Here is a 52,229-nt window from a genome sequence, read left to right as displayed (position 1 = left end):
CCGGCCCGGAGCCCGCGTGGCAGCAGCTCGCCGTCCCCGCCCCCCGCGACACCCTCGGGGGCCCCCCCCGCCGCACCCGCACCCGCACCCGCACCCGCGCACGAGGGGGAGCCATCGGAGAGCGTTTCCGGCGCGGGACCTTCGCCGACCTGACCGCCGGCCGGGCGAACGCCTTCGGGGCGCTGCGCCTGCTGCTCGCCGCCACCGTGGTGGTGTCGCACGTCTACCCGCTCGGCTGGGGCCGCCAGGACCCGCTGTGGTCCTGGAGCGGGCAGCAGACCGACCTGGGCAAGAGCGCGGTCCTCGGCTTCTTCGCGATCTCCGGTTTCGTCATCACCGGCAGCGCCCGGCGCCTCGGCACCCTGCGGTTCGTCTGGCACCGCGCCCTGCGGATCGTCCCCGGGCTCTGGGTCTCGCTGCTCCTCTCCGCCGCCGTCCTGATGCCCGTGCTCTACCGGTGGCAGCACGGCACCCTCACCGGCTTCTGGGACCGCTCGGACGGACCGCTCAGCTACGTCACCAGCCTCGGCAGCAGCAGCCCGACCGCGGGCTGGGACGTCTCCGGAGTCATCGCCACGGGCATCCGCGCCGGGACGAACTTCGACGGCAGCCTCAACGGCGCCCTGTGGTCGCTCAAGTACGAGCTCCTGTGCTACCTCCTGGCCGCCCTGCTCGCCCTGGCCGGACTGCTGCGGCGACCGGCCGCCGTCCCCGCGCTGGCGCTCGCGCTCTGGGTGCTGATCCTCTCCGGCGCCACCGACCTGCCCCCGGACGTGCCCCCGGCCGGCGGACCGGGCGCCACCCTGCCGCTCCTCGGCCGGCTCACCTGGCACCTCGCCGCCGTCCTGGCCTTCACGTTCCTGCTCGGCACCGCCTGCCGGCTCCACGCCGAACGCATACCGGTGGACGACCGCCTCGCCCTGGCCTCCGCCGTGGCGCTGGCCGCCACGCTCCGCTGGGGCGGCTTCGGCGCCCTCGGCCAACCGGCCCTGGTCTACCTGCTGTTCTGGGCCGCGGCCCGGCTCCCCCGCTGGTGCCGGCGCCTCGACGGGATCGGCGACTACTCGTACGGGGTCTACATCTACGGCTTCCCCGTCGAGCAGGCCCTGGCGCTGGTCGGCTGCGCCGCGTACGGCCGGCCGGGCTTCCTGGCCTGCGCGCTCACCGTGACGGGCGTGCTGGCCGCCCTCTCCTGGCACCTCGTCGAGGAACCGGCCACGCGGCTGCGCGGCTGGACGCCCCGGCCGCTGCGCCGCAGCGCCGACCGGGACGGCTCGGCCGCCCGCATCACTTCTTGAAGACCCACACCTTCATCAGCAGGAAGCGGACCACGGTGGCCAGGCCGTTCGCCACGATCAGGCCGCCGACCTCGACGACCTTGGAGGCGTGCGGGGCCGCCACGTCGAGCAGGGCGAGCACGCCGGAGCTCAGCGCGAGCCCGATCACGAACGCGACGGCCCCCTGCAGCTGGTGGCGCAGCGCCCCCTCGCTGCCGGTGATCCCGAAGGTGAACCGCCGGTTGGCGGCGGTGTTGGCGACGGCGCTCACCGCGAGCGCGATCAGGTTGGCGGCCTGGGGGTTGACCACCATCCGGGCCACGACGTACAGCCCGAGGTAGAACAGCGTGCTCAGCACCCCGATGACCAGGAAGGACGGGATCTGGCGGTTGGCCTTGCCGCCGCCGGCGGAGCCCTGCTCCGCGGCGTCCGGCACCGTGGCCGCGTCGGTCGACTCGTTGGTGGAAACCATGTGGGAACCCATGCGATCTGCTTGTCGGGTCAGGAGAGCTCGTACACGGCCACCCGGCCGTTGTCGAAGACGGAGGTGGCGAGGGACTTCAGGAGCGGCGACTCCGGAGCCGGCTTGCGGTCCGCCACCAGGTACCGGACGTGGTACCGGTCCCGCAGCTCCCGGAGGATGTCGGCGGTCGGGTGGTGGATCGCATCGTCGTTGAGCTTGAGCAGCGGCTGGTCCCAGAAGCTGGCGGACTTCTCCGACATCAGCCGCGGCGAGTACGCCCAGCCCTCCACGAGCACCGAGCGCTCGGAGTAGGCGCTGAGCCAGAACGAGAGCGAGTTCCAGCAGTTCTGGCCCGGGACCGCCCAGTCGTTCTCGGAGCGGCAGTGGTCGTTGGTGACCAGGACGTCGGTCGGGCGGCTGTGCGCACGCACCCAGCGCGCGGCCTCGACCTGGCCGGCCGGCAGCGGCCAGGCGCCGTCCCAGGCGACGTGCTTCGACTGCTGGACGTCGAGCAGGAGCGACGGCGCACCGGCCACGAGCGCGCCCGTGAGGAGCACCAGCCCGCCGCGCCGGCGCAGCCCGGGCAGCGCCCGCCCGGCCGCCCGCCAGAGCAGTCCGACGACGACGGCGACGGCGGCGAGCGCGGCCGCGGCGGCCAGTGCGGGCACCAGCGGGGTGTACGACTTGGTGCCCTTGGCGTCGCCGACCGCCTTGAGCGCGAAGGTCGCCCAGTCCCCCGCGTAGTGGTAGATGCCGTACGTCAGCAGGCCCACGAAGGAGAGCGTGCCGACCGCGAGCGCGACCTTGCCCCGGGCGGGCAGCGCGGCCCGCTCGAAGACCTCGCAGTAGCCCCAGGCCGACAGCAGCACGCCGAACGGCAGCCCGGCCAGGGTGAAGTAGCTGGCGTTGAAGCCGTTGACCACCAGGTAGACCGCCGGGCCGGCCAGGGCGCCGCCGAGCAGGAACCACTGGGACTGCTCCAGCCGCAGCCGGCGCCGCCAGATCAACGGGACCATGCCCACCAGGCGGAGCTGGTGGTTGAGCAGGAAGGCGATCAGGGTCGCCGCGACGACCACCGCCTGCGTCACCGTGGTCCTGGTGTGCGCGGGGTCGGCCCAGTACTTCTGGACGTTGCCGAAGGGCACGACCTCCAGGCCGTAGCTCTCGAACTTGAACAGCACGGCGGTGGCGAACAGTTGGGCTCCGGCCACGATCGCGCCGAGGCGGACGATCGCCCACGGGATCCGCCGGGTGCCGATGAGCACCATCAGGCCCGCGAAGGCCAGGCCCGCCAGGGTGACGGGCAGGGAGCTCGCCTTGGCCGCGCTGGAGGCCAGCGCGAACAGCGCGACCAGGACGTAGGCGCCCCGGCCGAGCAGCGGCGCCCGGTCCCGCACGGCACCGCTGGCGTCCCCGTCCGCGTCCTCGTTCGCGTCGCTCGCGTCCTCGTCGCCGCGGCCGCGCAGCACGTCCGCGATCACGCCGATCAGCGCCATCAGCAGCGGCTGGCTGTAGGTCAGCGACAGGCTCGCCCAGGACATCAGCGGCACCAGCGGCGCGCCGAAGGTCCAGTTGGGGGTGTTGTTCGGGTAGACCGCGTTGAACTCGCCGACCGCGAACACCAGCAGCGCCGCGACCGGCCCGGCCCAGGCCCGGCCGGACAGCCGGTGCCCCACCACCGCGGTGATCACCATCGCGAGGGCGACCAGCGCGGGCACCATCAGCCGCATCTGGACGACCGGCAGGTCGATGTGGCCGACCAGGTCGGTCATCGCCATGTGCGCGAAGGTGAACCAGTGGTAGTGCAGCGGCTCCCCCGCCGCCTGCGGGAAGGTCAGCGGGAAGTTGTTCTTCGCGTTGCCGGCCAGCGAGAGCAGGTACGGCAGGTCGATGTACTGCCGGGTGGTCTCGGTGTCCGGGATGATCGGGTTGCGGCTGAGGACGGCCGCGTAGAGGTAGGCGCTCGTGAGGCCGACGATGCCGGCGACGGACCAGTTCCAGCCCGTCGAGGTCCGCCGGTACCCGCGCGGGAACCAGTGCCGCCGCAGCCGCGGCACTGCGAGGAACGGGACCACCACGGCGAGCGGCCACGCCGTGGCGGCCGACTGGAGGCCGAGCCCGACCAGGACCGCCCAGGCCGCCAGCTCCAGCACGAGACCGACGACGGCGCCGAAGGCGAGGTCCTCGACCAGGGTGTGCGGCCGGCGGCGCAGGGCCCGGAACACCAGGGTGCCCGGCAGCAGGACGCCCCAGAGCACGTAGAAGGTGTAGCGCGCGACGTCCGAGACGGAGGTGTCCGAGGCCAGGAGCAGGGCCACCAGCAGCGCGTACGCGGCCAGCGCCGGCAGGAACCGCACCAGTCGCGCGCCGGTGCCGGGCCGGGCGGTGCCGGACACCGACGCGCCGACCCGCCCCTCGGCCGCGGACGGCGTCCCGAGAGCGGGTGCGGTGCTGTCAGTGGTGCCCATCGCGTGTTCTTTCTCCTGCGGGCTCGGCGTCGGGGTCACGGCGGTCGGTGGCGGAGTCCGGTCCGGGCGGGACCGGACTCGCGCTCACGCCACGAACTCGGAGACCTTCGCCGGCTTCGCGCTGCGGCCGTCGGCCGAGTCGTAGCCCACGAAGTAGGCCGGTCGCGCCTGGGCCGCCGAGTAGATCCGGCCGACGTACTCGCCGAGCAGACCCATGCAGATCAGCTGGACGGCGCCGAGGAAGAGCATCCCGATGAACAGCGAGGACCAGCCGGGCACGGTCTTGCCGAGCGCGTACGCGACGGTGGTGTAGACGCCGAGGCCGAAGCAGAGCACGAAGCTCAGCACGCCGAGCCAGGTGGCGAGCCGCAGCGGGGCGGCCGAGAAGTTGGTGATGCTGTCGATGGCCAGGCGGAGCATCTTCGACAGCGGGTAGTGGGTGCTGCCGGCGACCCGCTCCTCGCGCACGTAGACGACCTCGCCGCTCGGGAAGCCCAGCCACGGCACGAGCAGGCGGTAGACCGGCTGGTGCTCGGGCAGTGCCTTCAGGGCCTCGACGGCGGCCCGGCTGAGCAGGCGGAAGTCACCGGCCTGGTTGGGCATCTTCTTGCCGACGAGCTTGCGCATCAGCCAGTAGTAGGCGCCGGCCGTGCGCCGCTTGAACACGGTGTCGGTGCCGCGGTCGCCGCGCACGCCGTAGACGATGTCGAGGTTCTGCTCGCGCGCGAGCGAGAGCATCTCGGGGATCTTCTCCGGCGGGTCCTGCAGGTCGGCGTCGATCGACACGACGTAGTCGCCGAAGGCGCGGTGGATGCCCGCGGTCAGCGCCGCCTGGTGCCCGGAGTTGCGCGCGAAGCGGACGATGCGGAACTCCGGCCAGTCCTGGTGGATCTTCTGCATGAGCGCCGGGGTCGCGTCGGTACTGCCGTCGTCGATGCCGACGACCTCGTAGCTGATGCCGAGGTCGTCGAGGATCGGACGCAGCCGCTCAACGGTCAGGGGCAGTGCCTCCTGCTCGTTGTAGATCGGCATGACGACCGACAACAGCGGCGCCGGCCTGGTGGCCTCCGGCTCTGCCGATACAGCTGCGGTGAACATCAGTTGTCGCCTGTTTCCTTGTGAATGGGGATGTTCGATCAGTGCCGGGGCCCTGGTGACGGCCAGGCTAGCAGCAGGTTTTTACCTCTCGATGAATGCTTCTTGGGCGGAGCATTCATCGAGGAGCCCACCGTTCAGGGGCGGCGGGGGGCAGGTTCGTCCGAGACCTGGCGCAGGGTCGCCATGGACCGGTCCAGGGCCTTCTTGAGGACCTTCGACAGCGGCTTCTCGACCAGCCGGTGGATCAGCCAGGCGGTGACCAGGACCGTGGCCAGCGCCGCGAGCAGGGCCGCCTTGACGCCGAGGCCCCGGGTGAGGAGGAAGTGGATCAGCGTCCAGCCGACCTCCTGGTGGATCAGGTACAGCGGGTAGGTCAGCGCGCCCGCGACGGTCAGCCACTTCCACTGCACCCAGTCGAACCAGCCCAGTGCCGCGCCCAGGACCAGCAGGAACGCCAACGTGACCGCGGCCGCCATGACGTTCCAGGAGAGCGGGTGGCCGAGGACGTTGACGTACATGTCCTTGATGGAGTTCAGCCTGGTCAGCGCGAGGATCCAGGAGAAGCCGACGATGCCCCAGAGCAGCAGGTTCGACCCGAACTTGTACATGAGGAACATGCCGACACCGGCGATGAAGAACGGCGACTCGTTCGGCATGGCCATCGTGGTCAGCAGCGGTATCCCGGCCTGCGGGGCGAGGACCGCGAAGATGGTCCAGATCCCGCAGAACGCCACCACCTTGCGGTAGGTGAGGCCGGTCGCCACGACGATGGCGAACAGCAGGTAGAACCGCATCTCGACCCAGAGGGTCCAGTACACGCCGTCGACGTGCCGCATCCCGAGCGGGGTCTGCAGCATCGTCAGGTTGCCGAGGATCGTGGTCAGGTTGAGCCCGTCCGCGGCACCGAGCCGGGCGAAGTGCTTGAAGTTGAGCACCACCAGGCTGGTCAGCGCGATGCCGGCCCAGTAGGCCGGGTAGAGCCGGACCACCCGGGAGACGAAGAACTCGCCCGGTCGTTTCCCCCAGCAGCTCATGCAGATCACGAAACCGCTGATCACGAAGAACAGCTCGACGCCGAGCCAGCCGTACGCCGCCATGCGGTTCACCAGTGGCAGCGCCTGCTTGGGGGTCACCCCCTGCCAGACGCCCGCGATGCCCACGTAGGCCGTCCAGTGGAAGGACATCACGCTGAGGGCGGCGAACAGCCGCATGCCGTCCAGCGCGTAGAGGCGGGGGCGCTTCGGCTTGAGGGCGCCGGATTCGCCGGTCCGGGCCGAGGCACGGCGCCGGAGCAACGAGGGCTTCGTCAGAAGCGGAGCAGAGGTCATTCCGGAGCGCTTTCGGCGAGTGGGGCGAAGAGAGCCACGGTCAGCCTCGCTCTGGCGACGGCTGCGGGTGCCCCAGTCTATCCGGCGCGGAAAGCCCCCACCCACACCGGTGCCCCGGATGCCAGCCGACACGCCGAAGGGCCCCGCACACCCTGGAGTGTGCGGGGCCCTTCGGACTGGCCTGTACGAGGCAGGCAGGTCAGAGCATCAATTACTTGATGATCTTGGTGACCTGGCCGGCGCCGACGGTGCGGCCACCCTCACGGATGGCGAACTTCAGGCCCTCCTCCATGGCGATCGGCTGGATCAGCGCGACCGTCATGCCGGTGTTGTCGCCCGGCATGACCATCTCGGTGCCCTCGGGGAGGGTCACGACGCCGGTCACGTCGGTGGTGCGGAAGTAGAACTGCGGGCGGTAGTTGTTGAAGAACGGGGTGTGGCGGCCACCCTCGTCCTTCGACAGGATGTAGGCCTGGGCCTCGAAGTCGGTGTGCGGGGTAACCGAACCCGGCTTGATGATGACCTGGCCGCGCTCGACGTCCTCGCGCTTGATGCCGCGGAGCAGCAGACCGACGTTCTCACCGGCCTGGCCCTCGTCGAGCAGCTTGCGGAACATCTCGATGCCGGTGACCGTGGTGGTGGTCTTGGTCTCCTTGATGCCGATGATGTCGACAGTCTCGTTGACCTTGAGGATGCCGCGCTCGATGCGGCCGGTGACGACGGTGCCACGACCGGTGATCGTGAAGACGTCCTCGATCGGCATCAGGAACGGCTGGTCCACGGCGCGGGCCGGGGTCGGGATGGCCTCGTCCACGGCGTGCATCAGGCCGAGGAGCTTCTCGCCCCACTCCTTGTCGCCCTCCAGCGCCTTCAGCGCGGAGACGCGGACGACCGGCAGGTCGTCGCCCGGGAACTCGTACTCGGAGAGGAGCTCACGGACCTCGAGCTCGACGAGCTCCAGGATCTCCTCGTCGTCCACCATGTCGGCCTTGTTCAGGGCGACGACGATGTAGGGGACGCCGACCTGGCGGGCCAGGAGGACGTGCTCCTTGGTCTGCGGCATCGGGCCGTCGGTGGCGGCGACCACCAGGATGGCGCCGTCCATCTGGGCGGCACCGGTGATCATGTTCTTGATGTAGTCAGCGTGACCCGGGCAGTCGACGTGGGCGTAGTGACGCGCCTCGGTCTGGTACTCGACGTGCGCGATCGAGATGGTGATACCGCGCTGACGCTCCTCCGGGGCCTTGTCGATCTGGTCGAACGGCGTGAAGGGGTTGATCTCCGGGTACGCGTCGTGCAGCACCTTGGTGATGGCCGCGGTCAGCGTGGTCTTACCGTGGTCGATGTGACCGATGGTGCCGATGTTGACGTGGGGCTTCGTCCGCTCGAACTTCGCCTTCGCCACTGAGTCCTCCTGAGGACAGTTCCTGTACGCCGTGCTGACGTCAGTTGGTCTTTTATCGGGTTGGGTGCGGGATGCCCGAGGACACCTCGTACCGTCCCGCGGGTGGGGGCCGGAGGGGCCCGGGAGAATCCGTCCGGATCCTCCCGGGTCGCCTCCTAATAGCCTAAGGGGTGGCAATCGTCCCGAATGTCGGGACGAACTGCCTCCTCGGGTAAGGGATCGGCTCGCGCCGGTCCTTACTCGCCCTTGGCCTTGGCGATGATGTCGTCCGCCACGTTCTTCGGAACCTCGGCGTACGAGTCGAACTGCATCGAGTAGCTCGCGCGACCAGAGGTCTTGCTGCGCAGATCACCGACGTAGCCGAACATCTCGGAGAGCGGCACCAGCGCCGTGACGACGCGGGCACCGTGACGCTCGTCCATGGACCGGATCTGGCCACGGCGAGAGTTGATGTCACCGATCACGTCGCCCATGTAGTCCTCGGGCGTGGTGACCTCGACGGCCATCATCGGCTCAAGAAGGACCGGCTTGGCCTTCCTGGCGCCTTCCTTGAAGGCCATCGAACCGGCGATCTTGAACGCGAGCTCGGAGGAGTCGACGTCGTGCGACGCACCGTCGAGCAGCGTGACGCGGACACCCTGGAGCGGGTAGCCGGCGAGCACACCGAACTCCATGGCCTCCTGGCAACCGGCGTCGACCGAAGGGATGTACTCCTTCGGCACGCGGCCACCGGTGACCTTGTTCACGAACTCGTAGCCCTCGGCCTGCTCGAGCGGCTCGATCGCGATCTGGATCTTCGCGAACTGGCCCGAACCACCGGTCTGCTTCTTGTGCGTGTAGTCGATGCGCTCGACGGCCGAACGGATCGTCTCGCGGTAGGCGACCTGCGGCTTGCCGACGTTGGCCTCGACCTTGAACTCACGCTTCATGCGGTCGACCAGCACCTCGAGGTGCAGCTCGCCCATGCCCGCGATGATGGTCTGGCCGGTCTCCTCGTCCGTGTTGACCTGGAAGGACGGGTCCTCCTCGGCGAGACGCTGGATGGCGACACCCAGCTTCTCCTGGTCGCCCTTGGACTTGGGCTCGATCGCGACGCGGATGACCGGGGCCGGGAAGTCCATGGACTCCAGGATGACCGGGTGCTTCTCGTCGGACAGCGTCTCACCGGTGGTGGTCTGCTTCAGGCCCATGACGGCGACGATGTCGCCGGCGCCCACCGACTCGATCTCCTCACGCTTGTTCGCGTGCATGCGGTAGATCTTGCCGATGCGCTCCTTCTTGCCCTTGACGGCGTTCAGCACCGAGGTGCCGGACTCCAGGCGGCCGGAGTAGATCCGGACGAAGGTGAGCTTGCCCAGGTGCGGGTCGGACATGATCTTGAACGCCAGCGCGGCCAGCGGCTCGTCGTCCGACGCCTTGCGGGAGATCTTGGTGTCCGGGTCGTTGGGCTTGGTGCCCTCGACGGACTCGATGTCCAGCGGCGACGGCAGGTACTTGACGACCGCGTCGAGCAGGGGCTGAACGCCCTTGTTCTTGAAGGCGGTACCACAGAAGATCGGGGTGAAGTCCGAGTTCAGGGTGCCCTTGCGGATCGCGGCCTGCAGCAGCTCGACCGGGATCTCCTCGCCCTCGAGGGCGAGCTCCATGATCTCGTCGCTGACGTTGGAGACGGTGTCGATCAGCGTCTCGCGGTACTCGTCCGCCTGCTCCTGCAGCTCGGCCGGGATGTCGACGATGTCGTACATCTCGCCCTTGGCGGCCTCGGCCGACCAGACCAGCGCCTTCATGCGGACAAGGTCGACAACGCCCTTGAAGTCCGCCTCGGCACCGATCGGGAGCTGCATGACCAGCGGGGTGGCGCTGAGGCGCTCCACGATGGTGTCGACGCAGAAGAAGAAGTTCGCGCCCGTGCGGTCCAGCTTGTTGATGAAGCAGATGCGCGGGACGCCGTAGCGGTCAGCCTGCCGCCACACGGTCTCGGACTGGGGCTCGACACCGGCGACACCGTCGAACACCGTCACGGCACCGTCGAGGACGCGCAGCGAACGCTCCACCTCGACGGTGAAGTCGACGTGACCCGGGGTGTCGATGATGTTGATGGTGTTGTCGACGTCGTCGACCGTCCAGTGACAGGTCGTCGCGGCCGACGTGATCGTGATGCCGCGCTCCTGCTCCTGCTCCATCCAGTCCATGGTGGCAGCGCCATCGTGGACCTCACCGATCTTGTACGAGACACCGGTGTAGAACAGGATCCGCTCGGTGGTGGTGGTCTTGCCCGCGTCGATGTGCGCCATGATCCCGATGTTGCGGACCCTGGCGAGGTCAAGGGAGGTTGCAGCCATGGTGGCTCGTTCTCTCTCTGTCTAGTGACGGGGTACGGACTACCAGCGGTAGTGCGCGAAGGCCTTGTTGGACTCGGCCATCTTGTGGGTGTCCTCGCGACGCTTCACGGAAGCGCCCAGGCCGTTGCTGGCGTCGAGGATCTCGTTCATCAGGCGCTCGGTCATGGTCTTCTCGCGACGGGCGCGGGAGTAACCGACCATCCAGCGCAGCGCCAGGGTGCTGGCGCGGCCCGGACGGACCTCGACCGGAACCTGGTAGGTCGCGCCACCGACACGGCGGGACTTGACCTCGAGGGCCGGCTTGACGTTCTCCAGCGCGCGCTTCAGCGCGACGACCGGGTCCGAGCCGGTCTTCTCACGGACGCCCTCGAGGGCGCCGTAGACGATCCGCTCGGCGGTGGAGCGCTTGCCGTGCAGCAGGATCTTGTTGACCAGCTGGGTGACGACCGGGGAGCCGTAAACCGGGTCGATGATGACCGGGCGCTTCGGGGCGGGGCCCTTACGAGGCATTCTTACTTCTCCTTCTTGGCGCCGTAGCGGCTGCGAGCCTGCTTGCGGTTCTTGACACCCTGGGTGTCGAGCGAACCGCGGATGATCTTGTAGCGGACACCAGGAAGGTCCTTCACACGACCACCGCGCACCAGCACGATGGAGTGCTCCTGCAGGTTGTGGCCCTCGCCCGGGATGTAAGCGGTGACCTCGATCCCGCTGGTGAGGCGCACACGGGCGACCTTACGAAGCGCCGAGTTCGGCTTCTTCGGGGTGGTCGTGTACACACGCGTGCAGACCCCACGGCGCTGCGGGGAACCCTTCAGCGCGGGAGTCTTGTTCTTCTCGACCTTGTCCTGCCGGCCCTTTCGGACCAGCTGCTGGATCGTAGGCACCGTTTCTCCGTTTTCTGTGTGCCAAGGCTTGGTGGAACTAACCTGCGGTGTCTCCCTCGCACACGACCCCGTGGTCGACCCACGCGGTCGGGTGTGTTGGGCTTGTTACGACACGGAATCCCATGGCTGATGTACAGCGACGGCGCTCTACGCGCGGAGCGCTGGAGGGCGCTCCGGCTCGGCGCGGCGGCCGGTGTGCATGCACGCACAAGGACCCGGGGACACCCCAGGCACAAGGTCAGAGCGTACCTAGCGCATGGGGCGCGGTCAAAACAAATGCAACGCCGCAGGTCGCGGCTGTCGGCCGGGTGTCGCGGGGGTGTCCCGCGAACGGCAGCCCGGTGACGAGCCGCCCTCCTGCCGCTCTACCACACCGGAGTGGCGTACGCCACTCGGCGCCCGGCGCGGCGGCGCCCTCCGGCGCTCAGCCCCGGCCCCCCGCCGCCAGGACGACCCCCAGGAACATCAGGGCCCAGAACGCGGAGCCCAGGTAGCCGACCACCAGCCCGATGACCGCCGCCCAGTCCCCGTCCTGGTTGCGCTGCCTGATCTGCGAGCGGGCGATGTGGCCGGTGATCACCGCGGGCAGCGACAGCCCGGACAGGCCGAGCACCATCGACGTGACGGCCAGGCCGTTGGTGGAGCGCACCTGGTACGGCGGGTACGGCATCGGCGGCGGCGGGTACGGCTGGAACGTCTGCGGCACCGGGCGCCCGTCGAACGCCGCCGGCGGCACCACCGGCCCGGACGGCAGGTCGGCGACCAGCACCGACAGCTGGCCGTAGGTCTGCGCGTGGGCCGCCGCCTCGTGGCGCTGCTCGTACTCCTCCAGCGACAGCCGGCCCTCGGCGTACGCCGCCTTCAGCACGTCGATCGTGCGGTCGCGGTCCGCGTGCGCCGCCCTCATCCCGGACTGCGGCGAAGGCTCACCCCAGGGCTGCACAGCCATCCGTCGCCTCCCGACACCCCGGCGCGCGCCGCGCGCCCAACTGGTCCTCATAGTGCCGGACGAACGGGGCGGCCGAGTAGTTGCCGGTTCACGGCAGGGGATTGCCGGAGCCGGTGTGCCTCACCCGTTCGGGGGACAAACTCAGGTCATCCTCAACTCGGACGACAGCCCGTTCGGCGAGTGACAGGCTGGATCCGCACGACCCGTCGACCAGAGAAGGCAACCATGCAGGCGTCAGCGCCTCCGCCGTCCGGAGCACCCGGACCCGCCACCCCGTCCGCCGCCTCCGCCGTCACCCCGTCCGCCGCTCCCGCCGCCTCCGCGGTGAGCATCCAGGGGCTCTGGAAGCACTTCGGCACCCAGGCCGCCGTCGCCGGGCTCAGCCTGGAGCTGCCGGCCGGCGCGTTCGTCGGACTGGTCGGCCCGAACGGCGCGGGCAAGACCACGACGCTCTCCATGGTCACCGGCCTGCTCCGGCCCGACCAGGGCACCGTCCTCGTGCACGGCGGCGACGTCTGGGCCGACCCGGTCGCCGTCAAGGCACGGATCGGCATCCTGCCCGAGGGCCTGCGGATGTTCGAGCGGCTCAGCGGGCGCGAGCTGCTGCAGTACAACGGGCGGCTGCGCGGCCTGCCCGGCGCCGAGGTGGACCGCCGGGCCGAGGAGCTGCTGGCCGTCCTGGACCTCGCCGCCGACGCCGACAAGCTCGTCGCCGACTACTCCACCGGCATGCGCAAGAAGATCGGCCTCGCCGCCGCGCTGCTGCACAACCCCGACGTGCTGTTCCTCGACGAACCCTTCGAGGGCGTCGACCCGGTCTCCGCGCAGACCATCCGCGGCGTGCTCAAGCGGTACGCGGCCGCCGGCTCGACGGTGGTCTTCTCCAGCCACGTCATGGAGCTCGTCGAGCAGCTCTGCGACTGGGTCGCCGTCGTCAACGCCGGCCGGGTCATCGCCCACGGGCCGCTGGACGCCGTCCGCGGCGGGCGCAGCCTGCACGAGGCCTTCCTCGACCTGATCGGCGTCCGCGAGGACGACGGGCAGGCGCTCGGCTGGCTCGGCGGCGGGAACGCCGGGGGCGGGCAGTGAGCGAGCGAAGGAAGCGAACCATCAAGAGGTGCGCGTTGCGCGAAGCGGCTGCCGAGCGCAGCGAGGTGGGCGCATGAGTGCGGCCGTCCCCGACGGGGGGACGGTCGTCCGCGCGCTCGTGGCGCTCAAGCTGCGGCTGCTGCGCAACGGGCTGAAGCGCAGCCGGGGCCGGGCCGGGGTGTACATCGTCGGAGCGGTGTTCGGCCTGCTCTTCGCCACCGGGATCGCCCTCGCCCTGGCGGTGCTCAACGGCCGGGTGGCCGGCTCCGGGGACGCCGGCGTGATGCTGCTCGGCGTGCTCACCCTCGGCTGGGCCGCCATCCCGCTGTTCCTGTTCTCCAGCGACGAGAGCGCCGACCCGACCCGGCTCACCATGCTGCCGCTGCGGCCCGGACCGCTGCTGCGCGGCTCGCTGCTGGCCAGCCTGATCGGGCCGGGACCGCTGGTCAGCCTGGTGCTCGTCACCGGTGCGGCGCTGTCCGGAGCGAACGGCGGCGCCTCGGCGGCGGCCGACCTGATCGGCGTGCCGCTCGCCGTGCTCTGCCTGGTCACGCTCTCCCGGGCGGTCGCGGCCGGCAACGCCCGGATGCTGTCCAGCCGGCGCGGCAAGGACTTCGCGATCTTCGGCGGACTGCTGTTCGCCCTGCTCGTCCAGGGCGCCAACGTCGGCTGGCAGAGCACCTTCGGCCGCCCCGACGCCAACGGACACCTCGACCTCGGCCCGCTGCGGCCGATCGCCGCCGTGCTGCGCTGGATCCCGCCGATCGGTGCGATGGACGCGGGCCGGACGGCCGGCGAGGGCCGGTACGCGCTCGCGCTGCTCCAGCTGGCGCTGGCCGGTGCGCTGCTCGCCCTGCTGCTGCGCTGGTGGCGGCGGAGCCTCCAGGAGCTGATGGTCACCGCGGACTCCTCGACCCTGGAGGTGGCCCGCGGGGTGCAGAGCTCGCGCGGCTGGGGCTTCCTGCCGGCCGGCCGGACCGGCGCGGTGATGCAGCGCCACCTGCGGTACGCCTGGCGCGAGCCGCGGGCCAAGGCGGCGGTGTTCACCAGCATCGGCATGACGCTGGTGATCTGCGTGCTGTCGGTGGTCCAGGGCTGGTCGAGCGTCTACCTGCTGGCGGCGACCGGGATGTTCCTCGGGCTGCAGATGCTCAACCTGTTCGGCATGGACGGCTCGGCGTTCTGGATGATCGCCGCGACCCTGCGCACCCCGGCCGACGCCCGCGACGAGCTGCGCGGACGGGCGTACGCGGTGCTGTCGTACGCGGTGCCGGTGACGCTGGTGCTCGCCGTGGTGCTGACGGTCGTCACCGGGGACTGGGCGCACCTGCCGTCCGCGCTCGGCCTCGCCCTCGCGCTGCTGGGCTGCGGCATCGCGGTCGGCTCGATGCTGAGCGTGCTCGCGCCGTACACGATGCCCGCGGACAGCAACCCGATGCGCAACGCCGCACCCGGGCAGAGCGGGCTGGTGCTGCTCAACCAGTTCGGGTCGATGCTCGGCGTCGCGCTGCTGGCGCTGCCCGTGGCCGGCTACCTGGGCTGGGCCCTCGCCGCCGACCGGCCCACCTGGCCGCTGCTGGCGGTCGGGCCGGTCTACGGCGGACTGATCGCGTACCTCGGCGTCCGCATGGCGGGCGCCCGCCTGCTGGAGCGCACCCCGGAGATCCTGGCCAAGGCCATAGAGCGCTGAGCGGTGCGGTGAGCGCGCCCGGTCCCCCGACCACGGGGGCCGGGCGCTTGCTCGTCCGGCTCGTCGGCACGGCCCGGCGCTCCGGCTGTGCCGGTCCCCCACCCCCCGGCCCCCAACGCACCACCACCCCGGCAGCGCTCGACCGCCCGTTCCCCCACCGCCCCCTCGGCCGCCCCCGGCGACGCCCGGCGCTCCGGCATCATGGCTGGAGGAAACCGGCCGTCGACGAGAGCAGGGACACACCGTGGGCAAGCGGGCGCAGCAGGGCGGCGGGGACGCCGGACCGCTGCTGGAGCAGGCGGTGCGGTCGGTGCTGACGGCCCCGGACGAGTTGCTGGATCTCGCGCTGGACACGGGCGCGTCGCTGCTGGCCGCGTCGGCCGGGCAGTGGCCGGCGGTGAGCCGGGCGGTGCTCGGGTACGCGGACACCGCCGTCGGACGGTGCTGGTCGGCGGGGTGGCGCCCGGCCGACCTGGCGCGGGTGGTCCGGCGCGAGCTGAAGCCCGTCCACCTCGCGCTCGCCGTGGACCTGATCGCCGCCGAGGGCCGCCGCCACCCGGCGGCCGCGCTGGACCGGCGCTGGCAGGAGCAGCTGCGCGAGCTGGAGACCGAGGTGTGGTGGCCCGGCGACGACGGCTACCTGACCGCCTTCGCCCAGCGCCACCGGCTGGACCGCTTCGCGCTCGCCACCGCCGCCCTGGAGCTGATCCGCACCTGGGGCCGGCTGCCCCCGATCGCCCCGGTCGGGCCCGCCCCCGGTTCCGCACCCGCGTCCGCGCGCGGCGCGGCCGGGCCGGTGCCGGGCGAGCCGAGGATGCTGGCGCGCATCCGGGCGCTGCTCGCGAAGGCCGAGTCCACCGAGTACCCGGAGGAGGCCGAGGCGCTGACCGCCAAGGCCCAGCAGCTGATGGCCCAGCACAGCATCGACGAGGCGCTGCTGGCCGCCGCCGGCGCGGACCGCGACGCCCCGGCGGCGCTGCGGATCGGCGTGGACAACCCGTACGAGGGCCCGAAGACGATGCTGTTGGACGCGGTCGCGGTGGCGAACCGGTGCCGGGTGGTGTGGGCCAAGGAGTTCGGCTTCTGCACGGTGGTCGGCTTCGACGGCGACCTGGACGGCGTCGAGCTGCTGTACACCTCGCTGCTGGTGCAGGCCACGCACGCGCTCAACAAGGCCGGCGCGGGCCGGGACTCGCGCACCAAGGCGTTCCGGCAGTCGTTCCTGGTCGCGTACGCGGCGCGGATCCGCGAGCGGCTGACCGCCGCCACCGAGCGGACGACCAGCGCCGCGGCCGCCGGACGGCACCTGCGCGAGGACGGCACCGAGGAGCAACTGCTGCCGGACGAGCGGCTGTTGCCCGCCCTCGCCGCCCGCTCCGAGGCGGTGGACGACGAGGTCGGCCGGCTGTTCCCGAAGCTGGTGTCGCAGCGCGTGCGGGTGAGCGACGGCGAGGGCTGGGCGGCCGGCCGGGCCGCCGCGGACCGGGCCGCCCTGCACGGGCGCGCCGGGGAGATCCGCCGGTAGCGGGCCGTTCGCGCCGGGTGACCCGACGGCCGGGGTGACCTGATAGAACGTAGTCCGCCACGAACACAAGGGGGATCGACGTGACGGATTCGGCGGCCGACGCGGGCTACCGCGACCGCGTGCGCGGAACGCTGCTCGGCGGCGCGATCGGCGACGCGCTGGGCTGGCCGGTGGAGTTCCAGCAGCTGCACCAGATCCGGGACCAGCACGGGCCGGACGGCGTGACCGGGCCGCCGCCCGCGGCGCGCCCCGGGACGGTCGAGGTCACCGACGACACCCAGATGACGCTGTTCACCGCCGAGGGCCTGATCCGCGGCTTCGTCCGCGGCTGGTCGGGCGGCGGCGGATCGGTGCCGGAGGCCGTCCACGGCGCCTACCGGCGCTGGCTGCTGACCCAGTACCAGCCCGCGCCGGACGCCGCACCGCTCCCCCGCCCGTACGACGGCTGGCTGCTGCGGCAGCCGTTCCTGTACGCCCGGCGGGCGCCGGGCAACGCCTGCCTGAGCGGGGTGTCCGAGCACCCGGTGTTCGAGCCGCCGGCCCGGATCGGGCAGCCGGGACCGGTCAACCCGGGCTCCAAGGGCTGCGGCACGGTGATGCGCTCGGCGCCGTTCGGGCTGGCCAGGCTGGGCGCGGACCAGGCGTTCGGGCTGGCCGTTCAGTGCGCCCAGCTGACCCACGGGCACCCCACCGGCTACCTCGCGGCGGGCGCGTTCGCGGCGCTCGTCGAGCGGCTCGTAAACGGCACCGAGCCGTGGGCGGCGGTCGGCGAGACCGTCGACCAGATCCGCGAGCTGCCGGGTTCGAAGGAGACGGTGCAGGCGCTGGCCCGGGCCGTGCGGGTGGCGCAGGAGTCGGAGCCGTCGGCGGAGGCGGTGGAGCGGGTCGGGCTCGGCTGGATCGCCGAGGAGTGCCTGGCCATCGCGGTGTACTCGTTGCTGGCCGCGACCCTGGACCCCGACCCGGTGCGCACCGCGCTGCTGCTGTCGGTGAACCACTCCGGGGACAGCGACTCCACCGGCGCCGTCTGCGGCAACCTCACGGGTGCCGCGTACGGCGCCGCGGCCCTGCCGCCCGAGTGGGCGGGGGCCGTCGAGGGCCGGGCGGAGCTGCTGCGGGTCGCGGACGACCTGCTGGTGCTGTTCGGCAGCCGCGATCCGTCCCATCCGGCGCTCGGCGGGCGCTACCCGGCCTGGTGAGCCGCTTCCGGCGGCCTACCCGGCCGCCGGGTCGGTGACCTGTCCGAGGAAGAGCGGCCGCCCGCCGGCGGTGTCCCGGATCAGGAACAGGAACGGCCGGTCGACGTGCAGCTCGGCGGGGTGCATGGCCGGCGCCGCCGCTCCGGCCATCCCGGCACCGCTGCCGGCCGCCGCGACCGTGCCCTCCTCGTCGACCTCGATGGTGGCCTTCTGCACCACCGGGCCGACGGCGAGCGGCTCCTTGGAGATGCCGCCGAAGTCGGCCTTGTCGCCGAAGGCCGTGCTGACGCCGAGCGCGCGCAGGGCGGGGGTGAGCTCGTTGGACGTGTCGAAGTGGAAGCGCGGGAGCTCCAGGTCGACGGGCCTGGCGGCGAGGCCGCCGAGGATGCGGTCGAGCTGGGCCTGGTCGAGCCCCTTGGTGAAGGCGGCGAAGCCGCCCTGCGCGGGGACGATCACATCCATCGCCAACCCGCCTCCGGCGTACGGGAGTTCGACGGCCTGCCAGGGCTCGCCGACGATCCCGCCGGAGCCCTCGGCGTACTTGAGGCTGCCGCTCTGGGCCATCGTGCTCACGTTCGGGGCGGAGCCGTCGAGCTTGTGGAACGGGCGGTCGGCGGTGTGCGCCGGCTTGAACGGGGAGGCCCACTTCGCCTTCAGGTAGAGCGCGTCGGTGAGGACCAGCCGGGTCTGGGCGGTGACCTGGCCCTGCGCGAAGAGGTCCTTGATCCGTCCGTCGGTGGCCTTCTCCACGGCCGCGTTGACGGCCTTGCGGGCGCCCTCCGGATCCTTGCGGAAGTCGGCGGGGTGCACCCCGGTGTCGAAGGCGTCGGCCAGGGTCTGCAGGTAGTCGGGCTGCACGGGGTAGCCCTGCTGGGTCCAGAGGTCGTCGGACCGGCGCAGCGTGACGTCGTCGCCGCCCTGGACCGGGCGGTCGAGCGCGCCGGTGGCGAGGGCGTACTGCTGCGGGGTGAGGCTCGTGTGCAGGGCCTTGGTGAGCTCGTCGGCGGTGGTGCCGCGGGCGCCGGGCACCAGCATCGCGAGCAGGGTGGCCAGGCCGGACGGCGAGAGCACGACGTTGCGGTCGGCGCCGTCCGGAGTGGCGGTGAGGGCGTGGAGGAGGTCCAGGCCGAAGGCGCCGGTGCCGGCGGCGGTGGCGGTCACCTGTGCCGGATCGACCGCGGGACCGGTGCCGGACGCCGACACCCGGAGCACCGGCGGCGCGGCGGGCGTGGCGGCGCCGGTGCTGCCGCAGCCCGCGACCAGCGGGGCGGCGAGCGCGGCGGCGAGGAGCACCGCCGCCGGGCGACGGGAGCTACGGCGGGTTCCGTGAGGGCTGCGGTACGTCATGGCCCTTCGACGCGCCCGCCCGCCCACCGGTTCCCGCCGTCCGGCTCAGTCCCAGAGCGCGCCGAACTCCAGGAGCTCGTCGCGGTGCTCGATCCGCTCGACCCAGTCGGCCGGCCAGGCCGCCTCACCGTGGTGGGCGCCGGCGAAGGCGCCGGTCAGGCAGGCGAGGGAGTCGGAGTCGCCGCTGGAGTAGGCGGCGCGGCGGACGGCGGCCACCGGGTCGTCCGGCAGCAGCAGGAAGCAGAGCAGGCCGGTGGCGAAGGCCTCCTCGGCGATCCAGCCCTCGCCGGTGGCCAGGCACGGGTCGGCCTCGACGTCGGGCGCGGCGAGGGCGGCGTCGACCTGGTCGAGCGACTTCAGGCAGTCGTCCCAGCCGCGGGCGATGACGGACTGCGGGGAGCCGCCGAGCCAGCGGTCGGCGAGGTCGCCGAGCCAGAAGTCGTCGTACCGGTCGCGCCGGGCGAGCGCGTAGGCCCGCAGCACCGCGGTCAGGCCGGCCGGCGGCACGCCCTCGGCGAGCTTGCGGACGGCGTACGCGGTGAGGTCGCTCGCGGCGAGCGCGGTCGGGTGGCCGTGGGTGAGCGCGGACTGCAGCTGCGCGGCGCCGGAGTGCTGCCGGGCGTCGAGCTCGCGGATCAGGCCGATCGGGGCGACCCGCATGTTGGCGCCGCAGCCCTTGGATCCGACGTCGCTCGCCTGCTGCCAGCGGAACTTCTCGTGGCTGAGCCGCTCGCAGGCGCGCAGGCAGGTCATGCCGGGGGCGCGGTTGTTGTCCGGTGAGCGCCACCAGTCGACGAACTCCTCGCGGACGGGCCGCTCCAGCCGCAGGGGCGTCAACGGCCCGCGGGCGAGGGCGGTGCGCAGGCCGCGGGCGAGGGCGAGCGTCATCTGGGTGTCGTCGGTGATCAACGCCTTCGTCGGCAGCGGCAGTTGCCGCCAGTCGGGCCAGTCGTTCGCGATCGCCTCGACCGTCTTGAACTCCGTCACCCGGCCGATCGCGTCCCCGATCGCCAGACCCAGCAGCGTGCCCGTCGCCTTGCCCACGGCCGCTCCCCCTCTTCCGTCACACCTCGACCAACAGCTCTTCCAGCCCCCGGATCACGTAGCCCGGGCGCCACTCGGGCTCGCGGACGAGCCGCAGGCCCGGCGCCCGGCGCAGCAGCGCGCCGTACGACTCGGTGAGCTCCAGTCTGGCGAGCGGGGCGCCGAGACAAAAGTGGATTCCGGCGCCGAAGGTGACGTGCGGGTTGTCGGTGCGGCCGAGGTCGAGCCGGTCGGGGTCGGCGAAGCGCTCCGGGTCGCGGTTGGCGGAGCCGAAGAGCAGGGCGATCTCGGAGCCGCGCGGGACGGTGACGCCGCGGACCTCGATGTCCTCCAGCACCCAGCGCTCGAACATCTGCAGCGGGGTGTCCCAGCGCATCAGTTCCTCGACGGCGGTGGGCAGCAGGCCGTCCACGTCGCCGCGCAGCCGGGCGAGTTCGCCGGGGTTGCGGAACAGCGCCCACCAGCCGTTGCCGGTGGTGTTGACGGTGGCCTCGTGGCCGGCGTTGAGCAGCAGCACGCAGGTGGAGATCATCTCCTGCTCGCTGAGCGCGTCGGTGCCCTCCTGGGCCTGGACGAGCGCGCTGATCAGGTCGGTGCCGGGGGCGGCGCGGCGCTCGCGGATCAGGGCGCGCAGGTAGTCGGAGAACTCGATGCTCGCGGTGACGGCCCGCCGGGCCGCCTCCTCGGTGGGGTTGAGCTCGAACATCCCGGTGATGTCGGCGGACCAGGGCCGCAGCAGGTGCCGGTCGGCCTCCGGGACGCCCAGCATCTCGGCGATGACGGCGACCGGCAGCGGCTCGGCGACGGCGGCGACGAGATCGCCGCCGCCGTCAGCCAGCAGTCCGTCCACGAGCTCCCCGGCGAGGCGCCGGACGGTTGGGCGCAGGCCCTCGACCATGCGCGGGGTGAAGGCCTTGGAGACCAGCCGGCGGATCCGGGTGTGGTCGGGCGCCTCCAGGTCGAGCAGCCCGTGGTCGTTGAGGGTGTGGAACGGCTCGTGCGCCGGGTCGGGCGCGGGCCGGCCGAACTCCTCGTGGCTGAAGCGGTGGGTGTACGTGCGCCCGAGGCGCCGGTCGCGCAGGAGCGCGCTGACGTCCTCGTGGCGCGAGACGAGCCACTGCTTCGTCGGCTCGTAGTACGTCACCGGCGCGTGCTCGCGCAGTTCGGCGTACGCGTCGTACGGGTGGGCCACGAACGCCGCCGACCAGGGGTCGAACTTCGCCGTCGTCGTCATCGGTCGATCACTCCAGGCCTAGAGGGGGGCCAGCCGGAAGGATCATCGTATGCAGGCGGTTCGTCCGACCTTAAGAGTGCTCGGCGAGCAACTTCCGCACCAGCGCCGGGAGGGCCGTGGAGATCGGCTCCCTGATCACCTCGTCCGCGGCCTCGTCGAACGGCGTCGGCTCGCCGTTCACGACGACCAGGCGGGCGCCGCCCTCCAGCGCGATCTGCGGCAGCGAGGCCACCGGGTAGACCTGGAGGCTGGTGCCGACCGCGACGAAGAGGTCGCAGGCCTTGGCGATCGCGTCGGCCTGCTGGAGCACCACCGGGTCCAGTGCCTCCCCGAACATCACCGTCCGCGGGCGCAGGATCCCGCCGCACTCCCGGCAGTCCGGGTCCGGCTTGCCCGCCTCGACCCGGGCCAGCGCCTCGGCCATGTCGCCGACCACCCGGCAGCGCGCGCACTGCACCTCCCGTGCGGTGCCGTGCAGTTCGAGCACCTTGCGGGCCGGCAGGCCGGCTCGCTGCTGCAGGCCGTCGACGTTCTGGGTCAGCACCCGCACGGGCAGCCCGGAACGCTCCAGGTCGACCAGCGCGCGGTGCCCGGCGTTCGGCTCGGCGGCCAGCGCGCCGGCGTCCCGGCGCATCAGCCAGGCCCGGCGGCGCACCTCGGGGTCGGCCAGGTACGGGCCGAGGGTGACCAGCTTCTGGGCCGACGGGTCGCGCTGCCAGAGCCCGTTCGGGCCGCGGTAGTCGGGGATGCCGGAGTCGGTCGAAATGCCCGCGCCGGTGAGCACGGCGATCAGTGGACGCTTGGTCATACCCGGACCGTACGGGGACGGGCCCGCCGGCGGCCACCGAAAATCCTCGCGCCCCCGCCGCCGGAAGTCCGGACGAGCTAGGCCAGGGCTGCCGTGCGCGGTGCGGCGCCGAGGCGCGCCAGCGGGGCCAGCGCGACCAGGTAGCAGGCGGCGGCCAGCGGGATGAACGCCAGGTCGACCATCGACGCGAGCGTCCCGGCCACCATGAGGACCGGGCTCCACCAGCGCAGCGTCCGGGCCGCGCCCACCGAGGCGGCGACCAGCAGGGCCAGCAGGCCGACGTAGAACAGCAGCGGGCCGACCTTGTACACGGCCTCGAGCACACCGGGGACGGCCTGGATCCGCTCGAACATCCGCGACTGCTCGTCCTTGGTCGCCGATGCCAGGCCGACGTACAGGTCGATCCCGATCTGGACCACCGAGGCCACCAGCCCCGTGAGCGCCACCCCCAGCACGGTGCCCGCCGCGAGCCGCCCGGCCGGCGTGCTGCGCGGGGCTATCAGCCGGCGCAGCCCCAGGAAGACCGGCGCGAACAGCAGCAGCCCGGCGAACATGAGCGCGTGTCCGGTCGTCCAGCCGAGGCCCGGCTCGCGGGAGCCGGGGACGAGGCGGATGCCGCCGTACAGCGCCATCAGGGCCGGGGCCCCGACGACGGCGTAGGCGGTGAGGCGGGTGCTGCGGGTGCTGGTGGTCCGAGCGGCGTTCATCTGCGTTCTCCCGTGGTGTCCGTGATCCGTTCTCCGACACCACGGATCCTGTCGGCCGGGGCCCTCGTCGCGGATCGCCCGCACCGGCGAACTGCCCGCCTCCCCCGCGCGGGGGAGGGCCCGGGACAGGCCTAGTCCTCCCCGGCCACCACCGCGCCGGACTCGTACGCGAACACCACCGCGTGCACCCGGTCGCGCAGCCCCAGCTTGCTCAGCACGTTGCTGACGTGCGTCTTCACGGTGTGCTCGCTGACCACCAGCTCCGCCGCGATCTCCGCGTTGGACAGCCCGCGCGCCAGCAGCCGCAGCGTCTCCTGCTCGCGCAGGGTCAGCTGCTCCAGCAGCTTGGACGGCGGACGGACGGCCCGCTCCGCCGTCCCCGGGCGGCGTGCCGCGAACTCGCCGATCAGCCGCTTCGTCACCGAGGGCGCGAGCAACGCCTCCCCCGAGGCGACCATCCGCACGCCGTGCGCCAGGTCGTCCCGGCGGACGTCCTTCAGCAGGAAGCCGCTCGCGCCCGCGTACAGCGCGTCGAAGACGTAGTCGTCGATGTCGAAGGTGGTCAGCATGATCACCTTGGTGGCCGGGAACTCCGCGCACACCCGCCGGGCCGCCTCCAGCCCGTCCATCACCGGCATGCGGACGTCCAGCAGCAGCACGTCGGGGCCGTGCTCGCGCACGGCCTCGACGGCCTCGGCGCCGTCGCACGCCTCGGCCACCACCTCGATGTCCGGCTGGGCGTCCAGGATCATCCCGAACCCGGCCCGCACCAGCTCCTGGTCGTCCGCGACGACCACCCGTATCGGCGTCATCCGCCCACCCTCTCCACCACCCCGGCCGGCCCCAACGGCAGCCGGGCAGTCACCAGGAAGCCCTCGCCGGCCGGGCCCGGACCGGCCTCGGCCCGCCCGCCGCAGGCGGCGGCCCGCTCCCGGATGCCGACCAGCCCGCGCCCGCCGGACCAGCCGCCCACCGCGCGGTCGGCGGCGAGCGGCACGCCACGGCCGTTGTCGGACACCACGACCTCCAGCGCCTCGCCGGCCCGGCGCACCCGGATCGCGGCCAGGTCGGCGCCGGAGTGCTTGACGGTGTTGGTCAGCGCCTCCTGCACGATCCGGTACGCCGCCGCCTCGACGTCGGCGGGCACCGCGCCCAGCCCGTCCGCGAGGTCGAGCTCCACCCGCAGGCCGGCCCGGCGCACCCGCTCGGCGACGTCGGCCAGTTCGGCCAGCCGCGGCTGCGGGGCCAGCTCGGGGCTCGCCCCGTCCTCCTTCAACACCCCCAGCACGCGCCGCAGTTGGACCATCGCGTCGCGGCCGGAATCGGCGATCGTGTCGAACGCGCGGATCGCCCGCTCCGGCTTGCTGTGCACCACCAGCGGCCCGGCCTCGGCCTGGATCACCATCAGCGACACGGCGTGCGCCAGGATGTCGTGCATCTCCCGCGCGATCCGGGCCCGCTCCTCGGCGACCGCCCTGGCCGCCTCGCTGGCCGTCCGCTCGCCCGCCTCGCGGGCCCGCGCCGCCTCCACCCGGGCCAGCTGCCGCTGGGCGCGCACCAGCGAGCCGAAGACGAACGAGCCGACCGACGTGAGCAGGCTGAACAGCATGCCGTTCGGCGAGTGGGTGCCCAGCACGTTGGCGAGCACCACGACCGCGAAGACCGTCCAGCGCTGCCGCTCCGAGGAGCGCTCCGCCACCGTGTAGATGCCGATCACCGCGTACAGCGGCAGCTGCGGGTTCGCCGAGTGCGCGACCAGCGACAGCACCACCGACGCCGCGCTGACCGCCGCCAGCGAGGTCAGCGTGAACCGGCGCCGCCACGGCAGCGGCAGCGCGGTCGAGACCGCGACCAGGTAGACCCACCAGGGCCACGCCACGTCGTCGTTGTAGACCGACCACACCGAGACCGCCGCCGAGGCCAGCGCCAGCAAGGTGTCCAGCACATACGGACTCCGCCCGGCCGTCCAGCCCCGCCAGCGCGCAGCGCGCTCCACCCTCGTACCTCCCCCGTACCCGGGGACGCCGCCCCCGCGGAGAAGATCATGCCCTACCGGCAGGACTTCCGGGACGGCCCGGGCGGCCGGACGCACGGGCCCGGCCGCGACCGCCCGGTCAGACACCGGAAACCGTCACACCACCGGTCCCGGCCCGCGCGGTGATGCTGCGCGCCGCCCCCGCCTTCGACGGGATGCCGAGGTCCACCCCGCCGACCCCCGCCTGCGCGTCCACCGCGTACTCCGCGCCGGCCGGCACCTTCAGCCGCACCCCGCCGGTCGACACCTTGGCCTCGACCTTCGTCGGGGCCGCCGCGAAGTCCGCCCGCACCCCGCCGTTGGTGGCGCTCAGCCGCACCTGCGGCGAGGTCAGCCCGGTCGCCTCGACGCCCCCGTTGTCCACCGACGCGTCGACCTCGGCGGCCAGCCCGACCAGGCGCACCCCGCCGGTCGTCTCCGTGACGGTGACCTTCGTCCCGGCCGGCACCTGTACGTCGTACCCGACACCGCACGCGTCGCAGTCGTACGTCAGCCGCAGCACGCCGTCCTTCACCTCGTGCGTGGCGCGCGGCGCGTCCCCCTTGTAGTTCTGCTTCTCGGTCACCTGGACCGCGGTGCCGCCGCCCGTGACGACGACCCCGCCGGTGTGCCCCTCGACCACCAGCTCCCGGACGCCGTCCGTGACGCCGTAGCTCACCGTGCGGTGCTCGTCGTCGCCGCCCCCGAACGGCAGGCACGCCGACATCCCGAACAGCACGGCCCCCGTGATCGCCACCGCACCCAGTACCCGCTTCATTCCCGGCCCCCTTCGCAAGCCCGTCATCCCGACACCGAGAAGACTCGCGCAGCGGCCCCCTCCCCCGCCTCCCTCCCCGGAGCGGTCCTCACCACTCCCCCGCACGGGGGATCCGGGCCCGGAAACGCCGCAGGGCGGCCACCCCCGTGAGGGGTGACCGCCCTGCGATCAGTGCTGCTCGACTCAGCCGGTGTACGGGCCGTAGTCGTAGTCGTCCAGCGGAACCGCCTGGCCGGAGCCGGCGCCGAAGGGCGACAGGTCGTAGTCGTCGTAGCCGACGGCCGAGTACATGGCGGCCTTGGCCTCCTCGGTCGGCTCGACCCGGATGTTGCGGTAGCGGGGCAGACCCGTACCGGCCGGGATGAGCTTACCGAGGATGACGTTCTCCTTGAGGCCCAGCAGCGGGTCCGACTTGGCGTGGATCGCCGCGTCGGTGAGGACCCGGGTCGTCTCCTGGAAGGAGGCGGCCGACAGCCAGGACTCGGTGGCCAGCGAGGCCTTGGTGATACCCATCAGCTGCGGACGGCCGGAGGCGGGGTGACCGCCCTCGGAGACCACACGACGGTTCTCGGTCTCGAAGCGGCCGCGCTCGACGAGCTCGCCCGGGAGCAGCTCGGCGTCGCCCGACTCGATGATCGTCACGCGGCGGAGCATCTGCCGGATGATGATCTCGATGTGCTTGTCGTGGATCGACACGCCCTGCGAGTTGTAGACCTTCTGGACCTCGGCGACCAGGTGGATCTGGACGGCACGCTGGCCCATGATGCGCAGGACGTCGTGCGGGTTGGTGGCACCCATGGTCAGCTTCTGGCCGACCTCGACCGCCTCGCCCTCGCTGACGAGCAGCTTCACGCGCTTGGACACCGGGTACGCGATCTCGTCGGTGCCGTCGTCCGGCGTGATGACGATCTTGCGGGTCTTCTCGGTGTCCTCGATCCGCGCCCGGCCGGTGGCCTCCGAGATCGGGGCCACACCCTTGGGGGTACGGGCCTCGAAGAGCTCGACGACACGCGGCAGACCCTGGGTGATGTCGTCACCGGCCACACCACCGGTGTGGAAGGTACGCATGGTCAGCTGGGTACCGGGCTCACCGATGGACTGGGCGGCGATGATGCCGACCGCCTCACCGATGTCGACCAGCTTGCCGGTGGCCAGCGAACGGCCGTAGCAGAAGGCACAGGTGCCGACGGCGGACTCACAGGTCAGGATCGAGCGGACCTTGACCTCGGCGATGCCGTGGCGGATCAGCTCGGCCATCAGCACGTCACCGAGGTCGGTGTTGGCGGTGGCGAGGAGCTTGCCGTCGACCGTGATGTCCTCGGCGAGCATGCGGGCGTAGACGCTGGTCTCGACGTCGTCGGCCTTGCGCAGCACGCCGTCGGCGCCCACGGAGCCGATCGACAGCTTCAGGCCGCGCTCGGTGCCGCAGTCCTCCTCGCGAATGATGACGTCCTGGGAGACGTCGACCAGACGACGGGTGAGGTAGCCGGAGTCGGCGGTACGGAGGGCGGTGTCGGCCAGACCCTTACGGGCACCGTGGGTGGAGATGAAGTACTCCAGCACGGTGAGACCCTCACGGAACGACGCCTTGATGGGTCGCGGGATGGTCTCGTTCTTGGCGTTCGACACCAGACCACGCATACCGGCGATCTGGCGCATCTGCATCATGTTTCCACGAGCACCCGAGTCGACCATCATGAAGATGGGGTTCGTCTTCGGGAAGTTCTCGTTCATGGCCTCGGCGACCTCGTTGGTCGCCTGGGTCCAGATGCCGATGAGCTCCTGCTTGCGCTCGTCGTTGGTGATCAGGCCGCGCTCGTACTGACGCTGGACCTTCTCCGCCTTCGCCTCGTAGCCCTCCAGGATCTGGGGCTTGTTCGGCGGGACGACGACGTCGGAGATCGAGACGGTGACACCCGAGCGGGTCGACCAGTGGAAGCCGGCCGACTTCAGGTTGTCCAGGGTCGCCGCGACGACGACCTTGGGGTAGCGCTCCGCCAGGTCGTTGACGATCGCGGAGAGCTGCTTCTTGCCCACCTCGTAGTCGACGAACGGGTAGTCCTCGGGCAGCAGCTCGTTGAAGAGCGCGCGGCCCAGGGTGGTGCCCAGGCGGAAGGGCTCGCCCTCGAACCAGGTCGACTGGCCGTCCTCGTCCACCGGGGCGGTCCAGCCGCGCGGCGGGACGGTGCCGGCGCCGAGGCGCAGCTCGATCGGGGCCTGGACGTCCAGCTCGCGGGCGTCGAAGGCCATGATCGCCTCGGCGGTCGACGAGAAGGTGCGGCCGGCGCCCTTCACGTTGTCGCGGTCCGAGGTCAGGAAGAACAGACCGAGCACCATGTCCTGGGTCGGCATGGTGACGGGGCGACCGTCGGCCGGCTTCAGGATGTTGTTCGAGGACAGCATCAGGATGCGGGCCTCGGCCTGCGCCTCCGCGGAGAGCGGCAGGTGGACGGCCATCTGGTCACCGTCGAAGTCCGCGTTGAACGCGGTGCAGACGAGCGGGTGGATCTGGATGGCCTTGCCCTCGACCAGCTGCGGCTCGAAGGCCTGGATGCCGAGGCGGTGCAGGGTGGGCGCACGGTTCAGCAGGACCGGGTGCTCGGCGATGACCTCTTCGAGCACGTCCCACACGACCGGGCGGGCGCGCTCGACCATGCGCTTGGCCGACTTGATGTTCTGCGCGTGGTTCAGGTCCACCAGGCGCTTCATCACGAACGGCTTGAAGAGCTCCAGCGCCATGGCCTTCGGCAGACCGCACTGGTGCAGCTTGAGCTGCGGGCCGACGACGATGACCGAACGGGCCGAGTAGTCGACTCGCTTGCCGAGGAGGTTCTGGCGGAAACGACCCTGCTTGCCCTTCAGCATGTCGCTGAGGGACTTCAGCGGGCGGTTGCCCGGACCGGTGACCGGACGGCCGCGGCGGCCGTTGTCGAACAGCGCGTCGACGGCCTCCTGGAGCATGCGCTTCTCGTTGTTCACGATGATCTCGGGGGCACCGAGGTCGAGCAGGCGCTTCAGGCGGTTGTTGCGGTTGATGACGCGGCGGTACAGGTCGTTCAGGTCGGAGGTCGCGAAGCGGCCACCGTCCAGCTGCACCATCGGACGCAGGTCCGGCGGGATGACCGGGACGCAGTCCAGCACCATGCCGTTGGGCTTGTTGGTGGTCTGCAGGAACGCGGAGACGACCTTGAGGCGCTTGAGCGCACGGGTCTTCTTCTGGCCCTTGCCGGTGCGGATGATCTCGCGCAGGCGCTCGGACTCCTCCGCCAGGTCGAAGGTCTCCAGGCGGTCCTTGAGGGCCGCCGCACCCATCGAGCCGGAGAAGTAGGTGCCGAAGCGGTCGCGCAGCTCGCGGTAGAGCAGCTCGTCGCCCTCAAGGTCCTGGACCTTGAGGTTCTTGAAGCGGGCCCACACCTCGTCGAGGCGGTCGAGCTCGCGCTGCGCGCGGTCGCGCAGCTGCTTCATCTCGCGCTCGGCGCTCTCGCGCACCTTGCGGCGCACGTCGGCCTTGGCGCCCTCGGCCTCCAGCTCGGCCAGGTCGGTCTCGGCCTTCTTGGCGCGGCCTTCGAGGTCGGCGTCGCGGCGGTTCTCGATCTGCTGGCGCTCGACGGAGACGTGCGCCTCCAGCGACGGCAGGTCGCGCTGACGGCGCTCGTCGTCGACCCAGGTGATCATGTAGGCGGCGAAGTAGATGACCTTCTCGAGGTCCTTCGGCGCCAGGTCGAGCAGGTAGCCGAGGCGGGACGGCACACCCTTGAAGTACCAGATGTGGGTGACCGGGGCGGCCAGCTCGATGTGGCCCATCCGCTCGCGGCGCACCTTGGCGCGGGTCACCTCGACGCCGCAGCGCTCACAGATGATGCCCTTGAAGCGGACGCGCTTGTACTTACCGCAGTAGCACTCCCAGTCCCGGGTGGGGCCGAAGATCTTCTCGCAGAAGAGTCCGTCCTTTTCGGGCTTCAGGGTGCGGTAGTTGATGGTCTCCGGCTTCTTGACCTCGCCGTGCGACCACTGGCGGATGTCGTCGGCGGTGGCCAGGCCGATGCGGAGCTCGTCGAAGAAGTTGACGTCAAGCACTGGTCGTCAAGCCCTCTTTCGTAAGTCGAGAGTCGTTCATGTGGTCTGAGGGGGGCCTGGGGGCGGGCCGGCCCGGTCAGCGGGCCGGCCCAACCTCCGTCAGACCTCTTCGACGCTGCTCGGCTCGCGCCGGGACAGGTCGATGCCGAGCTCCTCGGCGGCGCGGAAGACGTCCTCGTCGGAGTCCCGCATCTCGATGGACTGGCCGTCCGAGGACAGCACCTCCACGTTGAGGCAGAGCGACTGCATTTCCTTGATGAGGACCTTGAAGGACTCGGGAATGCCGGGCTCGGGGATGTTCTCGCCCTTGACGATGGCCTCGTAGACCTTCACGCGGCCGAGCACGTCGTCGGACTTGATGGTGAGCAGCTCCTGCAGCGCGTAGGCCGCGCCGTACGCCTCGAGGGCCCACACCTCCATCTCACCGAAGCGCTGACCACCGAACTGCGCCTTACCACCGAGCGGCTGCTGGGTGATCATCGAGTACGGACCGGTCGAACGGGCGTGCAGCTTGTCGTCGACCAGGTGGTGCAGCTTGAGGATGTACATGTAGCCGACCGAGACCGGCATCGGGAACGGCTCGCCGGAGCGGCCGTCGAACAGGCGGGCCTTGCCGGTGGAGTTCACCAGGCGCTCGCCGTCACGGGTGAGCGTGGTGTTGTCCAGCAGGCCGGTGATCTCGTCCTCGCGGGCGCCGTCGAAGACCGGGGTGGCGAGGTTGGTGCCGCCCTGGACGGTGTCGGCGCCGATCGCCTGCAGGCGCTGGGCCCACTCGTCGGCGAGGCCGGAGACGTCCCAGCCCTGCTTGGCGAGCCACCCGAGGTGAATCTCCAGGACCTGCCCGGGGTTCATTCGGGACGGGACGCCCAGCGGGTTGAGGATGATGTCGACCGGGGTGCCGTCCTCCAGGAACGGCATGTCCTCGACCGGCAGGATCTTGGAGATGACGCCCTTGTTGCCGTGACGGCCGGCGAGCTTGTCACCGTTGGTGATCTTGCGCTTCTGGGCCACGTAGACGCGGACCAGCTGGTTGACGCCCGGGGGCAGCTCGTCGCCCTCTTCGCGGTCGAAGACGCGGACGCCGATGACCTTGCCGGACTCACCGTGCGGGACCTTCAGCGAGGTGTCGCGGACCTCACGGGCCTTCTCGCCGAAGATCGCGCGGAGCAGGCGCTCCTCGGGGGTCAGCTCGGTCTCGCCCTTCGGGGTGACCTTGCCGACCAGGATGTCGCCGGTGACGACGTCGGCGCCGATGCGGATGATGCCGCGCTCGTCGAGGTCGGCGAGGACCTCCTCGGAGACGTTCGGGATGTCCCGGGTGATCTCCTCGGGGCCGAGCTTGGTGTCACGGGCGTCGACCTCGTGCTCCTCGATGTGGATCGAGGAGAGGACGTCGTCCTGCACGAGGCGCTGCGACAGGATGATCGCGTCCTCGTAGTTGTGACCCTCCCACGACATGAACGCCACGAGCAGGTTCTTGCCGAGGGCCATCTCGCCCTCGTCGGTGCACGGGCCGTCGGCCAGGACCTGGCCGGTCTCGACCCGGGCGCCCTCGTCCACGAGCACCTTCTGGTTGAAGGCGGTGCCCTGGTTCGAGCGGGTGAACTTGGCGGCGCGGTACGTGGTGTAGGTGCCGTCGTCGTTCGCCACGGTGACGTAGTCGGCCGAGACCTCCTGGACGACACCGGCCTTCTCGGCGGTGATGACGTCGGCGGCGTCGACGGCGCAGCGGTACTCCATGCCGGTGCCGACCAGCGGGGCCTCGCTCTTCAGCAGCGGCACCGCCTGGCGCATCATGTTCGAGCCCATGAGCGCGCGGTTGGCGTCGTCGTGCTCGAGGAACGGGATCATGGCGGTCGCGACCGACACCATCTGGCGCGGCGAGACGTCCATGTAGTCGATCTCGGAGCCCGGGATGTAGTCGATCTCGCCGCCACGGCGGCGGACCAGGACGCGAGGCTCGGCGAAGTGCAGGTCCGCGGTCAGCGGGGCGTTCGCCTGGGCGATGACGTAGCGGTCCTCCTCGTCGGCGGTGAGGTAGTCCACCTGCTCGGTGACGACACCGTCGACGACCTTGCGGTACGGGGTCTCGATGAAGCCGAACGCGTTGACCCGGCCGTACGAGGCGAGCGACCCGATCAGACCGATGTTCGGGCCTTCGGGGGTCTCGATCGGACACATGCGCCCGTAGTGCGAGGGGTGCACGTCACGGACCTCGAAGCCGGCGCGCTCACGGGAGAGACCACCGGGACCGAGGGCGGACAGACGGCGCTTGTGGGTCAGGCCCGACAGCGGGTTCGTCTGGTCCATGAACTGCGACAGCTGGCTGGTGCCGAAGAACTCCTTGATGGAGGCGACGACCGGCCGGATGTTGATCAGGGTCTGCGGCGTGATCGCCTCGACGTCCTGGGTGGTCATGCGCTCGCGCACGACGCGCTCCATACGGGCGAGACCCGTACGGACCTGGTTCTGGATGAGCTCGCCGACGTTGCGCAGGCGGCGGTTGCCGAAGTGGTCGATGTCGTCGACCTCGACCACGATGTCGCGGCCGGTCTCGTCGTTCCACTCGGTCTCACCGGCGTGCAGCTTCACCAGGTACTTGATCGCACCGATGATGTCGGGCTCGGTGAGCACGCCGGAGTCCAGCGACTCGGCGTTGCCCAGCTTCCGGTTCACCTTGTAGCGGCCGACCTTCGCGAGGTCGTAGCGCTTCGGGTTGAAGTACAGGTTCTCCAGAAGCGTCTGCGCGGCCTCGCGCGTCGGCGGCTCGCCCGGACGCAGCTTGCGGTAGATGTCCAGCAGCGCGTCGTCCTGGCCCTGGGTGTGGTCCTTCTCCAGGGTGTTGCGCATGGACTCGTACTCGCCGAACTCCTCGAGAATCATCTCGTTGGTCCAGCCGAGCGCCTTCAGCAGCACGGTGACGGACTGCTTGCGCTTGCGGTCGATGCGGACGCCGACCATGTCGCGCTTGTCGATCTCCATCTCCAGCCAGGCACCACGCGAGGGGATGACCTTGCAGGAGTAGATGTCCTTGTCGGAGACCTTGTCCAGGGTGGAGTCGAAGTACACACCCGGGGAACGGACCAGCTGCGACACGACGACACGCTCGGTGCCGTTGATCACGAACGTGCCCTTGTGGGTCATGAGCGGGAAGTCGCCCATGAAGACCGTCTGAGACTTGATCTCACCGGTCTCGTTGTTGGTGAACTCGGCCGTGACGAAGAGCGGGGCCGCGTACGTGAAGTCACGGTCCTTGCACTCGTCAATCGAGTTCTTCGGCGGCTCGAAACGGTGGTCGCGGAAGGTCAGGGACATCGACCCGCTGAAGTCCTCGATCGGGGAGATCTCCTCGAAGATCTCCTCCAGACCGGACTTGGTGGGGACGTCCTGACCGTTCTCCAGCGCCGCCTCGACCCGGGACTTCCAGGCCGCGTTGCCGAGCAGCCAGTCAAAGCTCTCGGTCTGCAGGGCCAGGAGGTTGGGGACCTCGAGGGGCTCCTTGATCTTCGCGAAGGAGACGCGGAGCGGGGCGGTGGATGCGGCGGAATTGTTCGAGGCGTTGCGCGGCGCGGCCAAGAGGGGGGTCCTTCCGAGGGCTCGGAGCTCACTACGCGCGTACCAGCCGGGCCTGCATGGGCTTGGTCCCGCCTCCCTCGCCACTGGCCTCCGCCGGGACCGAAGTCCCAGGTCAGAGCCGCTTTGCGGAGGTGGTGCCAGACCCCTTCAGGGCAACGCAAACTCCGGGCGACGAGTCACGGAGCAGCTAACAGGCAGCGCAAAGGGACAGTGTAGCCAAAGGGCACACTGCTGTCCAGCTCTGATTCGGAAACCGAATCGGAGACTCCTCCCGGTAGCCGGCGGGCGCGGGCGCTCGCCGGTACTGCTCTGGGCACTGCACCGGCCCGGACCGAGCCGGGCCGCTCAACTCACGTGGAGTCACTTCCCGCCGGAGCCGCTGGTTATGCATCCAGCCGCAAACCAACCGGGGGGACTCGCGCCTTGAGAATCGCGCGCCGCGCCAGGTTCGTCAAGGGCCCCGCCTCCGGCGCGGACCTCGCCCTGTCCATCGATCGGAACCCCTCCGGCGTTACAGAAGCCGTGGTGGGGGCTACTCCCGATGACGGTGATCACCATACCCCCCGGCACCGACAGTGCCGAGTGAGCGATGGGCCACACCGGTGGTCCCGACCTGCGGCCGGGAACGCGAAAAGGCCGGGCCGACCACCCGCAAGGGTGATCGGCCCGGCCCGGAGCCCCCTCGGAGGGGGCCCGAGATCACTTGACGGTGACCTTGGCGCCGGCACCCTCGAGGGCGGCCTTGGCCTTCTCGGCAACGTCCTTGGCAACCTTCTCCAGGACCTTGGCACCAGCGGTGTCAACGAGGTCCTTGGCCTCCTTCAGGCCGAGGGAGGTCAGGGTGCGCACCTCCTTGATGACCTGGATCTTCTTGTCGCCGGCACCATCGAGGATGACGTCGAACTCGTCCTGCTCCTCGACGGCCTCGACGGCGGCCGGGCCACCGGCGGCGGCAACGGCGACCGGGGCGGCGGCGGTGACGTCGAACTTCTCCTCGAAGGCCTTCACGAAGGCAGCGAGCTCGATGAGGGTGAGCTCCTCGAACTGCGCGAGCAGCTCGTCCTGGGACAGCTTCGCCATGATGGCGTCCTTCCACTAAATCGGCAGGTGGTGCCGTATGTACGGGTTGGGCGGGCACGGGCCCGCAGCGAGGCGTGAGCCTGCCGAATTACTCGGCGGCGGCGTCCTCGGCGGCGGGAGCCGGCGTACCGGCACCGCCCTGCTCGACCTTGTCGCGCAGCGCGTCCACAGTGCGGACGAGCTTCGACGGCAGGGCCTGGAAGAGCGCGGCAGCCTGGGACTGCTTGGCCTTCAGGGCACCCGCCAGCTTGGCGAGCAGCACCTCGCGGGACTCGAGGTCCGCGAGCTTCTTGATCTCATCGGCGGACAGCGCCTTACCGTCAAGGACACCGCCCTTGATGATGAGAGCGGGGTTCTCCTTGGCGAAGTCACGCAGAGCCTTCGCCGACTCCACCGGGTCACCGGTGACGAAGGCGACAGCCGTCGGACCGTTGAACAGGTCGTCCAGCTCGGAGATCCCGGCCTCATTGGCCGCGATCTTGGTCAGCGTGTTCTTCACCACGGCGTACTCGGCGTTGTCGCCGAGCGAGCGACGCAGGGTCTTGACCTGCTTCACCGAGAGACCGCGGTACTCGGTCAGCAGCGCCGCGGAGGAGCCACGGAACTTGTCCGTGATCTCGGCGACGGCGGCAGCCTTGTCGGGCCTGGCCATAGGCTTACGCCTCCTTCCGTGATGTCGAAGTCCGGCCGACCGCGAAAGTCGACCATTCACACCTCGAACCGACCGGACGGAAGGAAAGCTCTTGCGGAAAATGCAATGAGCCCCGGTGCGCAGGCGCACGGGGCTCGTAGCGACCTCGACGGGCATTCGCGCGAACGCGGACCCGGAAGTCGAAGCTCCAGACACACCTGCGCGGGCTGCCTGCGCACGGGGCGCAGATCCTTCGGTCACCGGCTCCCTGACGAGAGCGTGGCGACAACCAGCGGTCTTTGGCTTCGGCAACAGTAACCGGACTCCGCCGTCCGGGGCAAATCGCCCCCGGGACGCCGGGAGCTCAGCGGGCCAGCGGGGACACCGTGCGCGTCCCGGTGTCCACGGTGTCGGTCTCGGCAGGGGCCTGGACGGAGAGCAGGGCGCCGGCGAGGTCGGTGTAGAGCACCGAGTCGTCCGCCCGGCCGGAGTCCCCGGTACCGGTGCGCTGGAGCTTGACCAGCTGGTCCTTGTCGTTCAGCCACAGGTCCAGGGTCAGCGAGAGCGAGCCGCCGGGGGCGAGCGCCGCCCGCAGCCCGTCCCGGCGGGACTGGCTCAGCTGGGTCTGGGCAGCCGCGTACTTCTCCGCGGTCGTCGTCACCTGGTAGTGCTCGACGGTCGAGTCCTCGAACTTCTCCTCGGCGACGAACCGCGGCTCCACGCCGTCCGCGGTCGCGGCGGTCAGCGCCTCGACCGGGTTCAGCAGGTCGATCAGCCCCGCGTACGGGACCTCCTTGTGGCCGTCCGGGCCCGGCGGCGTGGAGAAGCGCTCCCAGTGCTTGCCGCCCTGACGGGCCGCGGTGGCCGCGTCGCCGCCCTGGTAGGCGACGGTGTCCACGACGATCAGCTGCTCGGCGTCGGCCGGGGTGGACCGCTTGATCTGCAGCGCCGTCTTGGGCTGCCAGAACAGCGGCCCGGCGCCGGCGTCGGCCCCCAGCCGGTAGCTGACCTTGGCCCGGCGGGCGGTCTGCATGGCCAGCTCGGCGGAGAGCAGGACGCCGTGCGGCGAGCGGTCGGTCGGCTTGGCCGGCCCCGTCGGGGAGGCGCTGGTCGGGGTCGGGCTGCCGGTGGGCGTCGGCCCGGCGTCGTCGCCACCGCCGCACGCGCTCAGCCCGCTCGCCAGCAGCACGACGACCGCCACGGCCGTCAGCCGCCGCCGTCCCGCCATCGCTGTCCCCTTTCGCCCCGGTCGCCCTTCCGCCGCGGTCGCCGCCGCGGCGGCCTCGCTGTTCCGGCCACCATGCCACCCGGGCCCGGGTCAGCCCGCGGCGCCCCCTTGTCCAGCGCCGCCGGCTCGGACGGCTCCACCGTGTCGGCGGGGTCCGGAGCGGGGGCGGTCACCGGGGTGCCGTAGTCCGAGTATGTGACGGTGACCCTGAACGCGCCGTTCTTGGTGGCGCCCTGCTCGACGCGCTTGACCACGAGCCGGTCGGCCGTCCCCCCGGAGACCTTGGCCATGACCGCCTTGCCGTAGTGCAACCGGTGCCGCCCTCCCACGGCACCGACGGCCTGACCGCCGAGGCGCAGCTACATCGCGTCCCGGGTGGAGCGGTACGGGGCCGACCGGCCGCCGGTGAGGGGCGTCAGGAGCTTGCCGAGCGGGGAGCCCGATGGGCTCCCCGTGCGGTGGTCGGGCGGCTCAGCCGAGCAGCTTGAGGATGTCGGCCGGGTTGCCGAGGTCCGCCGCGGCGGGCGCCGCGATCTTCGCCGCGCTGCCGAGACCCGCGTACTTGACGGTGACGGCGTCGTGCTCGCCGTTCTTGTCGCCGAACTCCTGGAGCTGCACCAGCTGCTGCTTGGCGTCGAGCCAGAGGTCGACGGTGATGGTCTTGCCGTCCTGCTCCAGCGACTTCTGGACGGCCTGGCGCTGCTCCGGGCTGAGCCCGGTCATGCCGGCCACCATGGTGGAGGTGTCCTCCACCGAGCGGATGTGGGTGGCCTGGGTGCCCTCGACGGCCTCCTGGCCGACCTTGGTCGGCTTGTTCGCCGCGGCCAGGGTCAGCTGGACGACCGGGTTGAGCATCTGGGTCATCAGCAGGAGGCCGTCGCCCATCTCGTTGCCGGCGGGCATCTTCACCCAGTGCTTGCCGCCGAGCGCCGCGGCCTCGGCGTCCCCGCCGCCGAGGTAGACGTCGGTCCCGACCACCCGGATGCGCAGCTTCTTGGTGTCCATCTCACCGGTGAGGTCCACGGACGTCTTGCCCGGGTCCTTCCAGTCGGCGTCGCCGCTGCCGCCGGTGTGGGTGGAGCCGTCCGGGGCGACCATGGTGACCTTGCCGTTGCCGGCCTTCTGCATCACCAGCGCGGAGGCGGCCAGCGCGGCCTTCGGGTCCCCGCCCAGGGCCCCGGCGACGGCGTCGCCCGCGGCCTTGGTGTCACCGCCCTTGGTGTCGGCCGCGCTCTTGGCACTGCTGCCGCAGGCGGTCACGCCCCCCACCAGCACGGCGGCCGTGACAACGGCCGAAGCGAGACGCACAGCACGCATGGGAGTCCCCCCGTAAGATCCGAAACGATCCGCTGAAGAGCCGATTTTCGGCCCTCGCTCAGGCGGACTCTAACGGATCGCCAGAACCGGCACGCGGGGATGTCCGCGCGCCCGTCAGCCCGTCGGGGCGGGCGTTCCCTCTCCCTCCCCGGGGGCGGAGACGTCCGTCGTGGTCACCACGGTTCCACCGCTCCCCCTGGCCGTCTCGCGCAACCGCAGCAGCCGGTTGCCCGGCCCCACCCACACGTCGAACCCGATCGTGGTGACCCCGAGCCCGCGGTAGTAGGCGAGCACCCCGGCGAGCCGCTCGGCCGAGAAGTCCTTGTCCGCGCCGAAGTAGTCGGCCACCGGCGCTGCGCCCTGGTAGTGCGCGACCGTCGTCCCGGCCAGCTGCTCGGCGCCGAGCGAACCGAGCGCCCCGGCCTGGACCATCGTGTACGCCGTGCTGCCCGGAGTGCTGATCAGCCAGGTCGTCCAGCCGCCCGCGTACCCGCCGGGCGAGGCGCCCGCGCGCGGGTCCAGCGACTCGGCGCCCGTACGGTCCGCGTGCTTGGCCGCGCCGCCCTGGTAGACGAGGTCGAACTCGCCGTCGCGGCCGGTCAGCCGCCCGGTGCCCAGCTCGTCGGTGACGCTCAGGTCGGTCTCGTCCCGGTCGCCCCAGACCAGCGTGCCGCTCGCGGTGCGGCGCCCGGCCGGGCCCTCGGTCACGACGTCGATCCGGGCCCCGCCGGCGTCGTCGAGCGCCTGGGCCGCCGCGAGCACCACCTGCCTGGGCGGGACCGCCGCCGCGACGTTGCCCGGGGTACGGGCGTCCGGGACGGCCAGCAGGCTGCACCCGGTGGTGCCACCGAGCAGGAGCAGGACGGCCCCGAGGGCGGCGAGGCGGTGGGCGGACGGCAGCACGGCACACTCCGGCGGTCGACACGAGTCGGTCACATGATCCGACCGGCCGAGCGTACGACGCGCCCGACAACGCAACGACGGCGGGCCCGCACTCCCCGCGAGGGGAGTACGGGCCCGCCGTGACGGACTGCTCTGGAGCGCTGTGGCTCAGACCGCGGCCGGGTCTTCCTCGACGAGGAGGTTGCGGGTGCGGTTCGGGTCCACCTGGATGCCGGGGCCCATGGTGGTCGAGAACGCGGTCTTCTTGATGTAGCGGCCCTTGGCGGCGGACGGCTTGGCGCGGAGCACCTCGTCCAGCGCGGCGGCGTAGTTCTCGACCAGCTGCTCGTCGGTGAAGGAGGCCTTACCGATGATGAAGTGCAGGTTCGAGTGCTTGTCGACGCGGAACTCGATCTTGCCGCCCTTGATCTCGTTGACGGCCTTGGCGACGTCCGGGGTCACGGTGCCGGTCTTCGGGTTCGGCATCAGGCCACGGGGACCGAGCACGCGGCCCAGGCGGCCGACCTTGCCCATGAGGTCCGGGGTGGCGACGACGGCGTCGAAGTCGAGGCGGCCCTTGGCGACCTCGTCGATGAGCTCGTCGGAGCCGACGATGTCGGCGCCCGCAGCACGCGCGGCCTCGGCACGCTCGCCGGTCGCGAAGACCAGGACCCGAGCGGTCTTACCGGTGCCGTGCGGGAGGATCACGGTGCTGCGGACCATCTGGTCGGCCTTGCGCGGGTCGACGCCCAGACGCATGGCGACCTCGACGGTGCCGTCGAACTTGGTGGTGCTGGTCGCCTTGGCGAGGCGGACGGCCTCGAGGGGGGCGTAAAGGCGCTCGCGGTCGACCTGAGCGTCCGCGGCCTTCAGAGCCTTGCTGCGCTTCACTGCTGCTCCTGAATGGTGATTGGAGTTGTGGTATTCGACGGACCTGCGCAGGCCCTACCACAGGGACGGCTGAGCCGGTTTGTCCCTGACGGGACGGGGCTGGTCAGCCCTCGACGGTGATGCCCATCGACCGGGCGGTGCCGGCGATGATCTTCTCCGCCGCGTCCAGGTCGTTGGCGTTGAGGTCGGGCATCTTGGTCGTGGCGATCTCGCGGACCTGGGCGCTGGTGAGCTTGGCGACCTTGGTCTTGTGCGGCTCGCTGGAGCCCTTGTCGATACCGGCGGCCTTCAGGATGAGGCGCGCGGCCGGCGGCGTCTTCGTGATGAAGGTGAAGGAACGGTCGTCGTAGACCGTGATCTCCACCGGCACGATCATGCCGCGCTGCGACTCGGTCGCAGCGTTGTAGGCCTTGCAAAACTCCATGATGTTGACGCCGTGCTGGCCCAGCGCGGGGCCGACCGGCGGAGCCGGGTTGGCCGCGCCGGCGTTGATCTGGAGCTTGATAAGCCCCGTGACCTTCTTCTTCTTGGGAGGCATGTCTCTCCGGGTCCTTCCGAGAGGTGATTGCTGGTGCGTGCGGAACCGGGGCGACACCCGGTCGCCAGCACACACATCGAACCAGGCTAACGCGTCCGCGCCGCTGGACCAAAACGGATTCGGGGCGGGGCCGTCGGCCCCGCCCCGAATCCGAAGACCGTACGACTAGTTCTTCTGGATCTGGTCGAAGGACAGCTCGACCGGGGTCTCCCGGCCGAAGATCTCGACCAGGCCCTTGACCTTCTTCGAGTCGGGGTTGATCTCGTTGATGGTCGCCTGGAGGGTCGCGAACGGGCCGTCGGTGACGGTGACCGAGTCGCCGACCTCGAAGTCCAGGACCTGGATCTCGCTGGGCTTGACCGGCGAGGGCTTGCCGGCCTCCTTGGCCGCCTGGCGCTCGACGTCCGGGGCGAGCATCTTGACGACCTCGTCCAGGGTCAGCGGGTACGGGTCGTAGGCGTTGCCCACGAAGCCGGTGACACCGGGGGTGTTGCGCACGACGCCCCAGGACTCGGGGGTGAGGTCCATGCGCACCAGGACGTAGCCGGGGAGCTTGTTCTGGCGGATGGTCTTGCGGTCGCCGTTCTTGATCTGGACGACCTCCTCCTGCGGCACCTCGGCCTGGAAGATGTACTCCTCGACGTTCAGCGAGACGGCGCGCTGCTCCAGGTTCTGCTTCACCCGGTTCTCGTAGCCGGCGTAGGTGTGGATCACGTACCACTCGCCGGGCATGAAGCGCAGGTCCTCGCGGAACTTGGCGACCGGGTCGACCTCGACGGCCTCCTCGACCTCGGCGGCCTCCTCCTCGGCCTCCTCGACCTCGGCGGCGGGCTCCTCGACGGTCTCCACGTGCAGCGCGGCCTCCTCGGCGGGCTCGCCGGCCTCGGCCTCGTCGAACGCCTCGACCTCGTCCTCGTCGCCGTCCACGGCGTCCACGATCTGCTCGGCGGACGCTGCGTCGTCAGCCTGCTCGGCCGCGTCCAGCTCGGCGGCGACATCCGCCTCGCGGACGGTCTCGTCGGCGTCGTACAGGGGGGACTCAGACACGGTGGCTGCTTCTTTCCTGGAGATGGTGAAGGTGGCGCGCTCCGCTACGGCCGCCCGCGCGCCCCGCTCGCGCGGGCGCCAGGTGGATGTCCGGAGACTTCAACAGTACCGAGTCAACGGTAGCGGCCGTGTACGTGCGGCGCAGACAGCTCGACCCGGGCCGAAGTATCGGCCCGGGTCGGGAAGCTTTTCGAAGGCGGTCGGCTCGGTCAGCCGAAGACCAGCAGGCTGAGCTTGGAGAAGCCGTAGTCCAGACCGGCCACCAGGGCCATCATGACCACGACGAAGGTGACCACGACGGTGGTGTAGCTGGTGAGCTCGCCGCGGGTGGGCCAGACGACCTTGCGCAGCTCGGCGATGATCTGGCGGTAGAACAGGCCGATCCGGGCGAACAGGCCCTTCTTGGCCCGCTTGCCGGACTTGTCGCCCGAACGCTTGGCGCGCTTGCGGTCGCGGCGCGAGAGCGCCTTCTCCTCGCCCTCGGCGGGCGCGTTCTCGGCAGCGCCGTCGGCACCCTCGGGGTTGCCGCTCTCAGGCGTTGCGGTGGAGCCCGTGGTCTCCGTCACTCGTCCTCACCTGAATCCGGGTCCTGCCGAGCATCACCTGCGCACCCGGTCGGGCACGTGCTAGCCGGCTAAAGCGGTGCTGATCGGTGCCCTCTCCGCATCAAGCCCGCTCGCTCTGTGGAGCGAACGGGCTGAATACGGGTCAAGCAGCAGGGCAAGAGGGACTTGAACCCCCAACCGCCGGTTTTGGAGACCGGTGCTCTACCAATTGAGCTATTGCCCTACGGTGCCTCGCGGCTCCGGTAGCGACCAACCTACCGCATCTCCCGCCGCTGTCTGCACATGCGGTGAAAGCTCCGGTTGTTTTCGGTGGCCGTCGAGCAGTGAGTGTACGTGGTCCGGGGCTGTTTGGTCGAACCTCTTCTCGCCGGAGCACCGGTCGCCCGGCTTATGTCCGGCATGCCCGCATGATCACCGTCCGATCATCCGCGGCCGCGATTCGGACGGGCCCGTACGGATGGTGAAACCGCGCTGCCCGGTCCGTCCCGGTTCTGCGACGATGCAGGCATGAGCGCTTCCACCCCGCAGCCCGACCCCTCCATCCGCCCCGCCGACCGCCGGGTCTCCGCCCGGATCGGCGCGATCGCCGAGTCCGCGACCCTCGCCGTGGACGCCAAGGCCAAGGCCCTCAAGGCGGCCGGCCGCCCGGTGATCGGCTTCGGCGCCGGCGAGCCCGACTTCCCCACCCCGGACTACATCGTCGAGGCGGCCGTCGAGGCCTGCCGCGACCCGAAGAACCACCGCTACACCCCGGCCGGCGGCCTGCCCGAGCTGAAGGAAGCGATCGTCGCCAAGACCCTGCGCGACTCGGGCTACGCGGTGGACGCCTCGCAGGTGCTCGTGACCAACGGCGGCAAGCAGGCGATCTACGAGGCGTTCGCGGCGATCCTGGACCCGGGCGACGAGGTCATCGTCCCGGCCCCGTACTGGACCACCTACCCGGAGTCGATCCAGCTGGCCGGCGGTGTCCCGGTCGAGGTGATCGCCGACGAGACCACGGGCTACAAGGTCTCGGTCGAGCAGCTGGAGGCCGCCCGCACCGAGAACACCAAGGTGGTGCTCTTCGTCTCGCCGTCCAACCCGACCGGCGCGGTGTACACCCGGGCCGAGGCCGAGGAGATCGGCCGCTGGGCGCTGGAGCACGGCCTGTGGGTGCTCACCGACGAGATCTACGAGCACCTCGTCTACGGCGACGCGGCCTTCACCTCGCTGCCGGCCCTGCTGCCCGGCCTGGCCGACAAGTGCATCGTCGTCAACGGCGTCGCCAAGACCTACGCGATGACCGGCTGGCGGGTGGGCTGGGTGATCGGCCCGAAGGACGTCATCAAGGCCGCGACCAACCTGCAGTCGCACGCCACCTCGAACGTCTCCAACGTCGCCCAGCGCGCCGCGATCGCCGCCGTCAGCGGCGACCTCTCGGCCGTGCACGAGATGCGCACCGCGTTCGACCGCCGGCGCAAGACCATCGTGAAGATGCTCAACGAGATCGAGGGCGTCGTCTGCCCCGAGCCCGAGGGCGCGTTCTACGCCTACCCGTCCGTCAAGGGCCTGCTCGGCAAGGAGATCCGCGGCAAGCGCCCGCAGACCTCCGGCGAGCTGGCGAGCCTGATCCTGGACGAGGTCGAGGTCGCCGCCGTCCCGGGCGAGGCCTTCGGCACCCCCGGCTACCTGCGCTTCTCCTACGCGCTCGGCGACGCCGACCTGGTCGAGGGCATCGGCCGGATCCAGCAGCTGCTCGGCGAGGCCCGCGACTGACGACCGGCCGACGCCCGGCCGACGGCCGTCGTCGACCCGACGCGCCGGGTTCACCGGCGGACCGCCCTCCTTTCACCCCATCGGGGGATGAAGGGAGGGCGGTTCCCGTTCGGGGGCCCGATAGGGCAGGATCGGCAAATGGAACGCCTGTTGAATCCGCGAGACGTCAGGGGCCTCCCGAAGGCCCACCTGCACCTGCACTTCACCGGCTCGATGCGTCCGGCCACCCTGCTGGAACTGGCCGACAAACACGGCGTCCGGCTGCCGGAGGCGCTCAGCTCCGGCGAGCCGCCCAGGCTGCGGGCGACCGACGAACGCGGCTGGTTCCGCTTCCAGCGCCTCTACGACACCGCGCGCTCGGTGCTCCGGGACGAGGCCGACATCCGCCGGCTGGTCCTGGAGACCGCGCAGGACGAGCGGCGGGACGGCTCCCGCTGGCTGGAGATCCAGGTCGACCCGACCTCGTACGCCCCCCGGCTGGGCGGGCTGATCCCCGCGCTGGAACTCATCCTCGACGCCGTCGAGCAGGCCGCCGCGGCCACCGGCGTGGGCATCCGGGTGCTGGTCGCGGCGAACCGGATGAAGTCCCCCATGGACGCCCGGACCCTGGCCCGGCTCGCCGTCCGCTACGCCGACCACGGCGTGGTCGGCTTCGGCCTCTCCAACGACGAGCGCCGCGGCCTGGCCCGGGACTTCGACCGGGCCTTCGCGATCGCCCGCCGGGGCGGGCTGCTGGCCGCCCCGCACGGCGGCGAGCTGGCCGGCCCGGAGTCCGTCCGGGACTGCCTGGACGACCTGGGCGCGGGCCGGATCGGCCACGGCGTGCGGGCCGCCGAGGACCCGCGGCTGATGGAGCGGCTGGCCGCCCGGCAGGTCACCTGCGAGGTCTGCCCGTCGTCCAACGTCTCGCTGGGCGTCTACGAGCACCCGGACGAGGTCCCGCTGCGCAAGCTGTTCGACGCCGGGGTGCCGCTCGCGCTCGGCGCGGACGACCCGCTGCTGTTCGGCAGCCGGCTGGCCGCCCAGTACGACCTGGCCCGCGACGTGCTGGGCTTCACCGACGCCGAACTCGCCGAGCTGGCCCGCCAGTCCGTCCGCGGCTCGTGCGCGCCGGAGGCCGTCCGCAAGGAGCTCCTGGCGGACATCGACGCCTGGCTGGCCGACGGGCACGGCCCCGTGGACGGGTCCTAGAGCCGCACGCCCACCATCACCGGCTCGTTGACGAGCTCCACCCCGAAGGCCGCCCGCACGCCGTCCCGGATCTCCCGGGCGAGCGCGAGCAGGTCCTCGGCGGTGGCGGAGCCGCGGTTGGTCAGGGCCAGGGTGTGCTTGGTGGAGAGCGTGGCCGGACCGCTGCCGTAGCCCTTGCCGAAGCCGGCCTTGTCGATCAGCCACGCGGCCGAGGTCTTGGTGCAGCCCTCCGGCGCCGGGTAGGCGGGGGCGTTCTCGGTGCCCGGACGGGTGCGGAAGGACTCGTACTGCGCGGCCGTGAGCACCGGGTTGGTGAAGAAGGAGCCGGCCGACCAGGTGTCATGGTCCGCCGGGTCCAGGACCATGCCCTTGCCGGCGCGCAGCCCGAGCACCGCGTCGTGGGCCTTCTCCAGCGGCACCCGCTCGCCCTGCTCGACGCCGAAGTGCTTCGCCACCTCGGCGTACTTCACCGGGCTGGAGAGGCCGTCGTGGTCCGCGAGGGCGAAGCGCACCCGCAGCACGACGTAGCGGTCCGGCTCCGCCTTGAAGCGGCTGTGCCGGTAGGAGAACCCGCACGCGTCGTTCGCCAGCGTGACGACCTCGTCGGCGGTGCGGTCGTACGCGACGACCTCGGTGATCGTCTGCGCGACCTCCTGGCCGTACGCGCCGACGTTCTGCACGGGCGTGGCACCGGCCGAGCCGGGGATGCCGGCCAGGAACTCGATGCCCGCCAGGCCGTGGTCGAGGACGGTCCGCTCGACCGCCGCCGACCAGACCTCGCCGGCCGCCAGCTCCAGGACCGTCCCGTCCAGCGCGAAGCCGGTGGTGGCGATCCGCAGCACCGTGCCGGGGAAGCCGGCGTCGCCGATCACCAGGTTCGAGCCGCCGCCGATCACCAGCAGCGGCTCGCCCGCCGCGTCGGCCTCACGGACGGCGGCGACGACCTCGTCGTCGGTGTGCGCGGTGACCAGCCTGCGGGCCGGCCCGCCGAGCCGGAGCGTGGTCAGCGGGGCAAGGGGGGCGTCGTTTTCTACCAGCACGCCCCCCAGCGTACGGGTGGGAGGAGCACCGCCCGGCACCCCTTCCACCCGGTACGGGTCCTAGCCGAGGCGGACGACGGCCCGGGACATGCCGAGGACCTTCTGGCCGCCGAAGGTGGCGACGAGGTCGACCTGGACCCTGCGGTCGTCGAGGAGCTTGGCGACCTTGCCGGAGACCTCGATCACCGAGCCGACGCCGTCGTTTGGGACGGGGACCGGGCGGGTGAAGCGGACGCCGTACTCGACCACGGCCGCCGGGTCGCCGACCCAGTCGGTGACCACCCGGATCGCCTCGGCCATGGTGAACATGCCGTGGGCGATGACGTCGGGCAGGCCGACCTCCAGCGCGAACTTCTCGTTCCAGTGGATCGGGTTGAAGTCGCCGGAGGCGCCCGCGTAGCGCACCAGGGTGTCGCGCGTCACGGGGAAGGACTGCGCCGGCAGCTCGGTGCCGACCTCGACCTCGTCGTAGCTGATCGCCATCGGGCTCACTCCCCCGCCTCGTCGGCGGCCCGGGCCACCAGGGTCATGACCGACGTCACCACGTGCTCGCCGGTCGCGTCCGTCACCTCGCCGCGGACGGTGAGCACGTCGTTGCCCGCCAGCGACTTGATGTTGTCGATGGTCACGTCGACCGACAGCCGGTCGCCGGCCCGCACCGGGCGGGTGTAGGCGAACTTCTGGTCGCCGTGCACCACCCGGGTGAAGTCCAGGCCCAGCTCCGGGTCCTCGACCACCTGGGCCGCGGCCCGGTAGGTGATCAGGAAGGGGAACGTCGGCGGGGCGATCACGTCGGGGTGGCCGAGCGCCTTGGCCGCCTCGGGGTCGGTGTAGGCCGGGTTGTGGTCACCGACGGCGACGGCGAACTCACGGATCTTCTCGCGACCGACCTCGTAGGGCTCGGTCGGCGGATAGGTCCGCCCGATGAAGGAGGGATCGAGCGCCATGGCGGCAACTCCTCGAGGACGCGGTGGATACGAAGCGGTGGGTACGAAAAAACTCCGGGCCGCAACCCAGTGAGGGATGCGGCCCGGAGTATGAGACCTGGATTCACACAGGCCCGATGCCCTACGGGAGGGTCAGCGGGTCTCGCGGTGCGCGGTGTGCGAGTTGCAGCGGGGGCAGTGCTTCTTCATCTCAAGACGGTCCGGGTCGTTACGCCGGTTCTTCTTGGTGATGTAGTTCCGCTCCTTGCACTCCACGCAGGCCAGCGTGATCTTCGGGCGGACATCGGTGGCAGCCACGGGAGTGCCTTCCTTGGACAACGAATAAGAACACAACAAGAGTAGCCGACCGGGAGTGCGATCTCCCGACCGACTACGCGGGGTAGCGGTGACCGGACTTGAACCGGTGACACAGCGATTATGAGCCGCTTGCTCTACCAACTGAGCTACACCGCCACAGTGATCCGCAGCACAGCCGAAGCTGACTGCTTTTCACCAGAGCCCCCATGCGGAATCGAACCGCAGACCTTCTCCTTACCATGGAGACGCTCTACCGACTGAGCTATAGGGGCGAACGAGGAAGAGATTACACGTTCCGCGCCCAGAGGTGAAATCCGTATCCGGCCGCGAAGACCGCAGGTGGGCGCGGTGCACGGACGAACGATCCAAGGCACCGCGTTCGAGCGGCCTGCGAGCCGCGCGGCCCGACCCGATACGACTAATGCCCGCCTCCCGGCGCCCCGCCCCCCGGCCCCATAGGCTCGACCCTCATTGATCGGGACGGCCTGCCACCCGACGGGCCCCAGCGCGAGAAGGAGCCGGCGATGGACAGCGCAGCCGCCGACGGGCCGCACCAGGGGCCCGGCCCGGCGGCCAACCCGCTCGGGCACGGCCCGGTCCTCCTGCTCACCGGCGCCCGGCTGGCCGACGGGCGGGTGGTGGACGTCCGGATCAGCGGCGACCGGATCCAGGCCGTCGGCACCGTGGGCAGCCTCGGCCCGCTGCCCGCCATGCCGGGCACGCCCACCGTCACCACCGGCGCCAAGATCGACCTCAAGGGCTACCTGCTGCTGCCCGCCCCCGTCGAGGCGCACGCCCACTACGACGTCGCCTTCTCCGCCGCACTGCCCACCCCGCCGCCCGAGACGCCCGCCGACCTCACCCGGCGGATCACCGAGGCCGCGCTCACCTCGCTCGGCTACGGCGCCACCGCCCAGCGCACCCACGTCCGGATCGGCGACGTGCACGGGCTGGGCCGGCTGGAGGCGGTGCTCACCGCCCGGCAGGCGCTGCGCGGGCTGGCCGAGCTCCAGGCGGTGGCGATGCCCCGACTCCTGACCGGCCGGGCCGGGGCGGACGGCCGGGCGCAGCTGCGCGACGCGCTCAAGCTGGGCGCCACCGCGGCCGGCGGCTGCCCGGAGCTGGACCCGGACCCGGCCGGGTACGTGCAGGTGCTGCTGGAGGCCGCCCGCGAGGCGGACTGCCCGGTGGACCTCCACACGACCGCCGCCGATCCGGCCCAACTCGCCCGCTTGGTCAGCGCGTTGGCTCCGCTGCAGCCGCGCGTGACGCTCGGCCCGTGCGGGTCGCTGGCCCGCGGCGCGGCGACGGTGCTGGCCACCGCGGGGGTGCGGGTGGTGTGCCTGCCGCAGAACGGCGGCTGCTCCGGTCTCGAAGGCCCGCCGACGGGCCTGCGCCCCGGCCTGCTCAGGGAGTTGACGGAGGCCCGGGTCGAGCTGTCGGCGGGCAGCGGCACGCTGCGGGACCAGTCGAACCCGGTCGGCCGGGCGGATCCGCTGGAGGCCGCGTACCTGCTGGCGGCGAGCGGGGCACTGGGCCCGGACGAGGCGTACGACGCGGTGGCGAACCGGGCCCGGGCGGCGCTCGGACTGCCGCCGGTGCGGGTGGACGCCGGGTTCCCGGCGGAGCTCCTGGCGGTGCGCGGGGACAGCCTGGCCGGGGCGCTCGCGGGCGGGCACAGCCGGCTGGTGGTGCACAGCGGGCGGGTGGTCAGCCGGACGAGCGCCGTACGGGAGTTCGCGGACACCGTGGCACTGGCGCTGCCGCGACAGTCGGGGAGCAGCGGCGGGGGCTGAGTCCCGTCCCCCGATAGGCGCAGGGCCGGAAAAGGCGTAGGGGCGCGCAATGGACAGTTGCGCGCCCCTCCCCCACCTGCTGGCCGCCTTGCGGCGGCGGGAGCGGGCCCCTGCCTCCCCCACATTGGAGCCGGCGCCCGCTCGGACAGCACTGACGCTACGCCCGCGGACGACCGCTCCCGACCGGCCTTGACGCCCTCCTGTCGGTGAACCGGTGCCTCTTGACGGGCCTTTGACGGCTTGACGGTCCTTTGACGACGCGGCCGGCCCGTCAGGGCTCGTAGCGGTACCCGATGCCCGGTTCGGTGATCAGGTGCCGCGGCCGGGCCGGGTCCCGCTCCAGCTTGCGGCGCAGCCCGGCCAGGTAGACCCGCAGGTAGTTGCCGCGCTCCTCCTGGGCCGGCCCCCACACCTCGCGCAGGATCTGCCGTCCGGGCACGAGCCGGCCCGGGTTGGCGAGCAGCAGGGCGAGGATGCGCCACTCCGTCGGGGTGAGCCGCACCGGGCCGGACGGGCCGGTGACGGTGGTGGCGGCGAGGTCCACGATGTGGTCGCCGATGACCGGCTGGAGCAGCGGGAGGCCGCCTAAGGGCCGGCGCAGCACCGCGCGCAGCCGGGCCAGCAGCTCCTCCATCTGGAAGGGCTTGGTGAGGTAGTCGTCGGCGCCGGCGTCGAGGGCGCCCACCTTGTCGGCGGCGCCGGAGCGGCCGGACAGCACGATGATCGGCATCGCGCTGTGGCTGCGCAGGCCGCGCAGGACGTCCATGCCGTCGACGTCCGGCAGGCCGAGGTCGAGCAGGACGGCGTCCGGGCTGGTGCGGGCGGCGCGGTCGAGCGCCTCACCGCCGCTGGCGGCCGTCCGGACGGCGTAGTGCCGGGCGCTGAGGTTGATCCGCAACGTCCGCAGTAGAGCGGGTTCGTCGTCGACGATCAGAATTTCACTCATGCGGCCACCTCGCTTCGCTCGGCGGTCGCTTCGCGAAACACGCACCTCTCGATGATTCGTTCGCTTCGCTCACTCATGTTCAGGCTCCTCCCGGGTGGCGGCTGCGGGCAGGGTGAGCAGCATGGTGGTGCCGCCCCCGGGGGTGTCCTCGACCTCCAGGCTGCCGCCCATGGCTTCGGCGAGGCCGCGCGAGAGGGCGAGGCCGAGGCCGACGCCGGTCGTGTTGTCGGTGTCGCCGAGGCGCTGGAACGGCAGGAAGACCCGGTCCCGGTCCTCGGGGGCGATGCCGGGCCCGCGGTCGATCACCCGGATCTCGACCTGGTCGGCGTGGTGGCTGGCGGTGACCAGGACGGGCGCGCCGGGCGCGTTGTGGCGCAGCGCGTTGGTGATCACGTTGGCGAGGACGCGCTCCAGCAGCGGCGGGTCGGCGAGCACCGGCGGGGCGGTGTCGAGGTCGAGCGGCTGGACCGGCGCGTACGGGTCGGGGAGGCTGTCCAGCGCCCGGGGCAGGATCTCGTCGAGGTGGGTCTCGGTGAGGTGCAGGGTGAGGGCGCCGGCCTGGAGGCGGCTCATGTCGAGCAGGTTGTCGACCAGGCGGGTGAGCTTGACCAGCGACTCGTCGGCGGTGGCGAGGAGTTCGGCCTGGTCCTCGGGCGAGAACTCGACGTCGGGGCTGCGCAGCGAGCCGACCGAGGCGAGCGCGGCGGCCAGCGGGGTGCGCAGGTCGTGGCTGACGGCGGCGAGCAGGGCGGTGCGCATCCGGTCGGCGGCCTTGATCGGCTCGACCTCGGCGGCGACGACGGCCAGCCGGTCGCGCTCCAGGGCGGCGGCGACGTGGGCGGCGAAGGCGGTGAGGACGCGCTGGTCGGCGGCGGGCAGCCGGCGGCCGGTGAGGACCAGGACGGCGTCGGTGCCGACCGGCACCTCGGTGGTCTCCCCGCCCGGCTCGCCCGGGTGTTCGGCCTCGGAGTGGGCCAGCACCTCGCCGCCGGTGCGGGAGAGCAGGGCGACGGCGTCCATGCCGAAGGCCGTCCGGGACTTCTCCAGCAGCGCGGGCAGCGCGTCGGCGCCGCGCAGCACGCTGCCCGCCAGGGTGGAGAGGGTCTCGGCCTCGGCGGTGGCGCGGGCGGCCCGGCTGGTGAGCCGGCCGGCGTGGTCGACGACGGTGGAGACGGCCAGCGCGACGGCGGCGAAGACCACCAGGGCGACGATGTTGTTCGTCTCGGTGATGGTCAGGGTGTGGACGGGCGGGATGAAGAAGTAGTTGAGCAGCACCGAGGCGATGACGGCGGCCAGCAGCGCCGAGGTGGCGCCGCCGAGCAGGGCGACGATGACCACGCCGAGCTGGAAGATCAGCGCGTCGGTGGTGAGGTTCACGCTGTGGTGCGCCTGGGAGAGGATCCCGGTCAGGATCCAGGGCACCACGAAGCCGGCCGCGTAGCCGGCGATGGTGCGGCGCTTGGAGTGGCGCCGGCCGAGCGAGGGCAGCCGGCCGCGGCGGGTGAACTCGTGGGTGACCATGTGGACGTCGATGTCCTCGGACGCGTCCACGGTGGTCTCGCCGATGCCGGGGCCGGTGAGGAAACGGCTGATCCGGCCGCGGCGGCTGGTGCCGAGGACCAGCTGGGTGGCGTCGTGGGCGCGGGCGAAGGCCAGCAGCGCGGTGGGGATGTCGTCGCCGACCACCACGTGGTAGCTGCCGCCGAGGGTCTCGACCAGCTGCCGTTGCTGGGCGAGCGCGCCGGAGGAGGCGCCGGCCAGGCCGTCGCTCCTGGTCACGTGGACGGCGAGGAGGTCGCCCCCGGCGGTGCGGTCGGCGATCCGGGCGGCGCGGCGGATGATCGTCTCGCCCTCGGGGCCGCCGGTGAGGGCGACCACGACGCGTTCGCGGGTCTCCCAGACGCGGTCGATGTTGTGGTTGGCCCGGTAGTCGCGCAGGCCCTCGTCGACCCGCCCGGCGACCCACAGCAGGGCGAGTTCGCGCAGGGCGGTGAGGTTGCCGACCCGGAAGTAGTTGGAGAGCGCGGCGTCCACCTTCTCCGCCTTGTAGACGTTGCCGTGGGCCATGCGGCGGCGCAGCGCCTGCGGGGCCATGTCGACGAGTTCGATCTGGTCGGCCCGGCGGACCACCTCGTCCGGGACGGTCTCCCGCTGCGGGATCCCGGTGATCTTCTGGACGACGTCGTTCAGCGATTCCAGGTGCTGGATGTTGACGGTGCTGATGACGTCGATGCCGGCGGCGAGCAGGTCCTCGACGTCCTGCCAGCGCTTGGCGTTGCGGCCGCCGGGGATGTTGGTGTGCGCGAGCTCGTCGACGAGGACGACGGACGGGCGGCGGGCGAGCACGCCGTCGAGGTCCATCTCCTCGAACTCGGCTTCCCGGTAGGAGCGGTGGACCCGCGGCAGGACCTCCAGGCCGGCCAGCATGCCCTCGGTGTGCCGGCGGCCGTGGCACTCGATGTACCCGACCACGACGTCGGCGCCGCGCTCCTGTCTGCGCCGCGCCTCGTCCAGCATCCGGTAGGTCTTGCCGACCCCGGGGGCGGAACCCAGGTACACCCGCAGCCGGCCGCTGCGGGTGCCGGTGCCGGGCGTGAGGTCGCGGGCCATGGGCGCTGCTCTTTCGTGTCCTGCGGGGCGGCCTGCCAGGGCGGCCCCGCACCGGGGTCGGGGTGTACGGCGGCCGACCCGGGCGGGGGTACGGCAGCGCGATCTGGCGGAGGGCCAGGCCACGGGGTGCGAGGGCCGAGATCTCCCAGAGGCGCAGGCCCACGT

The 52,229-nt window shown here is 71.5% G+C and carries 43 protein-coding genes and 3 tRNA genes (1 of these 46 running past the window's edge); 8 read left to right on the top strand and 38 right to left on the bottom strand.

Features of this window, described 5'->3' with window-relative positions; genetic code table 11:
• Positions 1-1,298: the 3' portion of an acyltransferase family protein gene (locus tag ACFXDE_RS20135; protein ID WP_380496040.1), read on the top strand. It extends 208 nt beyond the left edge of the window; only the last 1,298 of its 1,506 coding nucleotides appear in the window; its start codon lies off the left edge, out of view; it ends in the stop codon at positions 1,296-1,298.
• On the opposite strand, the gene ACFXDE_RS20130 is transcribed toward ACFXDE_RS20135, so the two are convergent.
• The 9 genes from ACFXDE_RS20130 to ACFXDE_RS20090 form a co-directional block, all read right to left on the bottom strand.
• A complete protein-coding gene (locus ACFXDE_RS20130; protein ID WP_380435895.1) occupies positions 1,288-1,749 on the bottom strand; it encodes a GtrA family protein in 462 nt (153 codons plus the stop codon). The two genes, ACFXDE_RS20135 and ACFXDE_RS20130, sit on opposite strands and share 11 nt — an antisense overlap.
• A 29-nt stretch (positions 1,750-1,778) precedes the next feature.
• Positions 1,779-4,208, bottom strand: coding sequence for a hypothetical protein (locus ACFXDE_RS20125; protein ID WP_380496038.1), 2,430 nt, complete (start codon positions 4,206-4,208; stop codon positions 1,779-1,781).
• 84 nt (positions 4,209-4,292) lie between these two features.
• Entirely contained in the window at positions 4,293-5,306 is a 1,014-nt protein-coding gene (locus tag ACFXDE_RS20120; protein WP_380435891.1) for a glycosyltransferase family 2 protein, read from the bottom strand.
• A 134-nt stretch (positions 5,307-5,440) separates the two neighbouring features.
• Positions 5,441-6,601, bottom strand: coding sequence for an acyltransferase family protein (locus ACFXDE_RS20115; RefSeq protein WP_380435889.1), 1,161 nt, complete (start codon positions 6,599-6,601; stop codon positions 5,441-5,443).
• Positions 6,602-6,845: 244 nt separating this feature from the next.
• Entirely contained in the window at positions 6,846-8,039 is a 1,194-nt protein-coding gene (gene tuf, locus ACFXDE_RS20110) for an elongation factor Tu (RefSeq protein ID WP_326846505.1), read from the bottom strand.
• 236 nt (positions 8,040-8,275) lie between these two features.
• Complete coding sequence (gene fusA / locus ACFXDE_RS20105; protein WP_380435885.1) at positions 8,276-10,381, bottom strand: elongation factor G; 2,106 nt, start codon at positions 10,379-10,381, stop codon at positions 8,276-8,278.
• Between the two features lie 39 nt (positions 10,382-10,420).
• Positions 10,421-10,891, bottom strand: a complete 471-nt coding sequence (gene rpsG, locus ACFXDE_RS20100; protein WP_148644378.1) for a 30S ribosomal protein S7 — start codon at positions 10,889-10,891, stop codon at positions 10,421-10,423.
• 2 nt (positions 10,892-10,893) lie between these two features.
• Positions 10,894-11,265 carry a 30S ribosomal protein S12 gene (gene rpsL / locus ACFXDE_RS20095; protein ID WP_014144289.1) on the bottom strand — a complete coding sequence of 124 codons (372 nt, stop codon included), beginning with the start codon at positions 11,263-11,265 and terminating at the stop codon, positions 10,894-10,896.
• Positions 11,266-11,689: 424 nt separating this feature from the next.
• Positions 11,690-12,214 (bottom strand): DUF1707 and DUF4190 domain-containing protein, encoded by a 525-nt coding sequence (locus ACFXDE_RS20090; RefSeq protein WP_380435883.1) that lies wholly within the window; start codon positions 12,212-12,214, stop codon positions 11,690-11,692.
• Positions 12,215-12,439: 225 nt separating this feature from the next.
• Here ACFXDE_RS20090 and ACFXDE_RS20085 point away from each other — a divergent pair, with 225 nt between their 5' ends.
• From ACFXDE_RS20085 to ACFXDE_RS20070, 4 genes are all read left to right on the top strand, one after another.
• Positions 12,440-13,303, top strand: coding sequence for an ABC transporter ATP-binding protein (locus ACFXDE_RS20085; protein WP_380496033.1), 864 nt, complete (start codon positions 12,440-12,442; stop codon positions 13,301-13,303).
• 73 nt (positions 13,304-13,376) lie between these two features.
• Positions 13,377-14,993: a transporter gene (locus tag ACFXDE_RS20080; RefSeq protein ID WP_380496031.1), complete on the top strand. Its 1,617-nt coding sequence runs from the start codon at positions 13,377-13,379 to the stop codon at positions 14,991-14,993.
• Positions 14,994-15,237: 244 nt separating this feature from the next.
• Positions 15,238-16,518 carry a DUF2786 domain-containing protein gene (locus ACFXDE_RS20075; RefSeq protein ID WP_380496029.1) on the top strand — a complete coding sequence of 427 codons (1,281 nt, stop codon included), beginning with the start codon at positions 15,238-15,240 and terminating at the stop codon, positions 16,516-16,518.
• A gap of 80 nt (positions 16,519-16,598) precedes the next feature.
• Positions 16,599-17,717 (top strand): ADP-ribosylglycohydrolase family protein, encoded by a 1,119-nt coding sequence (locus tag ACFXDE_RS20070; protein WP_380496027.1) that lies wholly within the window; start codon positions 16,599-16,601, stop codon positions 17,715-17,717.
• A gap of 15 nt (positions 17,718-17,732) precedes the next feature.
• On the opposite strand, the gene ACFXDE_RS20065 is transcribed toward ACFXDE_RS20070, so the two are convergent.
• The 21 genes from ACFXDE_RS20065 to ACFXDE_RS19965 all read right to left on the bottom strand — a co-directional run bounded on the left by ACFXDE_RS20065 (position 17,733) and on the right by ACFXDE_RS19965 (position 41,705).
• Entirely contained in the window at positions 17,733-19,010 is a 1,278-nt protein-coding gene (locus ACFXDE_RS20065) for a serpin family protein (RefSeq protein WP_380496025.1), read from the bottom strand.
• Between the two features lie 99 nt (positions 19,011-19,109).
• Positions 19,110-20,108 (bottom strand): ADP-ribosylglycohydrolase family protein, encoded by a 999-nt coding sequence (locus ACFXDE_RS20060; RefSeq protein WP_380496023.1) that lies wholly within the window; start codon positions 20,106-20,108, stop codon positions 19,110-19,112.
• 19 nt (positions 20,109-20,127) lie between these two features.
• A complete protein-coding gene (locus tag ACFXDE_RS20055) occupies positions 20,128-21,342 on the bottom strand; it encodes a cytochrome P450 (protein ID WP_380435869.1) in 1,215 nt (404 codons plus the stop codon).
• Between the two features lie 70 nt (positions 21,343-21,412).
• Entirely contained in the window at positions 21,413-22,150 is a 738-nt protein-coding gene (locus ACFXDE_RS20050; RefSeq protein WP_380496021.1) for an NAD-dependent deacetylase, read from the bottom strand.
• Between the two features lie 77 nt (positions 22,151-22,227).
• A complete protein-coding gene (locus ACFXDE_RS20045; protein WP_380496019.1) occupies positions 22,228-22,857 on the bottom strand; it encodes a hypothetical protein in 630 nt (209 codons plus the stop codon).
• A 131-nt stretch (positions 22,858-22,988) separates the two neighbouring features.
• Positions 22,989-23,669 (bottom strand): response regulator, encoded by a 681-nt coding sequence (locus tag ACFXDE_RS20040; protein WP_380435863.1) that lies wholly within the window; start codon positions 23,667-23,669, stop codon positions 22,989-22,991.
• Positions 23,666-24,802 carry a sensor histidine kinase gene (locus ACFXDE_RS20035; RefSeq protein ID WP_380435861.1) on the bottom strand — a complete coding sequence of 379 codons (1,137 nt, stop codon included), beginning with the start codon at positions 24,800-24,802 and terminating at the stop codon, positions 23,666-23,668. The genes ACFXDE_RS20040 and ACFXDE_RS20035 overlap by 4 nt, the downstream gene beginning before the upstream one ends.
• Positions 24,803-24,971: 169 nt before the next feature.
• On the bottom strand, positions 24,972-25,649 hold the full coding sequence (locus tag ACFXDE_RS20030; protein ID WP_380496016.1) for a DUF4097 family beta strand repeat-containing protein: 678 nt from the start codon (positions 25,647-25,649) through the stop codon (positions 24,972-24,974).
• A 183-nt stretch (positions 25,650-25,832) separates the two neighbouring features.
• Entirely contained in the window at positions 25,833-29,726 is a 3,894-nt protein-coding gene (locus ACFXDE_RS20025) for a DNA-directed RNA polymerase subunit beta' (RefSeq protein ID WP_380435857.1), read from the bottom strand.
• 99 nt (positions 29,727-29,825) lie between these two features.
• Positions 29,826-33,302, bottom strand: a complete 3,477-nt coding sequence (gene rpoB / locus ACFXDE_RS20020) for a DNA-directed RNA polymerase subunit beta (RefSeq protein WP_329930352.1) — start codon at positions 33,300-33,302, stop codon at positions 29,826-29,828.
• Between the two features lie 699 nt (positions 33,303-34,001).
• Complete coding sequence (rplL, locus tag ACFXDE_RS20015; protein WP_363648534.1) at positions 34,002-34,382, bottom strand: 50S ribosomal protein L7/L12; 381 nt, start codon at positions 34,380-34,382, stop codon at positions 34,002-34,004.
• 88 nt (positions 34,383-34,470) lie between these two features.
• Positions 34,471-35,034: a 50S ribosomal protein L10 gene (gene rplJ, locus ACFXDE_RS20010; RefSeq protein WP_350503606.1), complete on the bottom strand. Its 564-nt coding sequence runs from the start codon at positions 35,032-35,034 to the stop codon at positions 34,471-34,473.
• Between the two features lie 343 nt (positions 35,035-35,377).
• Positions 35,378-36,241 (bottom strand): hypothetical protein, encoded by an 864-nt coding sequence (locus ACFXDE_RS20005; RefSeq protein ID WP_380496012.1) that lies wholly within the window; start codon positions 36,239-36,241, stop codon positions 35,378-35,380.
• Complete coding sequence (locus tag ACFXDE_RS20000) at positions 36,220-36,552, bottom strand: hypothetical protein (RefSeq protein ID WP_380496010.1); 333 nt, start codon at positions 36,550-36,552, stop codon at positions 36,220-36,222. Before ACFXDE_RS20000 ends, ACFXDE_RS20005 begins: the two co-directional genes overlap by 22 nt.
• Positions 36,553-36,712: 160 nt before the next feature.
• Positions 36,713-37,549, bottom strand: coding sequence for a hypothetical protein (locus ACFXDE_RS19995; RefSeq protein ID WP_380496008.1), 837 nt, complete (start codon positions 37,547-37,549; stop codon positions 36,713-36,715).
• Between the two features lie 123 nt (positions 37,550-37,672).
• Positions 37,673-38,461: a hypothetical protein gene (locus ACFXDE_RS19990; protein ID WP_380435851.1), complete on the bottom strand. Its 789-nt coding sequence runs from the start codon at positions 38,459-38,461 to the stop codon at positions 37,673-37,675.
• 147 nt (positions 38,462-38,608) lie between these two features.
• Positions 38,609-39,331 carry a 50S ribosomal protein L1 gene (gene rplA / locus ACFXDE_RS19985; RefSeq protein ID WP_360342401.1) on the bottom strand — a complete coding sequence of 241 codons (723 nt, stop codon included), beginning with the start codon at positions 39,329-39,331 and terminating at the stop codon, positions 38,609-38,611.
• 103 nt (positions 39,332-39,434) lie between these two features.
• A complete protein-coding gene (gene rplK / locus ACFXDE_RS19980) occupies positions 39,435-39,869 on the bottom strand; it encodes a 50S ribosomal protein L11 (RefSeq protein ID WP_350511356.1) in 435 nt (144 codons plus the stop codon).
• Positions 39,870-40,034: 165 nt separating this feature from the next.
• The gene (gene nusG / locus ACFXDE_RS19975) at positions 40,035-40,916 is read right to left on the bottom strand and encodes a transcription termination/antitermination protein NusG (RefSeq protein WP_380496005.1); all 882 of its coding nucleotides are present in this window, start codon (positions 40,914-40,916) and stop codon (positions 40,035-40,037) included.
• Between the two features lie 209 nt (positions 40,917-41,125).
• Positions 41,126-41,482, bottom strand: coding sequence for a preprotein translocase subunit SecE (gene secE / locus ACFXDE_RS19970; RefSeq protein ID WP_359962165.1), 357 nt, complete (start codon positions 41,480-41,482; stop codon positions 41,126-41,128).
• Between the two features lie 150 nt (positions 41,483-41,632).
• A tRNA-Trp gene (locus ACFXDE_RS19965) sits at positions 41,633-41,705 on the bottom strand.
• Between the two features lie 284 nt (positions 41,706-41,989).
• Here ACFXDE_RS19965 and ACFXDE_RS19960 point away from each other — a divergent pair.
• Complete coding sequence (locus ACFXDE_RS19960; RefSeq protein WP_380435846.1) at positions 41,990-43,237, top strand: pyridoxal phosphate-dependent aminotransferase; 1,248 nt, start codon at positions 41,990-41,992, stop codon at positions 43,235-43,237.
• Positions 43,238-43,375: 138 nt separating this feature from the next.
• The gene (locus ACFXDE_RS19955) at positions 43,376-44,428 is read left to right on the top strand and encodes an adenosine deaminase (RefSeq protein WP_380435844.1); all 1,053 of its coding nucleotides are present in this window, start codon (positions 43,376-43,378) and stop codon (positions 44,426-44,428) included.
• Here the strand turns inward: ACFXDE_RS19955 and ACFXDE_RS19950 are convergent.
• The 6 genes from ACFXDE_RS19950 to ACFXDE_RS19925 form a co-directional block, all read right to left on the bottom strand.
• Positions 44,425-45,468, bottom strand: coding sequence for a UDP-N-acetylmuramate dehydrogenase (locus tag ACFXDE_RS19950; protein WP_380496002.1), 1,044 nt, complete (start codon positions 45,466-45,468; stop codon positions 44,425-44,427). The genes ACFXDE_RS19955 and ACFXDE_RS19950 overlap by 4 nt on opposite strands.
• Positions 45,469-45,528: 60 nt before the next feature.
• Positions 45,529-45,951 (bottom strand): MaoC family dehydratase, encoded by a 423-nt coding sequence (locus ACFXDE_RS19945; RefSeq protein WP_380435840.1) that lies wholly within the window; start codon positions 45,949-45,951, stop codon positions 45,529-45,531.
• Positions 45,952-45,956: 5 nt separating this feature from the next.
• Positions 45,957-46,415, bottom strand: a complete 459-nt coding sequence (locus ACFXDE_RS19940) for a MaoC family dehydratase N-terminal domain-containing protein (RefSeq protein ID WP_359962150.1) — start codon at positions 46,413-46,415, stop codon at positions 45,957-45,959.
• 132 nt (positions 46,416-46,547) lie between these two features.
• Complete coding sequence (gene rpmG, locus ACFXDE_RS19935; RefSeq protein WP_006604855.1) at positions 46,548-46,712, bottom strand: 50S ribosomal protein L33; 165 nt, start codon at positions 46,710-46,712, stop codon at positions 46,548-46,550.
• Positions 46,713-46,795: 83 nt separating this feature from the next.
• Positions 46,796-46,868 (bottom strand) — tRNA-Met (locus ACFXDE_RS19930).
• Between the two features lie 43 nt (positions 46,869-46,911).
• A tRNA-Thr gene (locus ACFXDE_RS19925) sits at positions 46,912-46,984 on the bottom strand.
• Between the two features lie 252 nt (positions 46,985-47,236).
• Between ACFXDE_RS19925 and ACFXDE_RS19920 the strand changes: the two genes are divergently transcribed.
• Positions 47,237-48,508, top strand: a complete 1,272-nt coding sequence (locus ACFXDE_RS19920; RefSeq protein ID WP_380496000.1) for a hydrolase — start codon at positions 47,237-47,239, stop codon at positions 48,506-48,508.
• A 271-nt stretch (positions 48,509-48,779) separates the two neighbouring features.
• Here the strand turns inward: ACFXDE_RS19920 and ACFXDE_RS19915 are convergent, their stop codons facing one another.
• Both ACFXDE_RS19915 and ACFXDE_RS19910 read right to left on the bottom strand, forming a co-directional pair.
• A complete protein-coding gene (locus ACFXDE_RS19915; protein ID WP_380495998.1) occupies positions 48,780-49,454 on the bottom strand; it encodes a response regulator in 675 nt (224 codons plus the stop codon).
• A gap of 69 nt (positions 49,455-49,523) precedes the next feature.
• Positions 49,524-52,064 carry an ATP-binding protein gene (locus ACFXDE_RS19910; protein ID WP_380435834.1) on the bottom strand — a complete coding sequence of 847 codons (2,541 nt, stop codon included), beginning with the start codon at positions 52,062-52,064 and terminating at the stop codon, positions 49,524-49,526.
• Between the last annotated feature and the right edge of the window lie 165 nt (positions 52,065-52,229).

Source organism: Kitasatospora sp. NPDC059408 (assembly GCF_042751525.1).
Lineage (GTDB): Bacteria > Actinomycetota > Actinomycetes > Streptomycetales > Streptomycetaceae > Kitasatospora.
Note: the sequence above shows the minus strand (reverse complement) of the source record. Positions and strands in the feature narration are given on the sequence as shown.

Coding starts and splice junctions, on each gene's coding strand:
- ACFXDE_RS19915 (WP_380495998.1), bottom strand. CDS start 49,454: ATGAGTGAAATTCTGATCGTCGACGACGAACCCGCTCTACTGCGGACG.
- ACFXDE_RS20125 (WP_380496038.1), bottom strand. CDS start 4,208: ATGGGCACCACTGACAGCACCGCACCCGCTCTCGGGACGCCGTCCGCG.
- rpsG (WP_148644378.1), bottom strand. CDS start 10,891: ATGCCTCGTAAGGGCCCCGCCCCGAAGCGCCCGGTCATCATCGACCCG.
- ACFXDE_RS20120 (WP_380435891.1), bottom strand. CDS start 5,306: ATGTTCACCGCAGCTGTATCGGCAGAGCCGGAGGCCACCAGGCCGGCG.
- ACFXDE_RS19945 (WP_380435840.1), bottom strand. CDS start 45,951: ATGGCGATCAGCTACGACGAGGTCGAGGTCGGCACCGAGCTGCCGGCG.
- ACFXDE_RS19960 (WP_380435846.1), top strand. CDS start 41,990: ATGAGCGCTTCCACCCCGCAGCCCGACCCCTCCATCCGCCCCGCCGAC.
- ACFXDE_RS20040 (WP_380435863.1), bottom strand. CDS start 23,669: ATGACGCCGATACGGGTGGTCGTCGCGGACGACCAGGAGCTGGTGCGG.
- ACFXDE_RS20085 (WP_380496033.1), top strand. CDS start 12,440: ATGCAGGCGTCAGCGCCTCCGCCGTCCGGAGCACCCGGACCCGCCACC.
- rplK (WP_350511356.1), bottom strand. CDS start 39,869: ATGCCTCCCAAGAAGAAGAAGGTCACGGGGCTTATCAAGCTCCAGATC.
- ACFXDE_RS20055 (WP_380435869.1), bottom strand. CDS start 21,342: ATGACGACGACGGCGAAGTTCGACCCCTGGTCGGCGGCGTTCGTGGCC.
- ACFXDE_RS20090 (WP_380435883.1), bottom strand. CDS start 12,214: ATGGCTGTGCAGCCCTGGGGTGAGCCTTCGCCGCAGTCCGGGATGAGG.
- ACFXDE_RS20030 (WP_380496016.1), bottom strand. CDS start 25,649: ATGAAGCGGGTACTGGGTGCGGTGGCGATCACGGGGGCCGTGCTGTTC.
- rplJ (WP_350503606.1), bottom strand. CDS start 35,034: ATGGCCAGGCCCGACAAGGCTGCCGCCGTCGCCGAGATCACGGACAAG.
- ACFXDE_RS20130 (WP_380435895.1), bottom strand. CDS start 1,749: ATGGTTTCCACCAACGAGTCGACCGACGCGGCCACGGTGCCGGACGCC.
- ACFXDE_RS20045 (WP_380496019.1), bottom strand. CDS start 22,857: ATGAACGCCGCTCGGACCACCAGCACCCGCAGCACCCGCCTCACCGCC.
- ACFXDE_RS19940 (WP_359962150.1), bottom strand. CDS start 46,415: ATGGCGCTCGATCCCTCCTTCATCGGGCGGACCTATCCGCCGACCGAG.
- ACFXDE_RS20080 (WP_380496031.1), top strand. CDS start 13,377: ATGAGTGCGGCCGTCCCCGACGGGGGGACGGTCGTCCGCGCGCTCGTG.
- ACFXDE_RS19955 (WP_380435844.1), top strand. CDS start 43,376: ATGGAACGCCTGTTGAATCCGCGAGACGTCAGGGGCCTCCCGAAGGCC.
- fusA (WP_380435885.1), bottom strand. CDS start 10,381: ATGGCTGCAACCTCCCTTGACCTCGCCAGGGTCCGCAACATCGGGATC.
- rplL (WP_363648534.1), bottom strand. CDS start 34,382: ATGGCGAAGCTGTCCCAGGACGAGCTGCTCGCGCAGTTCGAGGAGCTC.
- ACFXDE_RS19920 (WP_380496000.1), top strand. CDS start 47,237: ATGGACAGCGCAGCCGCCGACGGGCCGCACCAGGGGCCCGGCCCGGCG.
- ACFXDE_RS19910 (WP_380435834.1), bottom strand. CDS start 52,064: ATGGCCCGCGACCTCACGCCCGGCACCGGCACCCGCAGCGGCCGGCTG.
- ACFXDE_RS20005 (WP_380496012.1), bottom strand. CDS start 36,241: ATGGCGGGACGGCGGCGGCTGACGGCCGTGGCGGTCGTCGTGCTGCTG.
- ACFXDE_RS20050 (WP_380496021.1), bottom strand. CDS start 22,150: ATGACCAAGCGTCCACTGATCGCCGTGCTCACCGGCGCGGGCATTTCG.